The organism is Synechococcus lacustris Maggiore-St4-Slac (assembly GCF_024345595.1).
Lineage (GTDB): Bacteria > Cyanobacteriota > Cyanobacteriia > PCC-6307 > Cyanobiaceae > Synechococcus_D > Synechococcus_D lacustris.
In genome coordinates, this window is the sequence record NZ_JAGQBK010000005.1 from 57,672 (window position 1) to 110,775 (window position 53,104).

70 protein-coding genes and 1 tRNA gene (2 of these 71 only partly in view) are annotated in these 53,104 nt (G+C 52.2%); 35 read left to right on the top strand and 36 right to left on the bottom strand.

Annotation, left to right across the window (positions count from 1 at the left end; translation table 11 throughout):
• The 3 genes in view from KBY68_RS05440 to psaM are tightly spaced (at most 35 nt apart) and all read right to left on the bottom strand, a layout consistent with a single transcriptional unit that may run on beyond the window.
• Positions 1 to 972, bottom strand: the 5' portion of a protein-coding gene (locus KBY68_RS05440) for a protochlorophyllide reductase (RefSeq protein ID WP_255096216.1). The gene continues 12 nt to the left of window position 1, outside the view; only the first 972 of its 984 coding nucleotides appear in the window; it begins with the start codon at positions 970 to 972; the stop codon falls past the left edge of the window.
• A 22-nt stretch (positions 973 to 994) separates the two neighbouring features.
• Positions 995 to 1,354, bottom strand: a complete 360-nt coding sequence (locus KBY68_RS05445) for a hypothetical protein (RefSeq protein ID WP_106500396.1) — start codon at positions 1,352 to 1,354, stop codon at positions 995 to 997.
• A gap of 35 nt (positions 1,355 to 1,389) precedes the next feature.
• Complete coding sequence (gene psaM, locus KBY68_RS05450) at positions 1,390 to 1,494, bottom strand: photosystem I reaction center subunit XII (RefSeq protein ID WP_106500409.1); 105 nt, start codon at positions 1,492 to 1,494, stop codon at positions 1,390 to 1,392.
• Positions 1,495 to 1,608: 114 nt separating this feature from the next.
• Here psaM and KBY68_RS05455 point away from each other — a divergent pair, with 114 nt between their 5' ends.
• Together KBY68_RS05455 and KBY68_RS05460 are read left to right on the top strand one after the other, a co-directional pair.
• A complete protein-coding gene (locus KBY68_RS05455; protein WP_255096217.1) occupies positions 1,609 to 2,283 on the top strand; it encodes a phosphate signaling complex PhoU family protein in 675 nt (224 codons plus the stop codon).
• Positions 2,280 to 2,756 carry a CRR6 family NdhI maturation factor gene (locus tag KBY68_RS05460; RefSeq protein WP_255096218.1) on the top strand — a complete coding sequence of 159 codons (477 nt, stop codon included), beginning with the start codon at positions 2,280 to 2,282 and terminating at the stop codon, positions 2,754 to 2,756. Before KBY68_RS05455 ends, KBY68_RS05460 begins: the two co-directional genes overlap by 4 nt.
• Before the next feature lie 7 nt (positions 2,757 to 2,763).
• On the opposite strand, the gene KBY68_RS05465 is transcribed toward KBY68_RS05460, so the two are convergent.
• Positions 2,764 to 3,105 (bottom strand): hypothetical protein, encoded by a 342-nt coding sequence (locus tag KBY68_RS05465; protein WP_255096219.1) that lies wholly within the window; start codon positions 3,103 to 3,105, stop codon positions 2,764 to 2,766.
• Between the two features lie 71 nt (positions 3,106 to 3,176).
• Here KBY68_RS05465 and KBY68_RS05470 point away from each other — a divergent pair, with 71 nt between their 5' ends.
• The gene (locus KBY68_RS05470) at positions 3,177 to 6,362 is read left to right on the top strand and encodes a tetratricopeptide repeat protein (RefSeq protein WP_255096220.1); all 3,186 of its coding nucleotides are present in this window, start codon (positions 3,177 to 3,179) and stop codon (positions 6,360 to 6,362) included.
• Between the two features lie 22 nt (positions 6,363 to 6,384).
• Here the strand turns inward: KBY68_RS05470 and KBY68_RS05475 are convergent, their stop codons facing one another.
• Positions 6,385 to 6,540: a hypothetical protein gene (locus KBY68_RS05475; RefSeq protein WP_255096222.1), complete on the bottom strand. Its 156-nt coding sequence runs from the start codon at positions 6,538 to 6,540 to the stop codon at positions 6,385 to 6,387.
• Complete coding sequence (locus tag KBY68_RS05480) at positions 6,537 to 7,301, bottom strand: sulfite exporter TauE/SafE family protein (RefSeq protein ID WP_255096223.1); 765 nt, start codon at positions 7,299 to 7,301, stop codon at positions 6,537 to 6,539. Before KBY68_RS05480 ends, KBY68_RS05475 begins: the two co-directional genes overlap by 4 nt.
• A 63-nt stretch (positions 7,302 to 7,364) precedes the next feature.
• Here KBY68_RS05480 and KBY68_RS05485 point away from each other — a divergent pair, with 63 nt between their 5' ends.
• Positions 7,365 to 8,090 (top strand): lipoyl protein ligase domain-containing protein, encoded by a 726-nt coding sequence (locus tag KBY68_RS05485; RefSeq protein WP_255096224.1) that lies wholly within the window; start codon positions 7,365 to 7,367, stop codon positions 8,088 to 8,090.
• Here KBY68_RS05485 and KBY68_RS05490 read toward each other — a convergent pair.
• Entirely contained in the window at positions 7,994 to 9,238 is a 1,245-nt protein-coding gene (locus KBY68_RS05490; RefSeq protein ID WP_255096225.1) for a site-2 protease family protein, read from the bottom strand. The genes KBY68_RS05485 and KBY68_RS05490 overlap by 97 nt on opposite strands.
• A gap of 53 nt (positions 9,239 to 9,291) precedes the next feature.
• On the opposite strand from KBY68_RS05490, the gene KBY68_RS05495 reads away from it, so the two are divergent.
• Positions 9,292 to 9,945, top strand: a complete 654-nt coding sequence (locus tag KBY68_RS05495) for a phosphoribosylanthranilate isomerase (RefSeq protein ID WP_255096226.1) — start codon at positions 9,292 to 9,294, stop codon at positions 9,943 to 9,945.
• Here KBY68_RS05495 and folE read toward each other — a convergent pair.
• The 6 genes from folE to KBY68_RS05525 form a co-directional block, all read right to left on the bottom strand.
• Complete coding sequence (folE, locus tag KBY68_RS05500; protein WP_255096227.1) at positions 9,937 to 10,710, bottom strand: GTP cyclohydrolase I; 774 nt, start codon at positions 10,708 to 10,710, stop codon at positions 9,937 to 9,939. The genes KBY68_RS05495 and folE overlap by 9 nt on opposite strands.
• 5 nt (positions 10,711 to 10,715) lie before the next feature.
• On the bottom strand, positions 10,716 to 11,429 hold the full coding sequence (locus KBY68_RS05505) for an SDR family oxidoreductase (protein ID WP_255096228.1): 714 nt from the start codon (positions 11,427 to 11,429) through the stop codon (positions 10,716 to 10,718).
• Between the two features lie 55 nt (positions 11,430 to 11,484).
• Positions 11,485 to 12,483, bottom strand: a complete 999-nt coding sequence (locus tag KBY68_RS05510) for an acetyl-CoA carboxylase carboxyltransferase subunit alpha (RefSeq protein ID WP_106500403.1) — start codon at positions 12,481 to 12,483, stop codon at positions 11,485 to 11,487.
• A gap of 5 nt (positions 12,484 to 12,488) precedes the next feature.
• Complete coding sequence (locus KBY68_RS05515; RefSeq protein WP_255096229.1) at positions 12,489 to 13,538, bottom strand: long-chain acyl-[acyl-carrier-protein] reductase; 1,050 nt, start codon at positions 13,536 to 13,538, stop codon at positions 12,489 to 12,491.
• Positions 13,539 to 13,625: 87 nt separating this feature from the next.
• Positions 13,626 to 14,333, bottom strand: coding sequence for an aldehyde oxygenase (deformylating) (locus KBY68_RS05520; RefSeq protein WP_255096231.1), 708 nt, complete (start codon positions 14,331 to 14,333; stop codon positions 13,626 to 13,628).
• Positions 14,333 to 15,160 (bottom strand): creatininase family protein, encoded by an 828-nt coding sequence (locus tag KBY68_RS05525; protein WP_255096232.1) that lies wholly within the window; start codon positions 15,158 to 15,160, stop codon positions 14,333 to 14,335. Before KBY68_RS05525 ends, KBY68_RS05520 begins: the two co-directional genes overlap by 1 nt.
• A 48-nt stretch (positions 15,161 to 15,208) precedes the next feature.
• Here KBY68_RS05525 and KBY68_RS05530 point away from each other — a divergent pair, with 48 nt between their 5' ends.
• From KBY68_RS05530 to pgeF, 3 genes are read left to right on the top strand one after another with little or no spacing between them, the layout of a single operon-like run.
• Entirely contained in the window at positions 15,209 to 16,396 is a 1,188-nt protein-coding gene (locus tag KBY68_RS05530; protein WP_255096233.1) for a S1 RNA-binding domain-containing protein, read from the top strand.
• A complete protein-coding gene (locus tag KBY68_RS05535; RefSeq protein ID WP_255096234.1) occupies positions 16,393 to 17,244 on the top strand; it encodes a Tab2/Atab2 family RNA-binding protein in 852 nt (283 codons plus the stop codon). Before KBY68_RS05530 ends, KBY68_RS05535 begins: the two co-directional genes overlap by 4 nt.
• A complete protein-coding gene (pgeF, locus tag KBY68_RS05540) occupies positions 17,237 to 18,019 on the top strand; it encodes a peptidoglycan editing factor PgeF (RefSeq protein ID WP_255096235.1) in 783 nt (260 codons plus the stop codon). The genes KBY68_RS05535 and pgeF overlap by 8 nt, the downstream gene beginning before the upstream one ends.
• Here the strand turns inward: pgeF and KBY68_RS05545 are convergent.
• Complete coding sequence (locus KBY68_RS05545) at positions 17,994 to 18,647, bottom strand: DUF938 domain-containing protein (RefSeq protein WP_255096236.1); 654 nt, start codon at positions 18,645 to 18,647, stop codon at positions 17,994 to 17,996. The genes pgeF and KBY68_RS05545 overlap by 26 nt on opposite strands.
• A 20-nt stretch (positions 18,648 to 18,667) precedes the next feature.
• On the opposite strand from KBY68_RS05545, the gene KBY68_RS05550 reads away from it, so the two are divergent.
• Positions 18,668 to 18,865 (top strand): DUF6737 family protein, encoded by a 198-nt coding sequence (locus KBY68_RS05550; protein ID WP_255096237.1) that lies wholly within the window; start codon positions 18,668 to 18,670, stop codon positions 18,863 to 18,865.
• On the opposite strand, the gene KBY68_RS05555 is transcribed toward KBY68_RS05550, so the two are convergent.
• Positions 18,821 to 19,441: an esterase/lipase family protein gene (locus KBY68_RS05555; protein ID WP_255096238.1), complete on the bottom strand. Its 621-nt coding sequence runs from the start codon at positions 19,439 to 19,441 to the stop codon at positions 18,821 to 18,823. The two genes, KBY68_RS05550 and KBY68_RS05555, sit on opposite strands and share 45 nt — an antisense overlap.
• A gap of 66 nt (positions 19,442 to 19,507) precedes the next feature.
• Here KBY68_RS05555 and KBY68_RS05560 point away from each other — a divergent pair, with 66 nt between their 5' ends.
• Positions 19,508 to 19,894, top strand: coding sequence for a DUF8680 family protein (locus KBY68_RS05560; RefSeq protein ID WP_255096239.1), 387 nt, complete (start codon positions 19,508 to 19,510; stop codon positions 19,892 to 19,894).
• Complete coding sequence (locus tag KBY68_RS05565; protein ID WP_255096240.1) at positions 19,891 to 20,202, top strand: c-type cytochrome; 312 nt, start codon at positions 19,891 to 19,893, stop codon at positions 20,200 to 20,202. Before KBY68_RS05560 ends, KBY68_RS05565 begins: the two co-directional genes overlap by 4 nt.
• On the opposite strand, the gene KBY68_RS05570 is transcribed toward KBY68_RS05565, so the two are convergent.
• The 5 genes from KBY68_RS05570 to KBY68_RS05590 form a co-directional block, all read right to left on the bottom strand.
• Positions 20,197 to 20,463: a YciI family protein gene (locus KBY68_RS05570; RefSeq protein WP_255096242.1), complete on the bottom strand. Its 267-nt coding sequence runs from the start codon at positions 20,461 to 20,463 to the stop codon at positions 20,197 to 20,199. The two genes, KBY68_RS05565 and KBY68_RS05570, sit on opposite strands and share 6 nt — an antisense overlap.
• A gap of 28 nt (positions 20,464 to 20,491) precedes the next feature.
• Entirely contained in the window at positions 20,492 to 21,283 is a 792-nt protein-coding gene (trpA, locus tag KBY68_RS05575) for a tryptophan synthase subunit alpha (protein WP_255096243.1), read from the bottom strand.
• Complete coding sequence (locus KBY68_RS05580) at positions 21,280 to 21,594, bottom strand: DUF3007 family protein (RefSeq protein WP_106500075.1); 315 nt, start codon at positions 21,592 to 21,594, stop codon at positions 21,280 to 21,282. Before KBY68_RS05580 ends, trpA begins: the two co-directional genes overlap by 4 nt.
• A 5-nt stretch (positions 21,595 to 21,599) precedes the next feature.
• Positions 21,600 to 21,851, bottom strand: a complete 252-nt coding sequence (locus tag KBY68_RS05585) for an NAD(P)H-quinone oxidoreductase subunit L (RefSeq protein ID WP_255096314.1) — start codon at positions 21,849 to 21,851, stop codon at positions 21,600 to 21,602.
• Between the two features lie 30 nt (positions 21,852 to 21,881).
• Positions 21,882 to 21,957: transfer RNA gene (locus tag KBY68_RS05590), tRNA-Leu, on the bottom strand.
• 38 nt (positions 21,958 to 21,995) lie between these two features.
• Here KBY68_RS05590 and KBY68_RS05595 point away from each other — a divergent pair.
• Positions 21,996 to 22,547: a Nif11 domain/cupin domain-containing protein gene (locus tag KBY68_RS05595; RefSeq protein ID WP_255096244.1), complete on the top strand. Its 552-nt coding sequence runs from the start codon at positions 21,996 to 21,998 to the stop codon at positions 22,545 to 22,547.
• Positions 22,548 to 22,556: 9 nt separating this feature from the next.
• Complete coding sequence (locus KBY68_RS05600) at positions 22,557 to 22,955, top strand: hypothetical protein (protein ID WP_255096245.1); 399 nt, start codon at positions 22,557 to 22,559, stop codon at positions 22,953 to 22,955.
• On the opposite strand, the gene KBY68_RS05605 is transcribed toward KBY68_RS05600, so the two are convergent.
• From KBY68_RS05605 to KBY68_RS05620, 4 genes are read right to left on the bottom strand one after another with little or no spacing between them, the layout of a single operon-like run.
• A complete protein-coding gene (locus tag KBY68_RS05605; RefSeq protein WP_255096246.1) occupies positions 22,945 to 23,391 on the bottom strand; it encodes a phosphate-starvation-inducible PsiE family protein in 447 nt (148 codons plus the stop codon). The two genes, KBY68_RS05600 and KBY68_RS05605, sit on opposite strands and share 11 nt — an antisense overlap.
• A 5-nt stretch (positions 23,392 to 23,396) precedes the next feature.
• Positions 23,397 to 23,669, bottom strand: coding sequence for a hypothetical protein (locus tag KBY68_RS05610; protein ID WP_315855649.1), 273 nt, complete (start codon positions 23,667 to 23,669; stop codon positions 23,397 to 23,399).
• Positions 23,670 to 23,685: 16 nt separating this feature from the next.
• Entirely contained in the window at positions 23,686 to 23,994 is a 309-nt protein-coding gene (locus KBY68_RS05615; protein ID WP_106500081.1) for a hypothetical protein, read from the bottom strand.
• 16 nt (positions 23,995 to 24,010) lie between these two features.
• The gene (locus KBY68_RS05620; protein WP_106500082.1) at positions 24,011 to 24,922 is read right to left on the bottom strand and encodes a sigma-70 family RNA polymerase sigma factor; all 912 of its coding nucleotides are present in this window, start codon (positions 24,920 to 24,922) and stop codon (positions 24,011 to 24,013) included.
• 255 nt (positions 24,923 to 25,177) lie between these two features.
• Here KBY68_RS05620 and KBY68_RS05625 point away from each other — a divergent pair, with 255 nt between their 5' ends.
• From KBY68_RS05625 to KBY68_RS05655, 7 genes are all read left to right on the top strand, one after another.
• Complete coding sequence (locus KBY68_RS05625) at positions 25,178 to 25,648, top strand: DUF2214 family protein (RefSeq protein ID WP_106500083.1); 471 nt, start codon at positions 25,178 to 25,180, stop codon at positions 25,646 to 25,648.
• Positions 25,649 to 25,668: 20 nt separating this feature from the next.
• Positions 25,669 to 26,244 (top strand): zinc metalloprotease, encoded by a 576-nt coding sequence (locus KBY68_RS05630; protein WP_255096248.1) that lies wholly within the window; start codon positions 25,669 to 25,671, stop codon positions 26,242 to 26,244.
• Between the two features lie 6 nt (positions 26,245 to 26,250).
• The gene (locus KBY68_RS05635) at positions 26,251 to 27,213 is read left to right on the top strand and encodes a permease (protein WP_255096249.1); all 963 of its coding nucleotides are present in this window, start codon (positions 26,251 to 26,253) and stop codon (positions 27,211 to 27,213) included.
• Positions 27,214 to 27,221: 8 nt separating this feature from the next.
• Entirely contained in the window at positions 27,222 to 27,875 is a 654-nt protein-coding gene (locus KBY68_RS05640; protein ID WP_255096250.1) for a TIGR03943 family putative permease subunit, read from the top strand.
• A complete protein-coding gene (locus KBY68_RS05645; protein WP_255096251.1) occupies positions 27,872 to 29,212 on the top strand; it encodes a hypothetical protein in 1,341 nt (446 codons plus the stop codon). The genes KBY68_RS05640 and KBY68_RS05645 overlap by 4 nt, the downstream gene beginning before the upstream one ends.
• Before the next feature lie 101 nt (positions 29,213 to 29,313).
• On the top strand, positions 29,314 to 30,453 hold the full coding sequence (locus tag KBY68_RS05650; protein WP_255096252.1) for an N-acetyltransferase DgcN family protein: 1,140 nt from the start codon (positions 29,314 to 29,316) through the stop codon (positions 30,451 to 30,453).
• Entirely contained in the window at positions 30,450 to 31,529 is a 1,080-nt protein-coding gene (locus tag KBY68_RS05655) for an alanine/ornithine racemase family PLP-dependent enzyme (RefSeq protein ID WP_255096253.1), read from the top strand. The genes KBY68_RS05650 and KBY68_RS05655 overlap by 4 nt, the downstream gene beginning before the upstream one ends.
• Positions 31,530 to 31,549: 20 nt before the next feature.
• Here KBY68_RS05655 and KBY68_RS05660 read toward each other — a convergent pair whose 3' ends face one another.
• Positions 31,550 to 32,110 carry a HupE/UreJ family protein gene (locus KBY68_RS05660; RefSeq protein WP_255096254.1) on the bottom strand — a complete coding sequence of 187 codons (561 nt, stop codon included), beginning with the start codon at positions 32,108 to 32,110 and terminating at the stop codon, positions 31,550 to 31,552.
• A 76-nt stretch (positions 32,111 to 32,186) separates the two neighbouring features.
• On the opposite strand from KBY68_RS05660, the gene KBY68_RS05665 reads away from it, so the two are divergent.
• Positions 32,187 to 32,423: a hypothetical protein gene (locus tag KBY68_RS05665; RefSeq protein ID WP_133165185.1), complete on the top strand. Its 237-nt coding sequence runs from the start codon at positions 32,187 to 32,189 to the stop codon at positions 32,421 to 32,423.
• Here KBY68_RS05665 and KBY68_RS05670 read toward each other — a convergent pair.
• Positions 32,404 to 33,819 (bottom strand): cryptochrome/deoxyribodipyrimidine photo-lyase family protein, encoded by a 1,416-nt coding sequence (locus KBY68_RS05670; RefSeq protein ID WP_255096255.1) that lies wholly within the window; start codon positions 33,817 to 33,819, stop codon positions 32,404 to 32,406. The two genes, KBY68_RS05665 and KBY68_RS05670, sit on opposite strands and share 20 nt — an antisense overlap.
• A gap of 73 nt (positions 33,820 to 33,892) precedes the next feature.
• The gene (locus KBY68_RS05675) at positions 33,893 to 34,066 is read right to left on the bottom strand and encodes a hypothetical protein (RefSeq protein ID WP_255096256.1); all 174 of its coding nucleotides are present in this window, start codon (positions 34,064 to 34,066) and stop codon (positions 33,893 to 33,895) included.
• Between the two features lie 435 nt (positions 34,067 to 34,501).
• Between KBY68_RS05675 and KBY68_RS05680 the strand changes: the two genes are divergently transcribed.
• The gene (locus tag KBY68_RS05680; RefSeq protein WP_106500093.1) at positions 34,502 to 34,750 is read left to right on the top strand and encodes a hypothetical protein; all 249 of its coding nucleotides are present in this window, start codon (positions 34,502 to 34,504) and stop codon (positions 34,748 to 34,750) included.
• Between the two features lie 68 nt (positions 34,751 to 34,818).
• Complete coding sequence (locus KBY68_RS05685) at positions 34,819 to 35,055, top strand: chlorophyll a/b-binding protein (RefSeq protein WP_106500094.1); 237 nt, start codon at positions 34,819 to 34,821, stop codon at positions 35,053 to 35,055.
• On the opposite strand, the gene KBY68_RS05690 is transcribed toward KBY68_RS05685, so the two are convergent.
• Positions 35,038 to 35,802: a GAF domain-containing protein gene (locus tag KBY68_RS05690; protein ID WP_255096257.1), complete on the bottom strand. Its 765-nt coding sequence runs from the start codon at positions 35,800 to 35,802 to the stop codon at positions 35,038 to 35,040. The genes KBY68_RS05685 and KBY68_RS05690 overlap by 18 nt on opposite strands.
• Before the next feature lie 104 nt (positions 35,803 to 35,906).
• Positions 35,907 to 36,578 carry a bifunctional phosphoribosyl-AMP cyclohydrolase/phosphoribosyl-ATP diphosphatase HisIE gene (gene hisIE, locus KBY68_RS05695; RefSeq protein WP_106500096.1) on the bottom strand — a complete coding sequence of 224 codons (672 nt, stop codon included), beginning with the start codon at positions 36,576 to 36,578 and terminating at the stop codon, positions 35,907 to 35,909.
• Positions 36,579 to 36,628: 50 nt separating this feature from the next.
• On the opposite strand from hisIE, the gene KBY68_RS05700 reads away from it, so the two are divergent.
• The 7 genes from KBY68_RS05700 (at position 36,629) to KBY68_RS05730 (ending at position 42,558) form a co-directional block, all read left to right on the top strand.
• Positions 36,629 to 37,084: a 6-carboxytetrahydropterin synthase gene (locus KBY68_RS05700; RefSeq protein ID WP_255096259.1), complete on the top strand. Its 456-nt coding sequence runs from the start codon at positions 36,629 to 36,631 to the stop codon at positions 37,082 to 37,084.
• A gap of 40 nt (positions 37,085 to 37,124) precedes the next feature.
• Complete coding sequence (locus tag KBY68_RS05705) at positions 37,125 to 37,511, top strand: Fur family transcriptional regulator (protein ID WP_106500098.1); 387 nt, start codon at positions 37,125 to 37,127, stop codon at positions 37,509 to 37,511.
• Positions 37,512 to 37,553: 42 nt separating this feature from the next.
• Positions 37,554 to 38,639, top strand: a complete 1,086-nt coding sequence (locus KBY68_RS05710; RefSeq protein ID WP_255096261.1) for a CobW family GTP-binding protein — start codon at positions 37,554 to 37,556, stop codon at positions 38,637 to 38,639.
• Positions 38,617 to 39,768, top strand: a complete 1,152-nt coding sequence (locus tag KBY68_RS05715) for a chloride channel protein (protein ID WP_255096262.1) — start codon at positions 38,617 to 38,619, stop codon at positions 39,766 to 39,768. The genes KBY68_RS05710 and KBY68_RS05715 overlap by 23 nt, the downstream gene beginning before the upstream one ends.
• 33 nt (positions 39,769 to 39,801) lie before the next feature.
• The gene (locus tag KBY68_RS05720) at positions 39,802 to 39,939 is read left to right on the top strand and encodes a hypothetical protein (protein ID WP_162842895.1); all 138 of its coding nucleotides are present in this window, start codon (positions 39,802 to 39,804) and stop codon (positions 39,937 to 39,939) included.
• Between the two features lie 79 nt (positions 39,940 to 40,018).
• Positions 40,019 to 41,026 (top strand): extracellular solute-binding protein, encoded by a 1,008-nt coding sequence (locus KBY68_RS05725; protein ID WP_241537144.1) that lies wholly within the window; start codon positions 40,019 to 40,021, stop codon positions 41,024 to 41,026.
• Entirely contained in the window at positions 41,017 to 42,558 is a 1,542-nt protein-coding gene (locus KBY68_RS05730) for an ABC transporter permease (protein ID WP_255096263.1), read from the top strand. The genes KBY68_RS05725 and KBY68_RS05730 overlap by 10 nt, the downstream gene beginning before the upstream one ends.
• Here the strand turns inward: KBY68_RS05730 and KBY68_RS05735 are convergent.
• Genes KBY68_RS05735 through KBY68_RS05755 form a run of 5 tightly spaced genes read right to left on the bottom strand, consistent with a single transcriptional unit; the run spans position 42,485 to position 46,693 of the window.
• On the bottom strand, positions 42,485 to 43,567 hold the full coding sequence (locus KBY68_RS05735) for an ABC transporter ATP-binding protein (protein ID WP_315855650.1): 1,083 nt from the start codon (positions 43,565 to 43,567) through the stop codon (positions 42,485 to 42,487). The genes KBY68_RS05730 and KBY68_RS05735 overlap by 74 nt on opposite strands.
• Positions 43,542 to 43,982 (bottom strand): Fur family transcriptional regulator, encoded by a 441-nt coding sequence (locus KBY68_RS05740; protein WP_106500102.1) that lies wholly within the window; start codon positions 43,980 to 43,982, stop codon positions 43,542 to 43,544. The genes KBY68_RS05735 and KBY68_RS05740 overlap by 26 nt, the downstream gene beginning before the upstream one ends.
• A gap of 31 nt (positions 43,983 to 44,013) precedes the next feature.
• On the bottom strand, positions 44,014 to 44,910 hold the full coding sequence (locus tag KBY68_RS05745) for a lysylphosphatidylglycerol synthase domain-containing protein (RefSeq protein WP_255096265.1): 897 nt from the start codon (positions 44,908 to 44,910) through the stop codon (positions 44,014 to 44,016).
• The gene (gene larC / locus KBY68_RS05750) at positions 44,907 to 46,082 is read right to left on the bottom strand and encodes a nickel pincer cofactor biosynthesis protein LarC (RefSeq protein WP_106500104.1); all 1,176 of its coding nucleotides are present in this window, start codon (positions 46,080 to 46,082) and stop codon (positions 44,907 to 44,909) included. The genes KBY68_RS05745 and larC overlap by 4 nt, the downstream gene beginning before the upstream one ends.
• Entirely contained in the window at positions 46,082 to 46,693 is a 612-nt protein-coding gene (locus KBY68_RS05755; protein ID WP_106500121.1) for a heterocyst master regulator PatR, read from the bottom strand. The genes larC and KBY68_RS05755 overlap by 1 nt, the downstream gene beginning before the upstream one ends.
• Positions 46,694 to 46,791: 98 nt before the next feature.
• On the opposite strand from KBY68_RS05755, the gene KBY68_RS05760 reads away from it, so the two are divergent.
• Entirely contained in the window at positions 46,792 to 47,595 is an 804-nt protein-coding gene (locus KBY68_RS05760; RefSeq protein ID WP_255096267.1) for a tetratricopeptide repeat protein, read from the top strand.
• Here the strand turns inward: KBY68_RS05760 and KBY68_RS05765 are convergent.
• The gene (locus tag KBY68_RS05765; protein WP_255096268.1) at positions 47,541 to 47,852 is read right to left on the bottom strand and encodes a hypothetical protein; all 312 of its coding nucleotides are present in this window, start codon (positions 47,850 to 47,852) and stop codon (positions 47,541 to 47,543) included. The genes KBY68_RS05760 and KBY68_RS05765 overlap by 55 nt on opposite strands.
• A gap of 41 nt (positions 47,853 to 47,893) precedes the next feature.
• Between KBY68_RS05765 and xth the strand changes: the two genes are divergently transcribed.
• Positions 47,894 to 48,712, top strand: a complete 819-nt coding sequence (gene xth / locus KBY68_RS05770; RefSeq protein ID WP_255096270.1) for an exodeoxyribonuclease III — start codon at positions 47,894 to 47,896, stop codon at positions 48,710 to 48,712.
• Here xth and KBY68_RS05775 read toward each other — a convergent pair.
• On the bottom strand, positions 48,709 to 50,178 hold the full coding sequence (locus KBY68_RS05775) for an FAD-linked oxidase C-terminal domain-containing protein (protein ID WP_106500108.1): 1,470 nt from the start codon (positions 50,176 to 50,178) through the stop codon (positions 48,709 to 48,711). The genes xth and KBY68_RS05775 overlap by 4 nt on opposite strands.
• A gap of 120 nt (positions 50,179 to 50,298) precedes the next feature.
• Here KBY68_RS05775 and hemL point away from each other — a divergent pair, with 120 nt between their 5' ends.
• The 3 genes in view from hemL to KBY68_RS05790 are tightly spaced (at most 9 nt apart) and all read left to right on the top strand, a layout consistent with a single transcriptional unit that may run on beyond the window.
• Positions 50,299 to 51,585, top strand: coding sequence for a glutamate-1-semialdehyde 2,1-aminomutase (gene hemL, locus KBY68_RS05780; protein WP_255096317.1), 1,287 nt, complete (start codon positions 50,299 to 50,301; stop codon positions 51,583 to 51,585).
• Complete coding sequence (locus KBY68_RS05785; protein WP_390634980.1) at positions 51,551 to 52,741, top strand: ABC transporter substrate-binding protein; 1,191 nt, start codon at positions 51,551 to 51,553, stop codon at positions 52,739 to 52,741. The genes hemL and KBY68_RS05785 overlap by 35 nt, the downstream gene beginning before the upstream one ends.
• 9 nt (positions 52,742 to 52,750) lie before the next feature.
• Positions 52,751 to 53,104, top strand: the 5' portion of a protein-coding gene (locus tag KBY68_RS05790) for a branched-chain amino acid ABC transporter permease (RefSeq protein WP_255096272.1). Its footprint extends 582 nt past the window's final position; 354 of the gene's 936 nt are visible here — the first part of the coding sequence; its start codon is at positions 52,751 to 52,753; the stop codon falls past the right edge of the window.

A 53,104-nucleotide genomic window follows, 5' to 3' on the forward strand; every position in this document is an offset into this window, starting at 1 on the left:
CACTAAGGCACTGGAAAGTTGCCAAACCCTTTCTGCCGTAGCGGAATCAGTAACTTTATTTGATAATTCCTGCTCAAATTGAAGCCGATCTTTTTTTTGCCTATTGCCCCAACTCCAATGAACACCTGAGGCGCTGAAATCTAAACCTGTCACCACCTTTGCCACCCGTTCACCAGCCAGCTCTTGGCTTACATAACCACCGGTGATATTTTTCTGAAACCATGGAAATATTCGCTGAAACGCAGGGAAGCTATGGCGAAATAAGGGGCTATCAGCAACGCAACCTGGATAGAGGGAGCTAAAGGTAATGCCAGTGGTTTGATGGAAACGCCTATGCAATTCCAAGCTGGTGATCATGTTGCACAATTTACTATCTTTATAGGCCTTGCCTGGCTTAAATTCCTTACCGCTTGCCATGGTGATCGGATCCTTAAAGCCCTGCTCAAAACCACTTAGATCACCCAAATCAGCAGGGGCAGGAATTGGTATCTTGCCTCCAAGCTCACTGGAATTAGCAGTAACTGTGCCGAGGGTTACCACACGGCGATCGGCTAATGAATGCTTAGCTAAATCCTCTAGCAATAAGCGAGTAAGAAAAAAATGACCCAAATGGTTGGTGGCCATTGTTAATTCATAACCCTGGGCGCTCCATTCCGGCTGCTTCAATAGTGGCTTATAAACAGCTGCATTAATAACAAGAGCACTAAGGGGTCTATCTAATGCCCGAAAAGCTTGAACAAATTCCCTAACTTTATCTAGATCAGCTAATTCCAGTGGCAGGTGGATAAGCCGCCTAGCAGGCAAACCCAAAGCCGCTGCTGACACCTGAGCTTTTGTTGTATCCCTAACGGCCATAACAACCGTGAAGCCATGCTCAAGCAAAGCTCTTGTTGCCCATAGGCCCACCCCAGATGAGGCACCGGTAACAATGGCTAGCCGGTCATCGGAATTGGCGGCAGCGGTGCTAGTCATTAAAAAAGGTAATTAAGAAAATTCAGGGGGCCGGCGACCAAACAATGCGGCGACGGTTAGGGGCAATCCATTGTTGTTCCTGCTGAAACACCACCTGTTGGCCATCACTGGAAAAGAGCCGATCGAGTTGCACCTGTTGTTTTTGCAAGCGATCAAGCTGCAGCTGTAAAACAGCTTGGATTTCGCCGTGGCGGTCTAGGCGGTGCTGATGGGCAAGGGCCAGTTTGGCCAAGGTAACAACCGCCAGCAAAATACCTGCTGTTTTTAAAAACAGCCCCAAGCTGGCGAACATCAGCTCTTCCCTCGCAATCGAAGCGCTGGAGGGGAGCACAACTGGAGCAGCCTGATCAGCCAGGGGGCGCAAATGGGAGCCGGAACGCACCTAAAAAATCCACACCCCCGCTTTTAGCAACTGAATCAAGACCTGTAAAGGCTTACGCAGAGGCGCATGGCGAGCACCGCACCGTGCAGGGCCACAATTAAGGCGATGTAGATCTCGGCCTGGGAAACAGCAGTAACCACGGAGCTCCAGCAAACCACTCCATTCTTGCCTAATCAATTGCCAAAAGGTTGGCCCCGTAACAGCTCTTAGCGCCATTGGTGCCATAAAATCCTTTCATGTAAAGCTTTTCTGCCTTGAGCATCACCGCCTGGAGGCGCCTGCAACGGGCTGGCCATAGCGCCCCAGGGCCCGAATACCTTGCTTTGAACAGCTTGAAGCAAAAGCTATTGAGGCTTGGCTCCATGGTGGAGGAATCCGCTGTGCTAGCTCGATCTGTGCTTGCTGTTGCCGATATGGAGGCGGCGCCTCAAATACGCCGAGGTGATGATCAAATCGATATTCTCTACCATGAACTTGAAAATAATTGCACTCAATTATTAACAGCCAAAGTTCTTCCGCAGCAACAGGTAAGGGAGGTTTTGAGCTATATCCATTGTGTGCGCGACCTTGAACGTATTGGTGATTACTGCAAAGAATTAGCTGAATTGGGTGAAAGATTGCTTCCTTCCCAACCACTACCGCAGCGGGATGCCATTCTTACGATGCTTGATCGCTGCCGCTCCCTGTTGGCCCTAGCCCTTGATTGCGTAAGCGAGGATGATGGCAGCGCAGGGGCCAGGTTGCAGAATTTTGATGATTTGGTTGATTCTGATTACGCGCTGTTGCTCGAGCAATTAATGGATCCAGTGCCAACAACTGCAGCCAGCTTTGAAGCATCACTATTACTGGTTTTAGTGCTGAGATGTATTGAAAGAATGGCAGACCATGCCGTTAATGTGAGCCAAAGGGTGGCGAGGGTAAGCGCATGAATGAAACAACTAGTTTAGAGATCCCGGCGATACAAATAGAAAAACTTGATCTAAGCAGCCTTGAATCCATTTGGAATCTACCGGTGGCTGATCTCTTGAAGCTAGAAGCAAAACTATGCCTCAACCTTAAATGGCCCACCCGTGAAGATGACCCAAGGGAACTTAGTGAAATACCTGAATGCAGGCTTTGGAGCCTGAGGGCAGATGCCCTTTGCCCATGGCTACCACTAATACTTGAACGCAGTAGCGGCCAACTCAGCAGACACATAGCCATGCTTATACCCCATAGTTTCAGCAAAACAGAGGGCATAAAATTCAATGATGATGCCCTAAGCCTTTGGGTGAGTCATCGTTTATTTCTATTGGATCACTGGAGCCAGATGCATGGCTATTTGATCAGGCCAAATCTGAGTAGAATGGTTGAAGTTATAGGTTACGAACTAGATCAAAGTTTTTGGCCAGAAAATACTTAACAATCAACTATCTATTGTTTTTAGTACAAACTTGCCTTTCAGGTGTCATCATAACGTCCACCAGAAGCGGACCCTTCGGGCCCACTTGACCGGCCAAAGAACTTATAGCTGCCAAACTAATTCCCGTGTACCTCACATTGTAAGCATCGGAAAGGCAATTGCAGAAAGAAACTTGATTCGTAATTCCTTTGCTCTTTCCAGACAGACAACCTTTTGTAAAACCCTCCTTAAATGATGCTCTCAACTGAGCATCGTTAGCAGAACTTGCTTGCTGAGCAAGTGCCTGACCAGAGGATATCAACAAAGCAGCCAAAAGAAATGAGATGGGATCAAAATGATTTGTCGCCATGATTTCGTCTCCCAAAAAACTAATAACGCTTGCTTACGCATGTTAACATAACAATAACGGCTTTGGTTAAAATGGCCCTACCTAGTTCAATCCTGAATAGTCAGGTCTTACTAGTACCCGAAGTAAAGCTTTTACTACGACCTGTCCCAAAAGTAGCTTCAACAGTTCTCAAACGTATTGCAGTTATTGCAGATGGTAGAGTCCCCCCCGAACAAGCATCTCCATTCGAAACCCGACCCGCATTAGCTATTCACAATCCGGATCTCCACAGTCTCACAACACTTGCAAACGCCACAATTGATTTAGCTCACGAAGCCCTTTATTCCCAAGAATGGATAAGGCTGGCTGTTACAAGGAATCCGGCCGAAAGACTTTTATCATTTTGGCATGACAAACTTCACTTAATGGAGCCGGCCTATAAACCTCTTAATTCCTCAGTTCAGCTATCACTTAAGCAATCAACCGAACAGAGCTGCAGCTTCAGAGATTTCCTCATATTCTTAAATTCAAATTGGGAACCATTAAAACAAGATGGGCATTTAATACCACAATTTGAATCCCTGGAGCCAGACTGTGTTTCTTATACCCATTTTCTAGATAGAAATGATCTCGTTAAGCAGCTTCCCATCCTACTTCAAAAAAATATAACCTCTAGCAAGCTTCAGTTGATAAAGATAGAATTAGCAAATTATAATCAACTTTATCGTCAACGGCTCGGCAAGAGTTGGATGGAGGCATATTCAGAAGAAGGATTATCCCTGATTAGAAATTACTATACATTAGACCTTCAACATTTTAATTATCAATTACCAAGCAGGAAAGGATCACTTGTTAAGCCTTTAGCCTTAAGCAGCATAGAGGCATTGGTTGATCCTCTTCAGCAAATAAGAGACCGCAATAATCAAATTTCATGTTTTCAGGCAGAAATATTAAACCTTAAGAAGCAATTAGCTGAATTCTTAAACGAGCAAACTTCTCCAAAGCTTCCCTCGATTTCAGAACCCCAAGGAACTTGGGAAGAGCATAACAAGCCTGAAAGTGGATTCAATGAGCTTTATGAATTATTAAATTCCTCAAATTTTGAAGATGTAATTTTATTATCATCAGATTCAAAATACGACCAATCCAAAGGTGAGTTGTTTTATTTATTAGGTGTTGCTAATCACTTATTAGGCAATCATGATGCATCCCTATCTAATTTTAACACTGCTATAGAGAAGGAATTTATTACTCCATTTATTTATTTCAATATGGGGAATGCCTTGAGGGGAGCTCAACGACCTCTTGAGGGCTTAGAAGCTTATCGGCAAGCTTTAAAGATGTTTCCTGGATTCTCTGAGTGTAGGCATAATATATGCCTTGGCTTGATCGAAACTGGAAATATTGAGGAGGCAGAACTTGAATTAAGAAAATTACTAAGAGATCATCCCAGTTATTATCAAGCTTCATTTTGTTTAGGTAATCTATTACGAGATCACAAAAGGATTCCTGAAGCGGTGGAAGCATTCAGATTATGCTTACAATTTGCCCCTTGTTACGCAGATGCTTGGAATAATATGGGTTTAGCCTTAGCAAGTCTTGGTAAAACAGAAGAGGCAATTTCTAGCTATCGACATGCACTATCAATTGATGCAAACTTTAGACCCTCTCGTCAAAATCTCGCGCAAGCGTTGGTTAGAGATAAGGCTCACAGCGAAGCACTCAATGAATTTGAAAAACTTGCCAATCTTCAATTAAATGAGCAGGACTCAATCATTGCTTTACAAGGAAGAATTAATTGCCTACTTGAATTAGATCGATATGAAGATGCTCTAGCCTTAGCAAACAATAGTTCGGAAGACAATCGTTTAGTGCTTATGGCAAGACTTCATGTATTGCCTATTTTATATCACGATGAAGAACAACTTGAAGCAATTCGTCAACGATACTTGCAAGACTTAACAGATCTTTATCTTTTACTCGAATCACTAGATCAAACAGATCCTTCCTGGCCTTTTTTATATGCCCATGCATGGAGCCTAACTAATTTTTACCTGGCCTACCAAATGGGAAATGATAGATGTTTTCAAGAGCTCTATGCTGGCATTCTTGATCGCATATTGCGTCCCAAATTAAACCAATTTATGCAAAAAATTCCTTATATTGACCACAAGGATGGTAGTCCCATAAAAATTGGTATTATCTCCCCTCACTTGAAAAATCATAACGGCGTAATTTGGGCTTTAGGTTGGCTAGATGAAATTGCGAATACAACTAGTTTTAAAATTTTTTGCTACAACATAGGAGAAGAAGAAGATTATGGAACATGGCGCTTTGCAAACCTGGGAATTTATAGACATCTCCACTTAAATCCTTTTAATCCCGAATTACAATTGCGACAAATTATTGATGACAAGCTCGACTTACTTATTTTTACAGACATTGGCATGCATCCAGCAAGTAAAATTACTTCAGTGCTCCAATTAGCCACAGTTCAAGCCCAAGGATGGGGTCATCCAATAACAAGTGGATCCCTCACTATGAAATATTTTTTTGGCTCCGCGGGCATGGATCCGGAAGAAAATAAAGCTCATTACTCAGAGCAACTTATTCGCCTGCCTGGAATTGGATTAAATTATGAAACTCCTATTGCATTACATGATGGCTCAATTTTATATGAAAAATTAAACCTACCCACAAATCGCCCTTTGATTCTCTCGCTTCAAAGCACTTTTAAATATGTTCCCCGAAATGATTGGACATTTGCACAAATTGCTTATCTCAATAAAAATGCTTTAATCTTGTTAGTAGGACATATGGGTAATGGAAGTATTGTTGAGCGATTAATTAATAGACTAAGGCCTCACTTTGAGGACCGGGGATTAGTTATCGAAGAGCATCTACAAGTATTACCAAGGCTGGATCATGGAGATTTCATGGGGTTATTTTCAATTGCACACCACACAATTGATACGATTGATTGGAATGGCGGTAATAGCAGCTTGCAGGCATTTTCGTTAAATTGCCCAGTTATTACTATGCCTACAGAATTCATGCGAGGACGGCACACAATAGCAATGCTTTTGGAATTAGATTTACCTGAACTTATCGCAAAAGACCGTGATTCATATGTTAGTTTATCCACGAAATTACTCAATGATAAAAAACTCTACAACAAAATCAAGGAAAAGATAAATTCTCGTAAAAGCATCCTTTTTAATGACAAAAGAAGTCCAAAAGAGTTGAAAGCACTAATTGAAGCTGAGTTCCTTACCTAACAAATCCAAAAAAATTAATTTTTTATTTACGACACAACTCACTGCGATCTTCAGATTGGGTGGAGAAGGGGCCACAGCTAACCCACTTAACCAAACCAATTTCAAGATCAGTGAATGCAACTAATGCTCCGAGCAATAAAAATACTGCAAGAACAACTTTTAGGCTGGTTTGGTTCATGGGTAAAAGAATAGCATCAGCGCCCTTCTCGCGCTATCTATGGCTAAAAAGAACGTAAGTAAACGCAGCATTAAGGCGAGTTTAGCTGGAGCTACCCGCTGCAAGCGCGCTGCCGACCAGCGGGCGCCAACAGCTGCAGATAAGCCCAATAAAAGGGCTGCAGACAAATCGCCGCGTCCTGCAAGCACAAACAACAACCCGGCTGCAGTGGAAGCGCAAAGCACCGCAAAGGTACTGAGCCGTATCGCCAAATGAATGGGCAATCGCAGGGCATTCACCATTATCGGAACCATCACTAATCCACCGCCCAACCCGATTAAGCCACCGGCCATACCTGCCACTGCACCCACCAGTAATAAACCAACTATTGGTTGAGCTCCATGGCAATCAAGCCCATTTGAGTTTGAATCTCCAGCTTTTATAAGTAGAGCTAACACTCCATACATCAGAGCTTGAGCTGCCAATAATTGCCACGGCTGCAGCACACCACTGAGGCGCCCAAACAACACTCCAAAAACAAGGGCGCCCGATCCAATTGCCATAGCTGATGGCCAGGGCAGCAAACCTCGCCGCAGATGGGCCCAGCTGCCACCGGCAGTTGTTGGCACAATCGCCAAGGTGCTAGTGGCAAGGGCCTGATGGGGGCTTAAACCCAACCACAACAAAAGTGGTGAAAACACCAAACCACCGCCGATGCCAAGCAAGCCAGCCAATAAACCAGCCAAAATTCCCAGTGGCAGCAAAATCAACAACTGGAGCATTTCCCTAGGCCGAGTTCTGCTGCCCCCCCAGCCTCGCTGATTGCTGGTACCCAATGGGCCTTAATGCCCAGCTTGATCGCCCCTGGGGAACAGCAGATGGCACTTGATCTTTGGATGTTGGATCAAGTTGATATGAACCAAAATAAATTGCATGGCCTTGGTGTTGAGGCCTTAGTACGTTTTTATCGCTGGCAAGAAACCTGCCTGTCGATTGGGCGCCATCAAGTTTGGCCAAGCTCAAAATGCGCCATAGAAGTGGTGCAGCGCCCCAGCGGTGGCAGCTCTGTTTTACATGGATCAGATCTCTGTTACGCAATTGCCCTTGCCCGCCCACCCCGGGGCCGGCGCCTTAGTTACGAATGCCTAAACCAATGGCTAAGCCAAGCGTTGCAGCAATTGGGGCAAGAGCTGAACCATGGCGAGCAAAACCAAAGCGCAAATCCAGGCCATTGTTTTGCCAATGCCACCGCCGCTGATTTGATAGATCAAGGCGGCAATAAAAGAATTGGCAGCGCCCAGTTATGGCGTAGGGGCAGCCTGCTGCAACACGGTTCAATCCAGTTGCGACCCCAAAAACAACTTTGGCAGCAGCTCTTTCAGCAAGAACCGCCGCCACCACTACCAGAAACAATTACAAGTGAGGCCCTAGAGGCGGCTTTATTGGAGCAGGCCCAGGGCTGGCTATTTAGAAATCAACCCCTAGCGCTGCCCTGGCCTGAGGCTGCCCTCACCTCAGGTAGTGCGGCCACGCTCTCGGCGATCGGTGCAAGCGACAACCCCAATGGGTAGCCACCCTGGCGGCGGGCCTGTTCCAACAACTGTTGGGGCAAGCGCAGCGATAAGCGACGCAATACAGCCTCAGATAAATCCGACCTTTCAAGGGTGGCGGTTGGTAAACCAGCTGGGCTTAAAACCAACAACCTCCCCTGGGCACTTTTTTCTAATGCGAGCACCGCCTGCCACAGGGGGGCATTTTCAGCGATGGAGGCAAGCTCTGCCAAAGGTTTTTGATGGTCGCCCAAGCGTTCCTGATCCCATCTTTGTACTGGAATTGCCTTGAGGGGTTCGTCATCGATATAACCCTGCCAACGACCAGCTTCGCAAAGTAAAACCCAATCGGGCCTAGGCGAATCATTGGCTAAACGCATCTCACTCAGCTTGCGCAAACTGGCAGCTGGCTCCAGCACCCGCAAGCGCCTACCGGCTGCATCCTTCACCTGCAATTGCTGCAGTGCCCGTTGCAAAGCAAGCAGCTGCAATTGATTACGGGAAGCGCCAAGGCCAAACCAACCCAACAACATGAGCCAAATGCTGGCAAAGGAACCACCCTTGAAAAACAAATAGGCGCCAGCCAAAATTGCTGTCCATGCCAATATTTGCCCGGAAAAAGTGGCAATGCGCACGCCCTTTTCCCTACTGCCGCTGAATTGCCACACGAGCGCCTTAATGATTTGGCCGCCATCAAGGGGTAAACCAGGCAAAAGGTTGAATAAAGCCAACACCAAATTGAGCTGGGCCAATTCCTCAGCTATTTGGGCCGCCACTGGTAATGGTTGGAGGCCATGGCTTAGGGGATGGATACTCAGAAACAGCAATAGGGCGAGCGCAAGGCTCACCAGAGGCCCCGCGGCCGCCACGGCAAAGGCACCCATGGGCGTTGGTGGGTCGCGTTCAACACTGGCAACGCCGCCAAGCATGAAGAGGGTGATGCTGTTCACCTTCACCCCCAGCTGCAGGGCCACCAGGGAATGGCCCAATTCATGGAGCAGCACCGAGATAAACAAAAGCAAGGCGGTGCAAAAACCAGCAATCAAATTGCCAGCGAACTGTTGCTGAAAAAGCAGTGAGGCCAAAGCCAACACCACCAACCAACTGGGATGGATATGGATGGGAATTCCGGCCAAGCGGAATAAACGCCAGCCTTGGGCTCTAATCACCTGGCGCAGCTTGCGTGGTATCTCGCCATCCTAGAAACCTAGGGATGGCAGCTATGAAACTAAAAATTTGTGGTTTAACCAGCCCAGCCCAGGCGGCGGCAGTGGCAGAGATGGGTGTTGATGCCTTAGGGGTGATTGCAGCTACAAATTCTGCCCGTTTCTTACCAGCGGCTAAACGATTGGAGCTATGGGGAGCGGTAGCCACAGCAAACCCTTCGGTGTTGAGGGTTTTGGTGCTGGTAAATCCCAGCAACGATCAACTTGATGAACTCAGGCCAGAGGCGGGGCACCAATGCCTGCAATTGCACGGCGATGAATCGGTTGAGCGTTGCGCTGAATTACAAAACGAGCTGAAACTACCAATTTGGAAAGCGCTGCGCTTGCGCTCCAGCGCTGATTTAAATCAAATCGGTGCTTACGCAAACGTTGTTGAAAAAATACTTTTGGAACCCCATGTGCCCGATCAATATGGTGGCACTGGCCATAGCTTGCCCCTGAACTGGCTGGCTGGGTTTAAGCCCCCATGCCCCTGGTGGTTAGCTGGGGGCATGGGGGCAAGCAATGTAGAAAATGCCCTCAAAGATCTTGAGGGCATTGGTTCAAAACCCTATGGCATTGATGCCTCAAGTTCCGTTGAGAACTCTCCCGGCAATAAAAATATTGAAAAAGTAAAAATATTGCTTGATATAATTAAAAAATTAGCCTAATACCGATTCCTGTTGTTTTACCAGTTCAAAAAACTCAGCCTTTAAGCTTGGATCATGGCGAAAATCGCCCCTCACAATTGAATTGACCATGCTTGTTTGTGGTTCCTTTACGCCGCGCCATTTCATGCAGTAGTGCTGAGCCTTCACAAGGATTGCTAAACCTTGGGGTTTACAGAGGCGCTCGATTTCATCGGCAAGGATCATCACCGCTTCCTCTTGAATGTGGGGTCTTGAAAACACCCAATCAACAACACGAGCAAATTTGCTGAGTCCGATAACTCTTTCACCCGGTTTTATGCCGATCCAGCAGTTGCCTAAAATCGGAACCAGGTGATGGGAGCAGGCGGAACGAACGCTGATTGGTCCCACTGTATAAATCTCATCAAGCTGCTTCACATTTGGGAAGCTGGCTATTTTAGGTTGCTGATGATATCTACCTTTGAATACCTCGTGCAAATACATCTTTGCCACACGCTCTGCCGTTTCTTGCGTGTTGTGGTCGTTTTCGATGTCGATCAGTAGGCTAACCAACAAATCCCTAACCCTATCGGCCACCTCCTTTTGGAGCAGATCTAATTCACCCTCTAACAGGTAATCAGCAACATTATCGTTTGCAAGGTAGGGCACACCAGCAGCATCGAGGCGGGCCCGAATGATTTCGCTAATCGTGCGGGGAAGCACTGATATTGAGGTGGATGAAGCATTGCTAATCCCAAGGGATGAGCCGTTAGTAAGAATTGGGCTTAGGTCGTTTAGGGCTGTCATGGAACTCAAAAGGCGCCGGAGGCGGGCATGAGGGTTAAATCTTCCAGCAGGAGCTGGGGTGGGGTTTGAGCCATTTGAAGCAAGGTATTTGCCACCATTTCTTGGGTGAGCATTGCCTGGCGATCAAAGGCGGCCTGAACGGTAGGACTATCCCAAAGCGGAGTGTTCACTGAACCAAGCGTAAGCGTGGATACCCTTATGCCGTGGCTGCCCTCCTCTTCAGCCAAACAGCGGCTGAAGGCCGCTAACGCTGCCTTAGTGGTGCTATAGGCACCCCATCCGGCAAATGTTTTACGGGCGGCATGGCTACTGATGTTGATGATCAAGCCACCGCCTTGGGCCCTAAGGCCAGGGAGCAGGGCATTGCAAAGTTGAAAAACACTGGTGAGGTTCAGTTGCAACAACCATTGCCACTGTTCCAAACTGGTGCCAGCTAATGGTGCGGTGAGGGCAGCGCCAGCATTGTTGATCAGCACTGAAGGTATCCCCCCGGCGCCTATCAATTGCTGTAAACCAGGATTTACCTGTTGAGGATCAGTTAAATCAACGCAGGCAGAAAAAACATCAACTTCAGCTGAGCGGCAATCTTGAGAAACAGCTTCAAGCTCCGCCTCGGAGCGGGCCATCAACTGCAGATTCCAACCAGCAGCGGCAAATGTTTTGGCAGTGGTGGCACCAATGCCCCGGGAGGCCCCAGTAATGAGGGCAGTTTTCTGCAAGTGATCACAAGCAGGGAGGGAAGGTTGCAACCAAAAGTTGAAACCTAAAGAAATTCTAAGCCTTTATGGCGTCGATTGCGTGCTCGGCTGAATCCTCAAGAACCCTGCCGATGGCCCGATATTTTGCGTAGCGCTGCTCAAGCAATAGCTCTGGTTCCAGGCTAAATAACGCTTCCAGCTCCTCTAGCAAAGCCAACCGCAGTGTTTCCGCCGCCTGCAAGGGAGCCCAATGGTTTCCCCCTGAGGGTTCCGGCAAGATGCGATCAACAATGCCCAGCTGACTCAAGTCGCGGGCGGTGATTTTAAGGGCCTCAGCGGCGGTAGAGGCTTTGGCGGCATCACGCCAAAGGATTGAGGCACAGGCCTCTGGGCTGGCAACGGTGTAAACGGAATGTTCAAACATCATTAGGCGATCTGCCACACCAATCCCCAAGGCCCCGCCAGAGCCGCCCTCGCCAATCACCGTGGCAATTACAGGCACGCGCAAACCAAACATCTCGCGCAAGTTCACTGCAATTGCTTCCCCTTGACCCAATTCCTCCGCCTTGAGGCCTGCATAGGCCCCTGGGGTATCGATAAAGCAGATAACTGGCAGATTGAAGCGATCGGCATGGCGCATCAACCTCAGCGCTTTGCGATAGCCGCCGGGGGATGCCATCCCAAAATTACGTGCCACATTTTCTTTCGTATCACGACCCTTTTGATGGCCAAGGAACATCACCGGCTGTTCGCCAAGTTGGCCTAAACCGCCAACTAGGGCCTGATCATCTGAACCGCAACGGTCACCGTGGAGTTCGATCCATTTTTCACTAATTACTTGGATGTAATCGAGGCAACTGGGCCGATGGGGATGGCGGGCCACCTGGATTTTTTGGGCTGGCGTGAGGGAGCCAAAGATGTCTTGACGGCGGCGGGCAGCCAGGGTTTCAAGCTGCAGCAATTGCTGGCTTACATCCACCTCTGAATCGCGGGCTAACTGGCGAATTTGATCAATCTGTTCCTCCAAATCCACCAAGGGCTTCTCAAAATCCAGGAGGAAACGACGCACAGCCATGGTCTTCAAGCTGCAATTGGCAGGGGTGAAATTGATGCTGCATCCAATCCCAATACAGAAAATCCGTGGCGGATTGATGCTGCACCTATCTGTTCCATCGCCTCGAGGGTGATGTTGTTGCGGCCCCAGCTGAAATTAGTATGCCAATCTTCAAATTCAAGCAGCATTGCCTCAGCAAAACAGGCAAACAACTGGCGACGCGGGTTAGCCATTTCTGCCATTTCCATCATTTGCCAGCCAATATCTCGGGCAAATTCAACAATCCCACCCTTCAGCACATTCACATGGGGGGAGTTAACCTTGCCATCCAAATTTTTTGGGTAGCCGCCATCAATCATCAAACAAGGCTTTCGCAAACTGGCTGAATCGATCGTGAGGGTTTGGGGCAGAGAAGCAACCCACACCACCACATCAGCCTCAGGCAGTGCCTCCTCCAGGGAAAGAACTTCACCGCCGCCGAGTTCCGTGCGCAGGTCGTTGAGCCTTTGCTGCTGGCGGGCCACCAAAAGCAAATCAGCCACACCGCTGCGGCGGCTCAACCAACGGCAAACCGCACTGCCGATATCGCCGGTGGCACCCACCACAGCCACCCGCGCTTTTGCTAGATCGATGCCCATCAAAGGGGCATTTTGTTCTACCTGGCGGCAGATAACCCAGGCGGTGTGGGTGTTACCGGTGGTGAAACGCTCCCACTGCAGAAGGGTGGATCGAATTTGTTGAAATTTAGCAAGGTTGAAATTCTCAAAAATAATTGAGGTAAATCCACCTAACGCGGTGATATTGATACCTCTTTTTTGAGCCAATTCCATAGCGTTTTGTACCTTGCGCGTGGCCGTTTTAAAACGGCTGAGCATTTCAGGCACAAAGCAAGAATCTATGTAGGTGCCTTGGATTGTTTTACCGGTATTACTTGTTACTTCAAATGTTTCAAGCAGCTGGGGCGGTGCGCTGCACCAAATATCAAGTTCCCCATCGGCAAGGTCTTCAAAGCCCAGGTCGCGGGCCTTGAGGCGTGCCTCACTGAAACTGCTTGAGTGACCGATCAAACCAAACATGTTCTATTCCCTTTGCCCACCAGCACAGGGTGCGGGCATTGAATTGATCAATAGTGTCCCACGACACCAAGAGGCAGAAAGCAACACCTAGGACACAAGGGCCGCTGCACTCATGCGGGCCAGATCGCGGGGGCTAAAACCGATCTCCATCAAGGCTTCTTGGTAAGCGATCAAGAAATCCTCAATCAAACTTTCCTTTTCCATGTGAAGTTCGGCTGCATCGTTTGCAACCTGCTCCAACATGCGGCGAATGATCGGCAGGTTTGTGCGATTTGCCTGCTCGATTTCACTGCGGCTGGATTCAAAATTTGCCTTCAGCCATTCCTGGCCATAGTTGAGATGGGTGTATTCATCCTTCACCACCCCTTCGGTTATTTTGCGCGCAAATGGGTCGGCCACTGGGATATAGATGTGATAAGCGGCAATGGCAAATGCTTCAATCATCAGGGCCTGGATCACCAGGCAGGTAACAACCTGATTTGCCGCCAAGGCTTGCTTGAAGTTGTTGTGTAATGGCGCAAAAAACGTTTTAGCAAAGGCCATGTCTGCCTCAACCCCCAAATTTTTACCGCAGGCTTGAAAACCCTTCATGTGCTTGAGCTCCATGCGGGCCAACTGAGCCAATTCCTCAACCTGGGTGGGTATCAAGCTGCCTAAGGAGATGTAGTTGTCGTGGGCTTCCTGCTCACCTTCGATAACGATCGCGTTTATGCGGCTGTAGGCGGATTTGTATGCCTCGCTGCTGAAATCAGGCAAGCCATCTGCAATAGAGGGAACCAGCACGGAGCTTGCCATTACGGCTTAGTAGCAAAGGTATGACGCTGCACTGTACTTAGCTCCGAGGGTAATTGGGGCCACCTGCTTTGAACGAGGCTTTGGAAAAGCTCACACCAGCCCTCTACCAACCCCCTTAACAGCAATTCGCCCTCCCCAGCGCTAGCCCCATTGGGATTGCCCACCACGCCGTTGGCGCTGATGCAACGGGTTTGCCAGGCGGTGGGAACTGGCCCCTCCAGGGAAAGGCCCTGGGGCGGCTGCGGCAGGGGTTCAGGGGCGGGCAAGGGGCCCACCAGATGGGGAAAGAGGGCAAGCATCAAGCTGGTTTCAAGCCTGCCCCCATGGAGCCCTTGGCTGCGTTCAGGCTCGGGAATAATTTCCAACACCCCTTGGGGACCGCTCCAGAGGAACCAAGGCAAAAGTGCCAACTGGGGCAGCTGCTGCTGGATTTCACGGGCAGCCACCTGGAGCAAAGCAATTTGACCGCCATGGCCATTAAAAAAAACCAAGCGTTGAAAACCAGCGCTTGCTGCCATAGCAGCCAAGGCCTTGAGCTGGGCCAGCAGCGTTTCCGCACTTAAGGAAACGGTTCCAGGGAAACCCAGGTGCTCCGGGGAAAAGCCATAACTCAAGGTTGGTAACCGCCAAATCGGCAAATCGGCTGGTAGCGCAGCCAGCACTCGATCAATTACCGCCTCAGCAAACAAGGCATCGGTGCCAAGGGGCAGATGGGGGCCGTGTTGTTCCACAGCCCCAATCGGCAAAACCAAAGTGCTGCCTACGGTCGACCCGGCCGCCTGCACCGCAGGCCAGGAAAGTTGATCAAGCTGGCGATTGCTAACCATTGGGTGTGTGGCGCTGCCTAGAGTGTGGGATCGCATTAACCCTGGATCATGGCGTCCCCCGGCAGCGACACACCCCGCACCAGCCCCGCTGCCCCCATCAGGAAGCCCCTGGCAATCCTGCATATCAGCAAAAAAGAAGAGGAGGATCGCCGCTTAAAAGAGGCTGCGGAACAAGCAGCAGTGGAAGCTAAGGCTCAAGTTGCAGCCAGCAAGGTGCAGCCCAAACCAAGCTTTGAAGGGCGCAGCACCAGCAACGATATGGAGGGCCTCACCATGGCCGATCTTCTTGGTGCTGCAGAAAAGAAACGGGAGCCTCAAGCCGTTAGCAGCAGCCGCAGGCAAGTTGATGATTTTGATTTTGATGAAGAAGCTTTCCTTGCCGCCCTAGACGAAAACGAACCGATCGGTGCCACCGGCGATGTGGTTACGGGCACCGTGATCGCCCATGAAAGTGATGGCATCTACGTAGATATCGGTGGCAAGGCTCCGGGATTTATGCCAAAAGCCGAATGTGGCCTCGGTGTAATAACCGAGCTAAAAACCCGTTTCCCCAAAGGTATTGAGGTGCAGGTACTTGTTACCCGCGAGCAAAATGCCGATGGAATGGTAACGATTAGCTGTAGGGCCCTAGCCCTGCGCCAGGCTTGGGAAAAAGTGCGCCAGTTAGAAAAAGACGGCAAGGTTGTTCAAGTGAAGCTCACAGGCTTTAACCGCGGCGGCTGCACCTGCGATCTGGAGGGGTTAAGGGGCTTTATTCCCCGCTCTCAATTAGAAGATGGCGAAAACCATGAAGCCCTTGTGGGTAAAACAATTGGGGTTGCCTTCCTTGAAGTAAATCCCGAAACACGCAAGCTGGTGCTATCAGAAAAGAAAGCTTCCACCAGCGCCAAATTTGCCAACTTAGAAGTTGGCCAGTTGGTGAGCGGCCAGGTTGTGAGCCTCAAGCCCTATGGCTTTTTTGTAGACCTTGGCGGCGTGAGTGGTTTGTTACACCAAAGCAGCATCACCGGTGGTGCCCTGCGCGATCTGCGGGAGGCATTTGAAACCGGTGAAACAATTCAGGCATTAATCATGGAATTGGATCCAGGCCGTGGTCGCATCGGCCTAAACACCGCCCTACTAGAAAATCAACCAGGTGAACTACTGGTTGATAAAGCAAAGGTGATGAAAGAAGCAGAAGACAGGGCTAACCGCGCCCGCAACATGATCCGTCAAAAGGAACAATCGGCGGGATGAATAGCCTGCCGGCGGATTGGGAGCTCGATTACTACTCCCGGCCCCTTCAAGATGCCAACGGCAAAAAACGTTGGGAATTGTTGCTGAATAGCTCCAATAACAGCTTCCGCTGGCAGCGCTTTTGCCCAGCTGAAAGCGTTAATTCCCAGTGGCTTAACCAGGCCCTCAGCGATGCCATCAGCGAAGCGAAAGCCGAGGGCATTGAAATAGCTCCACGGCTGCGTTGCTGGCGTCCATCGATGCGAACGATGGTGCAGCGGGCCGCAGAGCCCCTGGGCCTTGAGGTGATCGGCAGCCGCCGTTGCTATGGCCTAATCGAATGGATTCAAGAACGGGAGGCAGCGGTATATCCAGCCATGGAAGGCTTTTTGGTTGGTCCTTTAGCGCCACCCCCAAGCCCCATCGAGCCCTTGGCCCTGCCCCTACCGGAAGCGGTAAGGGGTGACCAATGGAGCTGGGCCAGCCTTCCAGCTGCAAGCCTGGCGGAGGCAAACCAATGGCCGATCGATTTTGCCGGCTTGATTCCCCTACCTGAGCTATCAAAAGCTGCATCGATTCCTGGCGTGAGGTTATTTAGCCCCAGCCGTGCCCTAGCCCTAGCGGGTTGGTTAAGCGGCCTTGAACCTGTGCGCTTGGAAGTTCGCGATCAACAACTAGTGCTGGAAGCAGGCATTGAGGATCGCTGGTTGGTTAGTGACCTAGCGCCAGAGGCGGCAGATGCCGCTAAGCAGGTATTGAATGAAGCCCGCAGCAATGCCGGCGGCTTGCAATTTTTGGCGGTGCAAAGCAGCGAGGCAGTGAGCAACTTTTCTGGCTTTTGGTTATTGCGAGATCTAGCCGATGGCTGAGGGCCCGTTTAACAAACCCGATAAAGGTTTCAACAACATTCCCGGCTGGACCTGGATTGGCACCTACGGCGGCTACTACCTGCAATGCAACCAACTTGAGGAATTTGAACACGGCTTTTTCACGCGCCAATGGCATGGCCGCGGCCCAGAGGAGCTCGTGGGCTATGTGAGCTCTGGGGTGAGCGTGCATCGCCCCCAACAGATCCATAGCGCCTTGGTGCTCCCAGCCCCCCAGGCCAGCCAACCGCCATGGCCGGAGGCCGATGGGTTAGTGAGCACAAAAGGAGGGCAAAGTTTGTGGGTGTGTGGTGCTGATTGCACCCCTGTGCTGCTGGCCGATGCCGCCACTGGCCGGGTAGCCGCCTGCCATGCAGGCTGGCGTGGGGTAGCGGGCGGCATCCTCAAAGAAGCAATCCAGCAAATGGAAGAAGCCGGTAGCAAACGCAAAGATTTACTAGTGGCGCTGGGACCGGCCGTAAGCGGGCCCAACTACCAAGTGGAAAGGCAGGTGAGCAGCCAATTGGGCGAAATTGAGCAGCTGCAGGCTATTGCTGCGGTGCTGCCAGATTCAAAGCCTGGCTGCGATCGCTTAGATATCCGCAGGGCTGCCTGGTGGCAACTGAAGCAACTGGGCCTTACGGAAGCGCAAATCAGCAGCTGCCCCCTCTGCACAGTGGCTGAACCAGAGTTATTCCATTCCTGGCGCCGCGATCAGGTAAAAGCAGTGCAGTGGAGCTGCATCGTGAGCTCTAGCAGCGTTGAAATGCAACGGTGAGGTTGTTTGCTGGCATCGGCCAACGGCCAAACAGTTCAAAACCATGGTGCTGGGCAAGGCTGCTCACCTCCCCAAGGCAGCGAAGCCCCCAACTTGGATCTCGCTCCTGCAAGGAGTTATCAAAAGCTTGATTACTTGGGCTTAGCGGCAAGCCAACTTCACGGAAGGGGCCATAGAGCACGAGCAAATTCCCCGGCAGTAAAAGCTGCGCCCCATGGGCGAACAGTCCCTCGGTGGCGGCCCATGGGGCGATATGGATCATGTTGATGCAAAGCAGCAAAGCTGGCTGTTCGCCAAGGTTTGGCCAATGGGCCGCCATGGCATCAAGCTCAAGCGGAGCCGCCATGGCAGCTAAACCAAAATGCTTGGCCCAAGCCGCAATGCTGGCTCGATGGGCCGGTTCAGGGTCGCTACCGCGCCAGCGCAAATCAGGGTGGCTGCTGCTAAATCGCTGCTGCAAATAGCAAAGATGTTCGCCACTGCCACTGGCGATTTCCAAGACCAAACCAGCCTGCGGCAACAATTGTTCCAACACAAGCGCAATAGCTTCGCGATTACGTTCAGTTGCTGGGAAACAGAGCCGCTCAGCATCCCTAGCTTCAAAAATTCCGTTCACAATTAGCTGCATCCGATTATTCATTTTTCAGCATGGCCCATCCCTTTTGGTCGTTGAAACCCTGGTGGTGTCAACCCTGGACAATCCTGCTCACGGGCACGGTTGCTATCACCACCAGTTGGCTAGTGCTGCACATTTGGTGGTTAACCGCTGCCGTTGCCGTGCTGGTGCTGGCCTGGTGGTGCCTATTCCTCTTGATTGTTCCCAACATCACCCCCGTTGAGCAATAGCAATGCCGCCACAGGAGCCAAGGCACCAGCTGAACTAATCAGTTGACGGTGATTCCACACGGGTAAACGCTGCACACTGCCCACCGCTAGGGCGGCACTCCAGTAGGGCATCACCATGGCATCCAGCAAGCAATAAAAGCTGTGGCATTCCACGCCATCGAGGCAGTGCAGGTTGGCATTAAGTGAGTTGAGCAATGGGCTGCCAGGTTTCATATCGGCAATTCCAGGTAAAAGCCAACGGGGACAGGGCAGGGCCGTAATCGTGCCTTGGTGGGGGCTGCCAATGCTCACAAAACGTTTGGTGCGCTGGTTTCCCCCTAGAAGCTGCAACCAGCAACGCAGCACCAACCCACCCATGGAAAAACCCAACACATTTAGGGGTTGCTCCGCTCCATAACGGAGCTGCAATTGCTGCTCTAATTGCTCAGCTAAAGCAATTAATGGCGTGTCGCCCAAGCGATGGGGCAGGTGGGGGCAAAAAATTTCAAACTCTGCAGGGGCGAGATATGCCCTTAAACGATTAAAAACAGCGGGATGATCCCAGAGCCCATGCACAAGAACTAAAGGTGGCGCCATCACCAGGCTGATCTGCCCATCTGGAGCCCCTAACCTTAGGGGTCGTTTTGCGATAGCAATTAGGCCATGGCCAATGATCACTATCTCGTTTGCCTGGCCCTTCTTAATCAAAATGGCAAACGCCGCCTACCAATTGGCGGGGCATCATTAACTGAACCCATTGCCGCTGATGCCGATCCAGGCCAACAGGGGGAGGCCTTAGCCCTCGATCTACTGCTTAGGCTCTGGCAACAAACCAACCTTGGACCAATCCAACGCCATGGTGAAGAAACCAATCTGTTATTGCTTGAGATGCCAATGGCAAAGGTATTAGAGGATTTACCTCGTTTAAAAAAAGCTTGGCTTGCCGGTGGTAGCGATGCTGATTTATATAGGGAATTAAGGCAACTAACTGAACGGGGCTGGAGTATTCAAACGGCTAAATACAGCAAACCTAGCTTTCAAATCTGGTGAACAAATTTTTTTCTTTCCTGCTGAGCTTTCTGCTTCTAATTGCCCCCACCGCCAGCTCCGGTGAGCAATTATTTAACCAATATTGCATCGGCTGCCACATTAATGGTGGCAACATTATTCGCCGCGCTAAAACATTAAAACTGGCAGCATTGCAAAAGAACGGCATTTTGGATGCAACTGCCATCAGCGCCATTGCAACCCAAGGCAAGGGTTCAATGGGTGCCTATGGAGCCCTTCTCGGCCCTGATGGCGCCGATGCTGTGGGCGAATGGGTGTGGCAACAGGCTCTCAATAACTGGCCTTCATAGGGCTTGGATCCATGGATAGATTTCAAAGGCAGTCCAAATACCTTGAAGCCAGTAGATATCGTTTTTGATTAGTTCTTCCACCTGGAGTTTTGTTTCAGCTTCATAGATGCCAAACACATGGCTGGTTGTTTCTGTGGGGCCAAGGGTAATCAAAATCCCTTCTTCTTTTTGATGCCTTAAACCAGCTAGGTGCTGCTCCCGATAGGGGGTGCGGGCCTCAAGGGCATTGGAGCAATAGGTGCCCCAGAGCACAAAACGCATGGCCAAAAAAGAAACCGCTGCTGCTTATTTAACTATCAAGGGCTGTGCGCAATTCGCTGCAGAACTGCTGGGCAGCGGCAACAGGCTCAGCCAAAGCCATGCGTTTTACCAAGGCACTACCAACGATGGCGCCATCGGCGCCCCAATCGCGCACCTGCACTGCTTGTTCCACCCCTGAGATGCCAAATCCCACCGCCACAGGGGTGGAACCTAAGGCCTTGATTTGCTGCACTAAGCCAGCAACCCTTGTTTCCATTTGGCTGCGTTCCCCCGTAACCCCCGTAACACTCACCAAATAGGTAAAGCCCCTGCTGGCTGCAACGATGCGGGCCATCCGTTGCGGTGGGGTGGTGGGGGCAACGAGCAGCACTAAATCAAGCCCTGCCGCTGCTGCTATGGGTGAAAGACGCTCCGCCTCCTCCAGGGGTAAATCAGGCACCAATAGCCCCGCTGCCCCTGCAGCGGCAGCCTGTTGGCAGAAACTCTCCATTCCACAATTTAAAAGTGGATTGCTGTAGGTGAATAACACCACTGGCAGCTCCAGCTCTCCTTTAAGGCTGCTGAGCAGCTCTAAAACACCAGCAAGGGTGGTACCAGCAGCCAAGGCGCGGCCAGCCGCCGCTTGAATAACGGGCCCATCAGCCAAAGGATCGCTATAGGGGATCCCCAGTTCCACCAAATCTGCGCCAGCCTCCTGGAGGGCCAGCAGAGCAGCCCTAGTGGTGGCGAGATTTGGGTCTCCGGCGGTGAGGAACGGCATCAGGGCGCAACGACCCTCGGCCCGCAAGCGCTCAAAACAACTGGAAATAGCAGATTTCATTGACCCACTTCCTTGAGCAGGGCCTGCTGCTCCTCTGGGGAAAGGCTTTCAAAACGCTCGCGCAGCTGTTCGGTGGTTAGGGCGTCGTAGGCAGTGCGATAGCGGCGCCTTTGCTCCATGAAGGTCATGCGGCCAGTAACCACCCTGAACAGGTAGCTGCCGGTCCAACCCACAACCAAAAGCACAAGAACTGCCTCTGCGGCGATACCGGCATCAATGCCGCCCAGGCCTGCGGCTTTAAAGCCCCAGTAACCCAAACCACCAAGCACAAATACCGCTAAGCAAAGCCATAGGGCACGGGCTCTGGTCATGGCGATCAAGCCTCACCCTGACCTTGAAGGCGCAGGTTGAGGAAGGGAGCAAAAAGGATTAAGCCCGGAAAAAATAGGAACACCAAGCCGTAAACAAAAGTGCGTTCAAATTTGCCCATCAGGTGCCAGCGTTGATTCATCCAAAGAAAAAGCAGCAGCGGCACCACCAGCAGATAGGCACCAGCCAGAAGGCCATAGGCCAGAAACACCAGCAGGGTGCCTTGGGGCAGCTGGGAGAGCAGGTGCTGAAAAGGCAAGGGGTACTCCTGGAAGAGCTGGTTTTTAAGTGGTGCCCGTGGCGGGATTCGAACCCGCACTGGAGCGATTTTAAGTCGCTTATCTCTGCCGTTGGATTACACGGGCAGGCACACTCAACCATCATCAACTAACGGCCTATCCCCATGGCTGAGGAGCAGCTGCAACAGTTTCTAGAGAAGGTGGCACAACTCAACCAGCTGGTGGCACTGATTGAGGGCAATCCCCAACTGCGAGAACGCCTAAGCGCCTGCAGCAATCACCTGGAGGTGGTAGCCCTCGCTGCAGAACAGGGTCTACAGATCGGGCAACGCTGGGGAGAACCAATATTGCAAACAAATGCGGCTGTAAACAACCTTTGGGCCAGTGCAGCGCCGCCACCAGGCGGCGAACGGGTGCAGTTATTGCTGGAGGGCAAGGGTTTGCGCTTGGAATTAATCCATTCAGTTGCTGCCAGCACCCCTTCCGGCCAGTGGTACAACCAGCCCATGGGGGAGTGGGTTGCCCTTCTAACAGGCAGTGCGCAACTGCGTTTTGCCGATGAACCCACGGCCCGCAACCTTGGGGCAGGGGATTGGTTTTGGATCGCCCCCCACCGTTGCCATCGGGTGGAAGCTTGCAGTGGCAGCGGCGGTTGCCTGTGGCTCACCCTGTTCGTTGAGCCAAAATTGATGGCAATAGAACAGTTCAACCCCTAGCTTTTTGAAATGAAAATTCCCCTTTTAGCACTGTTGGCCCTTTGCTTTGCTTGCCCAGAGGTGCATGCCCAAGCGGCAAAGCAAACCATGGCAGAAGCAGCCCAGGCCATGGATGTGTGCCGCCGGGTGCCGAAGGCCGACCGCGATGAGATGGTTGGTGAACAGGTGAGCCGCGCCTGGCTTGCTACGGGCCCCAGCGCTGCGGCTGAAAGGCAAGACAAATTAAATCTGTTGCGCAGCATGGTTGATGCCTACGCAAAAGCAATGCAGGCCGATGGCCAGCTGATCGCGATGGGATGCAGCCAAGGGGTTTTAGATCGGGTGCAAAATTTGAATTGGAGCCCGTTTCATGCCGGTGTTCAAACGGTGCTGAAAGCAAATGGATTAGCTGATGTAATCAAGCCTTGAGTTGATTGCCACCACGGCTAATCAACCAATAGGCGGCACACAGGGCCAAGGTGCCAAGGCCAAGGCTTGCCACAAGAAGGGGCTTACCGCCCACATCCGCCGGTAAAACAATGATCTTGCGGGCCATTGCTGTGATGGCGGTTGCCAACACCAACTCCACCTGAATCCTGTGATCTTTGAGATAGGCGGTGATATTTTCCAGCACTTCGATGGTGATTAACAAAGCGAGCACATCGCCCAAAACCCGCTCTAATTCATGGCCTAACAGGGGACTATTGCCCGGTGACACCTCAGTGCCAATAACAACCAACAGCTGAATAGTGGCAGCGATTATCACAACCACCATGGCGATGGCTAGCACCTTGGCTAGGGCCCGCTGGAAGCGGCTCAAACCCCGTTGAAAAAGTTGGTCGTTTCTAAAAAATTGGAGCAACATTTTGCTCAATTATTGAAATAATTGGTTTGGGGCTTTGCCTGGGTGTCGCCCGCTGGATTTTCAATGCGCGTGTCGCAGGTGGTGGAACCATCTGGATTGGTAACGCAATTGACGGTTTTCAGCGTTGAGGCGGGCCCAACATTTGAACCAGGCCCCAGGAGATAACTCTCGGATTGGGCCAAAACCGCACCAGGAATTAAAACCAACGCACCCAAGAAACTGAGTGCTAAGCGGCAAAAAATAGAAGCCAAGTTCAGTTCCCAATCAACTACAGCCACTTTGCCCCAAAAAGGTTCAGCTGGCGTCGTTACGAATCGATTGAAGGAGCAGATCGAGCTGGGCTAATTCCTCGCCAACTACCGGCGGGCTGTGGTGCTGCCATTCAGCCTCGATGCTGCAAAGCCTTTCGGCTAAACCCACCACACCGGCTTGCATCACCGTGCGTTGCAGCTCCTGCAATAGGGCTGGCATACGAATCGAGCCAGCCCTAAGGGAGCGCCTTAAATCCGCCTGGGTGCGACCGCTATGGCGCAGCCAATCCTTGAGGAACAGCTCCAGCTGCTCCAGCTGATCTGGATTGAGCGTGGAAGCAGGAGGGGCCATTGCAGCAATTTAGACATCAACCGAAAGTGCCAGTGGCTTCCACCAAACCAGATTGAATCCCGGCACGGCGCAATTTACGCAGGGACCTTTGCACCACCTGACGGCAATATTCGCGGCTGCAACCCATCTGCCTTGCCACCTCTGCCAAGGTGCGCCATTCATTGCTGCCATCAAGGCCGAAACGCAGCATCACAACAGTGCGCTCCTTAGGGGTGAGGCTTGATTCATCGAGGAGGGTCCATACCGCCTGGGAGCGCTCATCCTGTTCAGCCCGCTCCATCGGTGGGATCTCTTCACTGGCCAATAGGTCGAGCAGTTCGGAGGGATCGGATTTTGATTTCACCACCCCCTGCAAACTAACGGTGATGCTGCGCAATTCACAGCCGAGGAGATCTTCCACTTCATCGAGAGGAAGTTTGAGGCAATCAGCCAAATCGCTGCTGGAGGGGGGCCTGCCGGTGGCTTGAAGCAAACGCGCTTTTGCCGCCCGAAGTTTGGTTAGTTTTTCATTCACATTCACCGGAATTCTAATTGCACGACTTTGGGTAGATAGGGCGCGATTTAAACCCTGGCGAATCCACCAATAGGCATATGTACTGAATCTGTGTCCGCGGGTGGGATCATATTTTTCCACCGCACGGGTGAGGCCAATGGTGCCTTCTTGAATAAGGTCGAGCAGATCTAAACCCTTGCCTTGATACCGCTTAGCCAGATTCACAACTAAACGTAAATTTGCAGTGATCATCTGGTTTTTAGCCCTTTCCCCCAAGCGCAGTTGCCGCCTTTCATCTGCGGTTAGTTCAGTTGCACTTTTTTCCAGCAGGGGAGCCATGGCCTGCACCTTGCGGCCAAGGGTTAATTCCTGTTCAGGGGTGAGTAGCTGATGCCTACCAATCTCACCAAGAAAGGCACTGAGTGAACTGCTCATTAGCGAACCTGGGCGGGGGCATTGATTTGAACCTAGGGGAACTGTTTGATTTTCTAGAAACCGTCATAAAGGCTTAGTAGTTTATGTTTTATTCGTTATTGCTTCCAGCTCAAAAATCAACTAACAAATGCTTTACCATTGCAACGAAAAGCCACAAAAGATAGGCCTTAAGGCAATTGAATTCCAAAAAGTAGTGGGCTTGCTCGCAGTGGGCTTGATAAACGGTTACTGTCCCGGCGGTATCGGATTGTTTCGATGGACGCTTCCGTAGTAAGCCGCGCGGGCATGGCCTACGCCCATGAACTGAGCTTCATGCTGTGTTTTGCAGCCCTCACCGCCGAACGCTTTTTGATTCGTGCCAACCCCGATCGCAGCACCGCCACAAAATTAATCATCACCGACGTGGTTTACGGCCTTGCTGCCCTCACGCTCCTCGGCAGTGGTGTGTTGCGGGTGCTTTATTTCGGCCAAGGGGCTGATTTCTACACTGAAAATCCCCTTTTCTGGTGGAAGGTGGGTATCTATCTCAGCGCCGGTGCCCTTTCGCTTTATCCCACCATTACCTATGTGCTCTGGGCCATTCCCCTGCGCAAAGGTGAAACCCCTAACTTTTCCGCCGCCGCTGCCCAACGGATCGGCTGGGTAATAAATGTGGAGTTGCTCGCCTTTGCAACCCTGCCCTTCATGGCAAGCCTCATGGCCCGTGGGGTTGGCAGCGGGGGATGATCCCCTGCCCGCCGGTGGAGATGCGGGTTGCAGCCCCAGAGGTTGCCCCTATGGCCAGTATTTCCCCTGGCGATAGGCCAGGCTATGCAGCAGCCCTGGAACCATCGAGAAGGGGTTGGGTAACCCTGCCCTTGTGGTGCGTGTGGGTTGAACCCCCAGGCCCTGATTTATGGAGTAAGCGCTGGCATGGGGCCGTGGAAACATCATTGGCCACCTGGGCCACCCACCTGAAATTAATTCGAGTTAAAAATGCCAGCGATGCCCACCTGAGGCTGTGGCGTCGCAATCCACCGCTGCAGGGGGGCAGAGCCAGTAATGGCAGGGCCCTGCTCAGTTTTGAACTGGTGCAAAGGGGTGGCAAAAAAATAGTTGAACCCCTTGTTGATTTGTTGATTAGCCCCGGCATCCGCCAGGAGGCAATCGAAGCCACCAGCCTGCATGAATTGGGCCATGGCTTTGGCCTATGGGGCCATAGTGATCAGCCCACTGATGTGATGGCAGCAAAACCAGGGCCCACGCCGATTAAACAATTGAGCAAAAGGGATCGCCTCACCTTGAACTGGCTCTACAACCAACCCAGTGGCGTTAGCCCCTAGGAAGCAATGGCGCAAATAGCAACCGTGTGGGCGGTGTTTCAAGGCCTATTGCTAGAGGCATTGCCATTTTTATTAATTGGCGTTGCCATTTCCAGCCTGGCAAGGGCATTGGATCCCAGTGGCCATTGGCTGCAAAAACTACCCAAGGGAGCGCTTTTGGGGCCCCTGAGTGGAGCACTGCTCGGTTTTGCTTTACCCGCCTGCGAATGCGGCAATGTGCCTGTTGCCCGCCGTTTGCTAGCGGTGGGCGCCCCCCTGGGCACAGCATTTGGCTTTTTGTTTGCGGCGCCGGTGCTCAACCCAGTGGTGCTGCTGAGCACCTGGGCTGCCTTCCCAGATAAACCTTGGTTACTGCTGCTGAGGCCCGCCGGCAGTGTGGTGATTGCACTGGTGCTTTCAGGTTTGCTGCAACTGATATCAGAAGCAAAACTTTTAAATTCCGAATTGCTGGCGGAAAGGCGCTTAAGCCAACCATTGGCAGCGGTTTCCCTGCTGGAGCGCTCAACTGGCCTAATCGGCCAACCATTGGCGGCGCTAACAACGGATCCAAAAGCGAGTGTTCAAAACAAACCAGCTGGGCTACTAAGCCATGGGGTAAATGAATTTCTTGAATTGGGCAGTTTGCTGGTGCTGGGTTGTGCCGTGGCTGCCTTAATTCAAACTTTGATCCCAAGGGATCTGTTCCTTGCCCTGGGCCAAGCACCCACCCTTTCAGTGGTGAGCCTCATGGTGCTGGCACTTGTGGTGAGCGTGTGCTCAAGCGTTGATGCATTCTTAGCCTTGGGTTTTGCAGATCAAGTAACCCCGGGGGCGCTGCTGGCCTTTTTATTACTCGGCCCAGTGATTGATCTAAAAAGTGTGAGCCTTCTAGGCCGGGTATTTACCTGGCGAGCCATGGGGCTTGTGCTAGCTGGGGTTTCCCTCACGGTTTTGCTAATGGGCCAGGCCTTGAATTTGCTTTTGCTATGAAATATCTAGTGCTGGGGTTTCTCGGAGCGGTGCTGCTCAAATGTTGGCTAGATCAACGCCTTAATTTGTTATTGCATAGCAATTTCCATAGCCTTGTTCTAATTGCTGGGCTAGTGCTATTGATGATTGCTATTGCCGGCTTCTGCTCAGCAAAAGTAAGCAACAAAGCAACTAAAATCTGGCCGCTTATTGTGCTGAGCCTCACGGCCATGGGCCTATGGATTTGGCCGCCAAAACCATCACTCTCAACCCTGGCGGCTAATCGCTCGGGCGCCCAATTAGGGCAAAGCGAACTCTCATTTCTTTCGCCACCAGAACAACGCAGCCTCACCGATTGGGTGCGGCTGCTAAACAGCCAACCCGACCCCAATCTTTATGCCGGCGATCCCGTTCAGGTGAGTGGTTTTGTGCTCGATGTGCCGGGTAAACCGCCTGAGATCGCCAGATTGCTGGTGCGCTGTTGCCTTGCTGATGCCACACCAGTGGGTTTGGCCGTTAGGTGGCCCAAAACAAAATCCAGTAAGGGCTGGCCCAAGCCAGATCAATGGCTGGAAATAAAGGGCGTGATGGCAGTGGAAAACCACCAAGGCAGCCTGCGATCGGTGCTGGTGGCAAAGCAGATCAAAGCAATCGCGGCCCCAACTAGGCCCCTGGAACCATGAAAAAGTGGTGGCTGGTGCTAGGGGCAGGCCTTGGCCTTGCACTGCTGCAACAACAATTGCTACTGAGGCGGCCGCCGCGATTGCTTGCAATTGAAGCGATAGCGCCTGGCCGTAATAGCGGAGCCCTAAGCATTCGTTTTAGTCGTTTGATGGATGGGGAAAGCTTGCGGCGCGGCTTGCAACTAAAGCCGCAAGTGGCCCATCAGTTACTAGGTAATGGCAACAATTACACACTATTAATTCAAGCAACAGGGCCGATTAAGCAGCCGTTTGAATTGCAATTAAAGGGCAAAGATATCCGCGGGGTGCAGTTTAAAAAGAGCCGCTGGCTATGGGAGCTAAGGCCAACATTATTAGCCGCAAGGCCAGTGGTAGGCGGTGATCAAATCCAACGCTGGCATAAAAATAGCTGGCAGCCGCTATCACCGGTGCGGGGCCTGATTCAAAGCTTTTTACCCCTAGGCAATGGCAGGGGTGTGGCTGTTGTTAATAATCTAAAAGCAATGGATAGCCAGGTGTGGGTGCTGATGCTTTCAGCTCAGGGAACACCGCTATGGGAAAAACAAATTAATAAAAATCCATTGATTTTTGCTGCCCTTAGTAGTGACGATAGAGGTGATCTTTTAGTGCAATCTTCAAACGCAAAGGAACCGGGCAGCCGGGTGGAGTTAAGCAGATTTGAGGCTGCTGATTTACAACAACCCCAACGGCTAGCCGTGGAGGCCAGCGGGCCGATTCAGCTGGTTCCCCAGGGCCATCAGCTGGTGGTGCCACAACTTGATGGTTTGAGCCTGCAAAGCCTGCCACCACTGCCTGCCAAAAAGGAATTGCTGCCCGGCAGCCGCGACCTGAGTAGTTTTTGCCCGCAACCAGGCCGAGCCCTTCTGGTGCGCCATTGGCCTGATTACCGCCGCTCGCTTGAACTACTGGAGCCAGGAAAAGCACCAAAACAAATTTGGCTTGGCAGTGAGGCCCTTCTGGCAACAGCTTGCGCTGGTGGCGGAGAGAGAATTTGGCTGCTCTTGCTGAGTGGCATCCGCAAACCCTTACTTGAGTTAATAGAATTAAATAAGCAAGGAAAATTAATGCATAGGCTGCCACTAACTGGCAGGGAGCTTGATCCAGGCAGCAAGCTTCACTACGATTCAACACGCCAAGTGTTACTACTTTTATTAAAACGCCAAAGCAGTGATTACCAAAAATCCCTACCAGCGCAGGTTCATCTTATTGAGATAAATAATTATTCAATAAAAGCAATTCCAGGGGCAGCCACCCATGCAGGCTGGCTGCCCTCAAGGCAGTTGCAGCAACTAAACAACCGGCATCCCCGTAAATAACCTATACTAATTGAACCCACGCCCCCCAGCGGCCACCTCTGAGCCCTGAAATCTCCACTTTAACTTTTTAAAGTTTTAGTAACTGATCGGGCCTGGCTTTATTGGCATTATCAAATCAGGTTATCAACCTGAAAGTTAATTTGTTGCCACCACCGGTGGTAACAAAAGCTGCTTTAGTTTATTGCGAAGGCAACTTCGCAGGGCTAGATGGCAAAACAGCCCATGGTTTAGTTCGCTTCTGTGAAGCTTTCAAAATCAAGGCAGTTATCGATAGCCAATTGGCGGGTAACGATGCCGGACTGCTTCTAGACGGCATCAGCAATGGCATACCAATTGTTGCCGACCTAGCCACGGCGTTGGCCTTAAAGGGGCCACCTGCCACCACATTTATCTACGGCATGGCCCCTGCCACTGGCCTCTATGGAGATGCCGATCGCCGGGCACTGCTAGCTGCCATGGCAGCGGGATTGGATCTGGTGAGTGGCATGCGCGAATTCCTCAATGAAGACCGCGAATTCGCAGCCGCCGCTGCCCAGCACAACGTTTCGATCAGAGATGTGCGACGCCCGCCTGATTTAAAAGATCTACACCTCTTCAACGGCTCAATCGCCACAGCAAGCTGCGTTCGAATCGCCGTACTCGGCACCGATGGCGCCATCGGTAAACGCACCACTGCCACTCTGTTGGTGCAAGCCCTTAATGAAAGTGGCATTCACGCTGTTTTGGTTTGTACAGGCCAAACAGGCCTCATTCAGGGGGGCCGCTATGGCATTCCCCTAGATGCAATTCCATCCCAATTTTGCTCAGGGGAAGTGGAGGCGGCTGTGGTTGGGGCCTATCGCAGCGAAAAACCAGCTGTGATTGTGATTGAAGGTCAAGGGGCCCTCAGTCATCCGGCCTACCTCTCCTCAAGCTTCATCCTGCGGGGTAGCCAACCCCAAGCAGTTGTTCTGCAGCATGCCCCAGCTCGCCGCCAGCTCAGCGACTTCCCATTTATTCCCATGCCCACACCTGCCAGTGAAATTAAGCTGATTGAATCCTTTGCACCAACGCGGGTAATCGGCCTAACCCTGAACCACGAGGGGATGGATGACGCCGAGGTGAGCGCAGCAATCGCCCTTTATTCGGCCGAACTTGCAATTCCCGTAACCGATGCTGTTAGTCGCGCACCCGCTGCCCTGGTGGCAATGGTGCTGCGGGCGTTTCCTGAATTGTGTACCCCAGCCAATCCAAAGCCTTGAGCGCTCCAAGGCTAGAGATTCATCTCGAGCACCTTCAACACAACGCAAGAACGATGGTGAATCGGCTTGCGAACCAAGGGATCAAGGTCACTGGTGTGAGCAAATCAACGCTGGGAATGCCGGAGATAGCCCGCACCTGGGTGGCAGCAGGGGTGCATTCGATTGGAGAAGCGCGCATTGAATCAATTGAAATCCTGAATCGTTGCGAATTAGGTGTTCCCTTGCTTCTGATTCGTTCACCAATGCTCAGCCAGGTGGAGCGGGTGGTGGCCCATGCGGCCATCAGTTGCAATAGCGAACTAATCGTGCTCAAAGCCCTTGCTGCTGCGGCGGCTTGCCAGGGAGTACGCCATGGGGTGATGTTGATGGTGGAGCTTGGGGATTTGCGCGAAGGCGTCCTCGCCGCAGACCTGGAGGCGATGGTGGTGCTCACCTTGGCGCTACCAAGTTTGTTGCTGGTGGGGATAGGCACCAATTTGGGTTGCCAGCACGGGATCGCTCCTGATCCAACCAACATGGCGGAGCTATCGCGGCTCATTAATGCCATGGAGGCACGTTTTGGCATCAAATTGGAGTGGTGTTCCGGTGGCAACTCCGCCAATCTTCCCTGGCTAGCAAGCGGTGGGAAGCCAGGCCGGATCAACCACCTGCGCCTTGGCGAGGCACTGCTACTCGGCAGAGAACCTCTCACCCGCAAGCAAATACCAGGGCTCTATACGGATGCCATAACCCTGGTAGCTGAGGTGATTGAGTGCAAGCTAAAACCAAGCCAACCGTGGGGAACACCCCACTCCACGAGCTTTTCTAATGGACCAACAACATCACAAATAACTCCACAAATAACGCCAGCTCAACCAATGACAAGGCGAGCCCTGCTTGCCCTTGGCGAGCAAGATGCCGATCCAGCGGGCCTTAGCGCAGCTGAACTCACCATTGAGGGAGCCTCCAGCGACCACCTAGTGGTTAGCGGAGCCGCCATGAAACTTGGTGTTGGAGACGAGCAACGCTTTCAGATCAGCTACAGCGCCCTATTGAGGGCGATGACTTCACCATTCGTGAGCCGTTGTTTCATCTGAAATATTTTTAGCAGCAAAATTTAAAGAACAAAAGAAAGCGCTCCACCCAACACAAGCAAAGTGATCGCTGCTGTTTTTCTATAGGCAATTGCTGATTTTTTCAGCAGTAAATAAGTGCCACCGGCTATAACAGCGGAGCTTAAAAGTGCAGCACTCCACCAAATCAAACTTGTGTTGTCTTTAGGTGCTTCCAAGCCATGCAACATGGCGTGAATTGAAACCGCTGCTGCCACCAAAATGCCGCTGATTTTATTTGCGCTGAAGTTATTAGGAAATCTCCAAGACAGCAGAGAAATGCCAGCTAGCACGGATATGGCCAATGTTGCCAACAGCTCAGCTGATCCCAGCTGGAAACCTGTAAAGCCCACTGCGGCGCCAACAACAGCACCACCAAGGGCCCACAACAGCAGCTGGGAGGAGATGGAAGCCGCTGCGGTGCCAACGGCGATCAGCATCAACAGATGATCAAAACCCAGCAACGGGTGGGTAGCACCGGCAAGGGCACCTCCGGTAGCGCTGCCGTGGGCCATGGCGGCTGATCCAACGCTGAATGCCAGCAAAAGAGCAATAAAGCGTTTCATTGGTTTTTCTTGTTCTAGCCATTAATATAGTTGCGAAAGGCTTGATTTCACAACCAGCCCAAAACCAGTTATCACCATGCGGGACGACGATTTTTCTTTAGCAGACGATATGGCGGAAGATAATGGCCATGATGAACTTTCTTCCATAGCTGATCTAGGTGCTGAGCACTGGCAGGAGGAGATCGAATTCTTGGAACAACGATTACGGGGAGATCAAGGTGAAATAGATAAAGACGACAGGGAAACCTGCCAAGTTGCTTTAGAAATTGCTCGGGATAACCTTCAAAACTGCCTTAAAGGCAAAAAAGATTAAGCTGGGCGGGATTTAGCGGTTTTGCCGGTTTTGCAAAACTCACAATTGGTTTTGGATAGGAGCTGCCAATCACACAACCAACTCGATCTTGGGTTTGTGGATCCATCGTCCACGGTTGATGTAGATATACCGCTGGCACACGGCGTAATTCGGGAAGCCATCTACGAATAAAATTGCCGGATAAATCGTGATCAAGACCTTGCTTAAGGGGGTTATATATACGCACGGTTTTATTTCCCGTGGTGCCAGATTGCATTTGGCATTGGCTCCAATGGATGCCAGGCTCATAATCAATAAATAGGCGGGCTAAATACATGCCGCTTTCGCGCCAGGGGAGCAGCAGTTGGTAACTCGCAACGGAAATAAGCATTGCCCGCATGCGGAAATTAAGCCAGCCGGTAGCAATTAAAGAACGCATGCAGGCATCTACAAACGGCAGGCCAGTGCAACCCAAAGCCCAGGCCTTTAAACGTTTTTCATTGCTGCTGCGCTGCACAAACCTGCCGCTGTAAAGCTCTTGATATTCAAGGCTGGGCTTACTTTCAAGCTTTTGAATAAAATGGCAGTGCCAGTGAAGGCGATTGTCAAAGCGCTGCAAAGATCTGCTCCAGCTGCGCTCTGCAGGGCTATCGGCAAAACAGAAACGGCGCTTTCTTGTGAGTTGCACCACTTCACGCAATGAAAGGGTGCCCCAGCTCAAATGGGGGGAGAGGCGGGAGCAGCTGGCGGCCGCGGTTATCGGGCTTGAGATATCAGCCTGGTAGCGACGGCTGCGTTCAGTTAAAAAGCTTGATAGCAACTGAACAGCCTCACGGCTGCCTCCATGCTGCCTGCGTGGCAATAAATCGGGCTCTAGGCCCAGCCCATGGGCAGAGGGAATTTCACCAATTTCTATGCCCTCCAAGGGTATTAGGCGCTCCGGCGGCGGGGCGAGCATTTCAGCCATGCGGCCCTCCCAGCGGCGGGCCCAACCCTTGCGGTTTTTTAGTCCGCGAATAACACCGAACTGGGCAAATTCATGCCACTTAATCGAATGCCGCCTCGCCCAGGCGGCCACCCGTAAATCACGGGCGTAGGTGAAACCATTACCGGTTTCCTCATGGCTCCAAAGGCCAGCGATGCCAAATTGATGGTGGGCCCGCTCCAACACCTGTTCCACCTGGCCGCAGCGCACCACTAGGGGTTGCCCCAAACGGGCTAGGGACAACCTCAACTCCAACAAGCTTTCAGCACAGAATTGCCATTGCCTCCCAGAGCAATCGCTCTGCTGCCAGTAGTGGGGTTCCACCACATAAAGGGGAAGTACCGCACCTAGCCGGCTGGCTTCCAACAGCGGTTTGTGGTCTGCAATACGCAGATCCCGCTTGAACCACACAACCTGCAGGGGGCCCTTCACAAGCTCTAATGAACCAAAACCGCTTCTTGTTAAAAGATAGAAGAAAAAGCAAGCGATCTAACGGGAAAACTACTTATTCATGCCAGCGCATGCTCTCGAGGTGTTCTAAAATATTTTTACGAACTTCCATTAATTCATTGAAGCATTCTTGATTATGGGCACAATTGCGAAGTTTTGGATCTGGCTTTAAAACCGATTCAATAAACAGATCCAAGCCGCGGTTCCACTTATCTTTTTGATCAATCACCAATCAGCCCTCCAGGCTTGCACATAAAAGCAGATTTACTTTTACAAATTTGGATCCGATTTCAATGGTTTTGAGTTGAACTCCTAACAAGGGCGCCATGGGAGCAAAGGGAAACTCCAGTGGCCCAAGCAGATTGGGGCAATTTACTTTCCGCCCTGCACTTATCCAATCTCATTTGCTCAGAGGCTAAGGCGCCAAGCAGAACAAAAAAAGCACCAGTAATTATACTCAGCAAAGCGGATAAGGTTTTGGGGTTCGCCTGCCCGTTTAAGGCAGGCTTTACACCCTCATCACTAAACATTGGCTCACCAGAGATTAAACATGATTAGGAGCTCAATGGCCGCAGCTTCTGTATCAAGTGATGCGAAATAACAAAACAACTTTTCAATAGATTTCAGCTTGGCTAGGTTTAGGGCTTGCTTAGCTTTGCTCAAAATGGATATCCCCCTCCAAGAGCAAAATCAAAAGTGGTTTAAAAGCCACCTACTTGATCGATCCATAGAACTTCAGGAGCTCTACGAGCTCCCCCAAGGGGAGCTCGACCTGCTTTTGGCTGAAACAGCTGAGCTGAGGAGCGACTCAGTGAATAGAGATCGCAACCATGGCAAGTGGTGCACTGCGGGCTATTTCCTTGAGCTTGCCCGACTAATTGATCAAAGGCGGGGGCGCGAAACGAGCACCTAGGGCCATAAAGGGAAGATCTTTACAATCCGTTACAAAGCCTGTAATATTTCGCAACACGCAAACCAGCAATGGACAACTCCGCCAGCAACAGCAAATTGTTCCAAGCCCGCGCCGAGCAGATGACCCACATGGAGCAATTGCAAAAAGTTGAGCGCTTCAATGGCCGTGCGGCCATGGTTGGCATCGTGATTGGAGTTGTAGTAGAGGGCCTCACTGGCTTTGGCATTGCCCACCAGATTGGCCTTGGCGCGCTAGTTGATGGCTACGCCGCCTGCAGAGCTCAATTTTTACCCTTCTGTTTTTAAGTTTATTTTTGAACGATAATTATTTCTAAATTTCTCTTTTTCATCCTGCTTCCAAATTTCTAAAACCTCAGGGAATTGATCTTCCATGCAGGCATCGCAAACTCCATGGCTGAAATTGAGGCTGGATCGCTTGGATAGATACTGATCTAAATATTGCCACTGTCCATCCTCATTTTTTGCTTTGCGACAGTAGGAACAGGTGGAGATAATATTGGGCGAGTGATCCAAACTACAAAATGAATCTAGTAATCGCAGGGCCCTAAGCCTTAGATCAAGGAATGAAACCGCTTGCCGTGCAAGCGCTTCCATAATTTTAATTTGCGATTTGTTCAGGGATTTTGGCGTTCTATCAATAACGCAGAGAGTACCAATTCGATGGTCTTGATTATTCTGGAGCGGAAAACCCCCGTAAAACCTTATGTTGGGATCGCCGCAAACTAATGGATTGTCGTGGAATCGTTGATCATTCAAAGCATCTTCAACAATTAAAGGCTCAAATGTGTGAATAGCATGGGCGCAAAAAGACCAATCTCTTGGTGTTTCCAACACATCAACACCAACTTTTGCCTTAAACCATTGCTTATTTTCATCCACCAAACTCATTAATGCAATTGGAGTATCACAAACCTCTGCTGCTATTAATGTTAAATCGTTATAAGACTGTTCCGGCTGGGTGCCAAGAATTCGGTATTCCTGCAGGGCGTGCAGCCGATCTGCTTCGTTGAAAGGAATGCTGGCTGCTTTCATGGCCAATTTCCCATTTGCTCTATCTCTAGGGGATCTATCTCTAGGGGAAATTTGTTCCTAACAAGAATTACTCATTCAAACTTAATCTATTTTTTGTGCAGCCTCTAATTTTCCCTCCTGGGGGCATCCCTTCGGCCCGCCAACACCTCTTGCACCTGCCGCCAGCTAACGCCGTGATGGGCTAGGGCCACCTGAAGGTGAAATAACAAATCAGCAGCTTCTGCGGCAATTTGATCTGGGGCATTGTCTTTACAAGCCATCACAAATTCAACGCTTTCTTCGCCAATTTTTTTAAGAATTCGATTATCACCACCCTCCAGCAATTTATTTGTGTAGCTGCCAGGTTCAGGATCCTTCAGCCGCCCCTGGATAACCCTTGCCAATTCCGTGCAGGCATCGACAGGCGGTGGCAGCGCCGCAGCACCGCCGGAGCTGATTTGGTTTCCAGAGCCATAAAAACAACTGCGGGCACCCGTATGGCAGGCGATGCCGCCCTGCTGTTCGATGCTGAGCAACAACACATCGGCATCGCAGTCGTAGCGAATCGCCTTGAGGTGTTGGAAATGGCCACTGCTGGAGCCTTTGTGCCACAGCTCCTGGCGGGAGCGACTCCAATAGTGCACCTGGCCGCTGGCAAGGGTTTGCGCCAAGGCCTGGCGATTCATCCAAGCAAGCATCAACACCGCCCCATCAAGCCAATCCTGGGCAATGGCAGGAATCAGGCCGTCGGGGTTAAAACGCAGCTCTTCTAGGGGTAAAGCCCAAGGAGCATTCATGGCCGCAGGGGAAACTGATTAAACAAGCTTCGCAGCGCACTGGCGCACCTATGTACACCTGCTCTAAGCAGTTCGAGGGATTCCCCTGCTGCCACCGCCAACCAAACCATCCTGGCCACTGCCATTTTGTGCATGGCTACAGCCGTAGCTTCACCTGTTGGTTTGGCGCAAAAGAACTAAACCAGCATGGCTTTGTGGTGGATTTTTCCAGCCTCAAGGCATTACGTCAGGTTTTGGATCAGCAATTTGATCACACCTTTTTGGCAAATGCCGATGATCCCCTGCTGCCGGAATGGCAGCGGCTGCACGAATTGGGCGCCTTGGATCTGCGCGTGATGGCAAATGTTGGCATGGAAGGCAGTGCCCACTGGGTGTGGGAACAAACCAATGCGCTTCTCTACGCCAGGGATGCTGGCCGCAGCTGGTGCTGGCAGGTGGAAGCTCGGGAAAACAGCAAAAATGCCGCCTATTGGCAATTGCCGCCGCCTTGGGCAAACCAGCAATAGGAATCATTTTTACTACAGTTGCTAAGAACTGGAGTGCTCCATGGTGCTGAGTTCGGCAACCAGGCAAAACCTGCTGCTTGATGTGTTGCGCAGCAGTGAGGAGGAATTAAGTGGTCAAGCCCTCCACGCCCGCATCAAAGCAGAGGGTGGTGCCATCGGCCTCGCCACCGTGTATCGCCATCTGCGCAGCCTGCAACAACAGGGGCAAGTGCGTTGCCGTCATCTGGCCAACGGAGAAGCCCTATATGCCCCTAGGGAAAGGGATGTGCACCATCTCACCTGCGTTGAATGCGGCAGCAGTTCAGCCCTAGCCCAATGCCCCGTGGAACAGCAGTCCCTATCAATACACACGCCAACGGGTTTCACACCCCTATTTCATACCCTTGAGGTATTTGGGATTTGCGCTAACTGCAAACCAGCCAGCTAAACCAAAACACTAAAAACCATCCACGCACCATCACCTAATTGAATGACCGCCACCCCAAACAAAAAACCGATTCCAGTAACCATTCTCACGGGCTTTCTCGGCGCGGGTAAAACCACACTGCTCAATCACATCCTCGCCAACCAGGAGGGGGTTAAAACCGCAGTTTTAGTTAATGAATTTGGTGAAATCGGCATTGACAATGAATTAATTATCAATAGCAGTGATAACACAGTAGAGCTAAACAATGGCTGCATTTGCTGCAGCATTAATGATGAACTGCTGCAAACGGTTTACAAGGTGCTCGATCGGCCGGATCCCATTGATTACATGGTGGTTGAAACCACTGGCCTTGCTGATCCATTGCCCGTTGCCATGACTTTTCTAGGTAGTGATTTACGTGATCTCACCCGGCTCGATTCGATAATTACGGTGGTGGATGCTGAAAATTTTGATGCTGAAGTGCTCAACACCCAAGTTGGTAGAGCCCAGGTTCTTTATGGAGATATCTTATTGCTTAACAAAACAGATCTCGTATCAGCGGAACGCCTTAAAGAGCTGGAAAACCAGCTAGCAGAAGTGAAAAAAGATGCTCGGCTGCTGCATTGTGTTAAAGGGGAGGTGCCTTTACCTTTACTGCTAAGCGTTGGCTTATTTGAATCCGATCGCATCGTTGAAGAACAAAAACATAAAAACCATCACCACAACAATCACGATCATCACAACCATGACCATGGCCATCACAACCATGACCATGGCCATCACAACCATGACCATGGCCATCACAACCATGACCACGATCACAAGCAATCAGAACCCGCTTCAATCGAGGGATTTACATCGCTTTCCTACAGCAGCAAAAAGCCCTTAGGTTTGCGTAAATTTCAAAACTTTCTAGATAATCAACTTCCCCCTGAGGTGTTTAGAGCTAAAGGTATTCTCTGGTTTAATGAAAGCGAGCGGCGTCATATTTTTCACTTAGCCGGCAAGCGCTTTTCCATAGACGACAGCGATTGGCAAGGGGAGCGCAGCAACCAAATAGTTTTGATCGGCAGAAATTTAAATCAGCCCAAATTACTTAAGCAGCTGCAAGCCTGCGAGGCACCTGATGCAGGCAAGGGTTTTAGTTAGCGTTTTTGCCAACTTTTTAACCGGGGCCATCACCGGGCTACTGGGTGGCTTAGTGATGGCATTGCTTGATTACCTCAGCCAATTGGCTTGGGGGCAACAGGTGCTACGCGGATTTCCCTCCCAAGCGCCTGTGGTTTGGCAGTTTTTGCTGCCCTTAATTACTGGGCTTGCCATTGGTCTTTTGCGCCGTGCTGGGGCCCAACCCCTGCCGGAATTGCATGTAACCCTTGCCCAACTGCGGCAAACAAACGAACAGCAACAAAGCCTTGATCTCAGTTTCAGAGGCAGCCACCTTTTGCTGGGGCTGCTTGCCTTAGTGGGGGGTGGAAGCCTTGGCCCGGAGGCGATGCTGAGCCGGATGCTGGCCGAAATAAACCTCAACCTAAAACGAGTTCAACAATCAATAAGCCCAAAAATCAACTTAACCAAATCCCGCTGGAGCTGGCTGGCGGCGCTGCTGGGCGGAATCGCTGGCTTTGCCCTAACCCAAGGTTTCAACAGGTTTGGTGGTGGTGAACAGGGGGTTGCCTTTATTTGGCCGCAAAGCCCCAGCCAGGCGGGCTTGAACCTGCTGTGGGCCCTGGTGCTTGGCCTGCTTGGCGGCTGCTTGGGCTTGTTGTTTTTGGGATTGCGGCAGCAACTAAGCAAGCAATGGCAACGCTTCTCGGTGTCAACCCTGAACCAGGCGCTGTTCGCAGGGCTGGTGCTGGCTTTAGTAAATATTTGGCAACCGCTTGCTTTGTTTTCTGGGGAGCAACAATTGAGCCCCCTGCTCCAAGGCGCATTGATGCAGGGGCCAGGGGCACTTTTGCTGCTTGGCCTTCTAAAAATTGGCCTTTGCGCCCTCTGCCTAGAGAGCGGCTGGGTGGGCGGCCTTTTCTTTCCTTTGATAATTGGCGCTGCTGCGATCGCTTCAGGGCTTCATCAAGCCCTAGGGATCATTCCCAACGAGGTGGCGGTTAGCGCACTGGTGGCAAGCATTCAAGCGGCGATCTTGGCCCAACCACTGGTGCCCCTATTCGTAACACTGGCGGTTCTAAAGGGCCATGCCTTACCGGCGGCACTGCTGGGCAGTTTGGTGGGATGGCAACTGGGCAAACAAGGCAAAAAAACAACAGCTCAGCCTTGATCCCACTAGGGTTTCGAAAGATGAACTTTTGTAATGATCGAACCGGCGCTGCTTGGGGCAATCGCTCTTGCCATCGGCATCATTCTCTACCTAAGGCCCAACTCAGACGACGACGACTCGGGCGGCGGCATCCTGCAACCAATCCCGGTTGCCGTGAGGCGTCGCTATTGAACATTTGTTATAGCTATTGAGAAGCACTTGCAAATAGCCCCGTTTTAGTTATAGGTTGAGATCAGTTCTCAACAAGCCTTTGGTTCGTTCTTTTGTTTGGCTTTATTTGCCTGCTTTTTTCTGCTTAGCCGCGGCCCCTGCCGGAGCTGAATCGATCGGGGTTTATTCGGGCCGTCATTACAACAGCGATAAGCAGCTCTACAAACTTTTTAGCCAACGCACCGGCATCGAAGTAAATCTGCTGGAAGCTAAAGATGATGCCCTCATACAGCGTTTACAGGCAGAGGGTTCCGGCAGCCCTGCCGATGTGCTCGTGCTCGTGGATGCAGCGCGGCTTGATCGCGCCGCTGATTTAGGCCTGTTTAAACCACTTAAATCGCCCCAGTTGCTGAGGGAAGTGCCGGTTCAATATCGCGACAGCCGCGGCCGTTGGTTTGGCCTCACCCGCAGGGTGAGGGCTGTAATCGTTAACCCAAAATTGGTTTCTCCGGCTTCAATTCGCACCTATGGCGACCTGGCCAGCCCCCAATTGAAAGGCAAGCTTTGCCTAAGGGATCGTAAAAGCGTTTACAACCAATCCCTAGTGGCAGATCAATTGGTGAGCAACGGAGCAGTTGCCACCAGCAGCTGGATCAAATCGATGCAGGCAAATCTTGCCCAGCCCGTATTCAGCTCTGACACCGCCCTAACTAGGGCTGTTGCCCAAGGGCAATGCGGAGCAGCCCTGGTGAATACCTATTACGTAGCCCGCATGCTTTCCGGAGAATCCGGGGAGGCGGATCAACGCCTAGCAAAAAATCTCAAATTGATAATGCCAAACCCAGCCCACGTGAATATCAGCGGTGCTGGTGTAACAAGCTCAGCCCGCAATCCAGAAGCAGCTCAAAAACTGATTGAATTTCTGGCTTCCCCTAGTGGCGGCAAAGGTTATGCCGAAGCCAACAACGAATATCCACTTAAAGGCTATGGCGATAACCCATGGTTGAAAAGTTTTGGCCCCTTTAAAACCAGTGGCATTTCAGCCGAAACCCTTGGTGCCAACAACAAACTTGCCGTGCAATTAATGGAAAACAACGATTGGAAATAAGGCTGCCCCCCCGTTTCAACCTGCTTGCAATCCTCAGCGGCACTGCAGCCCTCAATCTGCTGCCCTTGATTGGTCTTTTCTTTTATTGCCTCTCAAGGCCAGGAGGCGCCTTCAGCGCCCTTGGCCGCGAAGGGTTTGAGCAACTGGGCAACACCCTGCTGCTTTTGTTGCTGGTGGCCATTGGTGTGGGCTGCCTTGGCACCGCCATCGGCTGGTTAACGGCATGTTGCAGGTTTCCGGCTAGGGGGCTGCTCACCATTGCCCAGCTGATACCGCTTGCCATCCCCGCCTACCTGGAAGCAGCAGTTATTACCGATCTGGGCAGTCGCCATGGGCTGCGCCTGCATGGAATCAGCTGGGCTGCAGCGGTGTTGATCCTCAGCACCATGCCCTATGTGGTGTTATTAAGCCGCGACAGCTTTCGTCAAAGCGGTCGCCGCCACCTGGAAGCCAGCCGCAGCCTTGGTTTAGCAGCATGGGGCAGCTTCAAACGCGTGGCCCTTCCCATGGCCTTACCAGCCATTGCCAGCGGCATTGCCCTTGCAGGCATGGAAGTGGTGAATGAATTTGGCGCCGTTGAATTACTGGGGGTACCAACCCTTTCCACTGGCCTGCTGCAGCGCTGGCAGGGAGAGGGCGACCCCCAGGGTGCCACAAGCCTTGCCCTCACTGCCCTTGCCGTGGTGGCTTTGCTGGTGGCGGCGGAACGCTGGCAAAGGCGCCTTAGTCGCCGCTGGGATCAAGCCGGCCCCGGCGATCGCTTTGAGGGCTGGCAGCTACATGGCCCTAGGGCCTGGCTTGCCTCAAGCCTTTGCCTCTTGCCGCCCCTACTGAGTGGCGGTATCCCACTGATTTGGATTTGTAGCAGTTGGGACCAGTTGCGCCAGGAAAACCTGGCTGAATTAATTGGCCTCAGCGGCCGCAGCTTGGCCCTTGGCCTTGGCGCTGCAGTGCTTGCCCTTTTTATGGCCCTGATTTTGGCCGTTGGTAGCCGTTGGTTAAAGCTGCCCTGGTTGCAGGCTTCCGTGTTTATGGCTGGCCTTGGCTATGCGGTGCCGGGGGCGGTGTTAGCCCTTGCCCTATTGCTCCTATTTGCCCCCCTTGGCGTACCACCCCTACTGCTATTGCTATGGGGATATGGCAATCGCTTTTTAGCGGTGGCAAAAGGGGGCCTAGATGCAAGTTTAGAAAGGCTGCCCCCCAGCATCGAAGAAGCGGCAGCAAGCCTCGGTAAAAACTGGCAAAGCGTTTTAACAATGGTGCACCTGCCGGTTCTGCGCAGCCCCCTGCTGCTGGCGGGCCTTTTGGTGTTTGTAGACACCGTTAAGGAGTTACCGCTCACCTTTGCCCTGCGTCCATTTAATTTCGACACCTTGGCGGTGCGGGTTTATCAATACGCCAGTGATGAAAGGCTTGGCGCTGCCCTTGCACCTGCACTTTTGATCGTTGGCTTGGGGCTTAGCTCCGCCCTAATGCTGGTGCCGCAACTGCGGGAGGAAACAACAGGGCCTTTGCCCCCGGTTGCAAACTGATTCGGCAAAAACTACCCAGCTCCAACTCCTGCTCAAGGGGCACTTTTAGGCGCAGCAATTCGCCTTGCAATTCAAATTGATAAAGCCATTCATCACCAAGAAATTCTCGGCCCACAAGCTTTGCTGAACCGTTGGCATCAAGCTGCACCGCGAGGGAGTCTTGACGCAGCAACACATCACAATCTGGTGTGGCTGGCGCGCCGGCTACACCAAAGGCAGCGCCACCATCGGCAAGGGCTTGAATGCAACTGAGGGGCAACACATTGCCCTGCAGCACAAATCTGGCCACGAATGCCGTGGCCGGTTCAGCCACCAGCTGGCGGGGGCTGGAGTATTGATGCCAACCGCCATCTTTCATGACCGCTACGCGATCGCATACGGCGAGGGCCTCCTGGGGATCATGGGTAACCATCACCGCACTAACGCCGCATTCAGCTAGCACTTGGCGCAGTTCACTGCGTAAGCGCAAACGCACTTCCACATCAAGGTTGGAGAAGGGTTCATCCAAAAGCAGTAATTGCGGCCCGGGCGCCAGGGCTCTCACTAGGGCCAACCGCTGGCGCTGGCCGCCGGACAGCTCATGGGGATAACGGCGCTTTAATTCATTGATACCCAATTGAACCAATAGCCATTCAGCCCGGCGCTGATCAGCTGCAGTGCGGCAGCCAAAACTGGCATTTTGCCAAGCATCTAGGTGGGGGAAAAGGGCGTAGTCCTGAAACACCATGCCCACCCCACGCCGTTCAGGCGGCAGGCAGCGCTGGGGAGAGGAAATGAGCTGGCCGCCAAGGGAAATGCTGCCCTGAACGGGGCGTTCAAACCCAGCAATCAGGCGCAGCAGGGTGGTTTTACCGCAGCCCGAAGGGCCAAGTAAACCGATTAATTCACCAGCTTCAAGTTCAAAACTGATATCTTCCAAGGCCCATTCCCCTGGGCTGTAGTGATGCCAGAGGTGGGTTGCTTCTAAAAGAGCCATTGCACTATCAAACCGCAGCGGCGCAGGCCCCACACAGGCCCCTCACTGTGAGCCTGGAGCTAAGCAAGCGAAAACCATGTTTGGCAGCGGCATCAGCGCCTGCTTGCAACACCTGGGCGCTATCAAATTCCTCCGTGCGGCCGCAGGCGGCGCAAACCAAATGGTGATGGTCGTGCTGTTCAGCACTTGCCAGTTCAAATCTGCGGCTGCCCTCAGGTAATTCCAATTCCCGCAGTAGGGCCATGGAGGCCAGCAGGCGCAGGGTGCGATAAACGGTGGCGAGGGAAACGCGCGCATCTGCCCTGAGCAACTGCAGGTGCACGTCTTCGGCGCTGAGGTGATGGCCGGCGCCAACCCGTTCAAAAAGGTCTAGAACCCTTTGCCGCTGTGGTGTTAGGCGCTGGCCACGGCCATGTAAATCGTGGCGTAAACCCCCGGATACCGCCACAACAAAAGCTAACTTTTCTCAATACTAATTGTTATTGCGAGCGGATTGCAAGCCGTTGGTCGATTTGTGCCCCTGCTGCTGCCAATAATTCCGCTCCAACGCTGATCAAGCGATAGCTCACCAACACCGCAAGCAGTTCAGCCTCTGGAATTAAGCCCCGCAGCCGCGCTAGCAACACCAATTCGAATACACCGATCCCGCCGGGGGCGCCAGGCACCACCAAACCCACCACCCAGGCAAGGCAAAAGGCCGCTAGCCACACCCCAAGGCCAAGGCTGGAGATACTGCTGAAAGTGGCAATACAACAGCCAAAACCAGCAAAGCGCAGCAATAGAAACGGCAGTTCCAGCAGCAGTGGTTGCCAAGGGCTACCCAGCAATGGAGCATCACTGGAGCATTCCTCGGCCGGGCCCAGCATTGCCCGTTTGCTGCGCAGCAAACGTTCCAGTAGTGGGTTCAACCAGCAGGGCCGCAATAACAACAGTGCAAAGGGTGCAAGCAAACCAAGTCCCCACTGCAATCCCCCCAGGGGCACCAGGCAAAGGGCAGCAATCATCATCAACAGCGGATCAAGCAACACCGCCAAGAGGGCCCGCCGCCCTGAAAAAGCTTGGCTGCGCAGCCAGCGCAAACGGCCCAGTTGATGCCAAATGCCGCCAGGCAAATATTTGTACACATTGGTGCGTATAAACAGCAGCAAAACCTGGGGTAGTGGCAGGGGCACCCTCAACCATTGGAGCAAGGCCCACCAGGCGATGGCGTTTAACCATTGGGCCGCCACCGTGGCTCCAAGCCCAAAAAGCAATAGGGCCCAACCCTCTTGATCGGGAGCCAATTCCAAAACCTGGTTGCCATGGCGCCAAAGGGCAATGCCAAGCAGCAGCACACTCAGGGGACCCACCAGCCAGGAAAGGCGGATTTTTTTCATGGTTGATGGTTTGCCAAGGCAGAGCGCAATTCAGCCCAACCCAAGCCATGCTCCCTTGCCAGCCGCGCCAATTCATCCGCTTCCACCTTCACTCGCCCCTGGGCTTGCTTTGCCTGTACCGGCCCCCAAGGGCTGTTAAGCGTTATCGCTTGTCGGGGTAATACCCACCGGGATTCCAACTTTTCCCTGAGGCCAAGGCTGCTGCTGTGCTGCCACCAGATCGAGCGCAGGGATTGGGCTAGTTCCGGCGGAGCCAAGCTGGTTAAAAGCACACCTGGTCGACCCTTTTTCATTTGAATCGGGGTTGCAAAAACCTCAAGGGCCCCGGCTAAACGCAACTGCTCCTGCAAAAAAGCCAAGGCTTCGCCGTCCATATCATCGATCTGGCACTCCTGCACGAGCAACGTTTCGGTGCTGGCCTGCTCTTCTTGCTTTTGAACAGTTGGTTGCCATAGGCGCAACAGGTTGGGGCGATCCAACTGTTGCTCGCCTAATCCGATGCCCACCATGGCTGGGATATGGGCTGGGGGGGCGCAAAAGCGCTCTACCCAAACACTCAAAAGCGCCATCCCCGTTGGGGTGGTGAGTTCAGCAGCGGGAAAACCAAGGCTGCTGGCCAAGGGGATTTGGCGTTGCCTGGCGATTTCCAATACGGCCGGCACCGGCACCGGCAACACCCCATGGGCACTGCGCACATGGCCATGGCCAGCGGGTGGCGGGCTGGCGAGCAGGTGATCTATGCCGAAATGCAACAGGCCAGCGCATACGCCCACCACATCAACCAAGGCATCAATGGCGCCCACTTCATGGAAATGCACCTGGCTTGGGCTTAAGCCATGCACCCTGGCCTCCGCCTCCGCCAACAAACTAAAAACCTCAATCACCTTGAGGCGCAATGGCTCAGGCCAGGCGGCTGCTTCCAGCTGGGGCTTGAGCTCACGCCAGAGGCGATGGGGGGGTGATTGCTCAAGTAATTCAACTCTGAGCTTGGTGCCCCGCAGGCCGCCATTGCGGCCCTCAGCCACATGCAAACGAAATGCCTCGCCAAGGCCAAGGGCAGCAAGGGGTGCTAACACCACCTCTTGCCCTAAACCTTGGTCGAACAGGGCGGCCAGCAGCATGTCCCCCGCCACACCGGTGGGGGCATCCAAATAGGCCCAATGGGCGGCCATTAGCGGCGGGGGCGCTTTTTAGCTGCGCCACCGCGACGATCACTGCGTTGCGGCATCGGCGCAATTACTTCCCAGTGTTCAATTTGAAGTAATTCCCCCTGTAAGCGCACGCGTAGATCAAGGAAATGGCGCAGATGTTCAAGGGGAATATTGCCCTTGAGCTGCAGCTTGAACGGTTGGGGGCGGCTGCCATCAGCGCGGGGTAATTGGCGGATTTTGATTACCAAATCACCGGTTTCAGGCTTGGTGTAGATCAATTCGCCCCTCACGGAAAAGAATCCATCCCCCTCCGGCAGGGAATCAGCCAGATCCTCCCCATCACTGGCCAGGGTGCTTGGTTCCCACACACCCACCACCTGCAGATGCAATTTTTGATCATCTCTGCTGCGGGGATAAACCACCCAGAGGTGTTCCTGCTCCAAATTGAGGTGTCGCTTCACCAAGCTCAACACCCGCCCCAGCAACACCGCATCGATGGCGCTGCCATCGGCAGTGGTGAGGTTGCCGCGGGTGAGCACATCAGTGCTGGCGGGGCAATAGGTACCCCTAACGATTCCGATCGCCCGGAACTGCAGCGGTTCATTAACCGGAGGAATCGGGTGCTGACGCATCAGAAAGGCAGAACCGGGCTGAACCACATTGAAATCTAGCGATCCCCCTGACAGCGCTCGCCTTAAACGGTTTACTAGATAAAAATCAGGCGCATCCCTTGCTTAATAAACCCATTGCAGCAGTGGCAGCCATTGGCCTTGCTGGCTTGGGCGGTTGGTGGCTCGGCCACACCAGCAAGCAAATCGAAGCAGCTGAAACTCCCCAAACGGCCTTTAAACAACGCCGCGCGCCCCTAGAAGCAAAGTTAAAGGGCGGCACTGCTAGTGATGCGGAGCAACTGCAGCTGCTCAAATTACGCCTAGCCCTTGGCGATAAAAGCGCTGCCCTTGGCCTACTTGAAACCCTTAGCGACCAAAGGCCAGAAAATTGGCAGTTGCGCTTGATGTTGGCTGATCTCCGCAGGCAGCAGCAGGATCAAAGCGGTGCGGAAAGGGAAATCCGCCAGGTGCTGAATGTGAAACCACTGCAGCCAGAGGCCTGGCAGCAATTGAGCCAACTGCAGTTGAACCAAGGCAAGGGGGCCCAGCTGGAGGCGCAACTAAAAAGCAGCGCGGTGATAGCAAAAACAAAACCAGAGGGCCTGCCCCTTGGGCTATTGCTTGCTGATGTGCAGCAAAGGCGTCAGCAAAGTAAAAGTGCCGAAAACACCTACCGCGATCTGATCGGTCGCTATCCGGAGGATCCACGGCCCCTATTGGCTTTAGCCCTGCAAAAACAGGAGGCGGGCGAAGGGGAAGCAGCTGTTGCCTTAATTAGGGAGGCGCGTCAACGGGTGCCGGAAAAATCACGGCCCGTTTTAGATCAAGTAGCCGCCAGTTGGATGGTTAAAAGCGTGCGCCAGCAGGCTCAAGGCCCCACTGGCCGCGCCTTGGCCGCTGGGGCCGTTGGTTTATCTAATTGACGCAGGGCTTCATCCACAGCATCACTGGGGGAGGTGGCGCTATCCATCGAGCTGGAATTGCGCAAACGGTTCATCAACTCCATTGGATTAGTTACATCCAGAAGTGAGTTACTCGGTTTTGTGGTGCCGTAGTTGTAGAGATTTTGCTCTTGGATGCTTTCATTTTTGGGATTTGCATGGCCGGCGCCCGATGCAATCAGGCCCAAGAGGGCTGCAGGCAGGGCAGCACGCAACAGGTTTGTAGCTTGATTAGGCATGGATCAGCTATTAAGTGCAACAAGTTTAAAGGCCACTTTCGGTGCGGATCGCCACTTGGAACGTGAATTCAATTCGCAGCCGGCAGGAACATCTGCTGCGCTGGCTTGCAGCGGCCCAACCTGATGTGTTGGGGCTGCAGGAAACCAAGGTGGAGGATGGCCTTTTTCCGCAGGCAGCAATTGAAGCGGCCGGTTATGAAACAGCCATCAGCGGCCAAAAGAGTTACAACGGCGTGGCCCTTTTAAGCCGGCTTCCATTGGAAGACGTGCGCATTGGTTTTGCTGCTCTGCTGCCGGGTGATCAAGAAGCAGAGCAATTAGGCGAGCAGAAACGGGTAATTAGCGCCTCCGTTGAAGGGGTTCGAATACTCAACCTATATGTGCCAAATGGCTCTGATTTGAAATCGGATAAATACAACTACAAATTAGCCTGGCTGAATTGTTTAAACCGTTATCTAACGGTGCAGAGGCAACAGGGGGAACCCCTTTGCATGATGGGTGATTTCAACATTGCCCTAGAAGATATCGATCTTGCTAACCCCAGCCGCCACAATGGCGGGATCATGGCATCAGCACCTGAACGTCAAGCCCTAAGGGCATGTATTGGCACTGATTTAGAAGATGCCTTTCGCCTATTTGAAACTGAAGCTGGCCATTGGAGCTGGTGGGATTACCGCTCGGGGGCCTGGGATCGCGATCAGGGCTGGCGCATTGATCACATATATATCAGTGAGGAATTACAACAGCGGGCCATGGGTTGCATGATCCATAAAAGCGAAAGGGGTGAACTTAAACCAAGCGACCACGCCCCTGTAAGCATTGATATTGGTGATGGCGCAGAGGAGGAAGATAACTTCTAAATAACCACCACCTCAGGCGGTAGCTCCAAATGCTGGGAGCGCCTATGGGCTTCAGCGCAGCCCACTGGCGTGGGAAATAATTTACCTGGATTAGCCCGCTGCTCGGGGTCGAACGCTTTACGCACTAATTGCATTGTTTCAAGATCGGCGGCATCAAACATCCAATCAAGAAAACAACGCTTATCACTACCAACTCCATGTTCACCACTGATGCTGCCACCCACATCAACGCAAAGCCGCAGGATAGCTGCCCCTAAAGCTTTCACCCGATCCTTCACACCTAGTTCTGCGCCGTTGTAGAGAATCAATGGATGCAGGTTGCCATCACCGGCATGGAACACATTCGCCACAGGCAATTGATGCTTCTGGCTGAGTTGATCAATGGCAGCAAGCACCATCGGCAGGCTGCTGCGGGGCACTACACCATCTTGAAGGTAGTAATTGGGATATAAACGACCCAGAGCTGAAATTGCACTTTTACGACCAAGCCAGAGGCGAGCGCGATCTTCAGCAGAGGTTGCTTTTTGCACCTGGCGGGCGCCGGCTTGGCGGCAGAGCCCATCACACAATTGCATCGCAATCTCCACCTCAGGGCCACTGCCATCGAGTTCGATTAATAAAGCTGCCGCTGCATCAACCGGATATAGCTCTTGATCGAGCATTGAATCCACGGCGCGAATCGTGAAGTTGTCCATGATTTCCATGCCCGCCGGCAACAGGCCAGCGGCCGTAACGGCACGCACCGCTTCCCCTGCTGCTTCCATCGAGCCGAAATCAGCCAATAAAACAGCCACCGCTTCCGGCTGGCGCAGGATGCGCAGGGTGATTGAGGTGGCAATGCCGAGGGTGCCCTCACTGCCGATAAAAACACCGCGCAAATCAAGCCCTGGCATTTCCGCTAAGGGGCCGCCCAGGGTGGTGATAGTGCCATCGGGGAGCACCACCTCCAGCTCCAACACATGGTTGCTGGTAACGCCGTATTTGAGGCAATGCACCCCGCCTGAATTTTCTGCCACATTGCCGCCCACGCTGCAGGCCACTTGGCTGGAGGGATCAGGGGCGAAATAAAAACCATCACCACTCACAGCCCGTGTTACCCAGCTATTGATCACACCCGGTTGCACGGTGATGCGTTGATTAGCGAGATCAACTGAAAGCACCTGGCGCATGCGGCTGGTGATCACAAGCAAGGCCGGTTGTTCAACTAAGGCACCACCAGACAAACCAGTGCCACTGCCCCGTGCCACAAACGGAACGCCAAGCTGCTGGCATAACTTCAAGATGGCGGCCACATCAGCGGTGCTTTCAGGCAACACCGCAAGGGGTGGTTGATGGCGTTCCATCGTGAGGCCATCGCAGTTGTAGCTGAGAAGCTCCTGCGCTTTGCTCACCACTGCTTTTGCAGGTAAAAATGCACGTAATTGCTGCTCTAGGGCTCGCCAATCAATGGCAGTGGCTGCACCCACGATTTTTACAAATACACAATCTCAGCCTATAAGGCGCAAAGCTGGGGCGTTTTAGGCGAGGATAGTTGCTTGTGATCTAGCCAGATACCTGGCCCCCAAGCTTTGGTAACAGCTTCAGCCCTGAACACAAGCCGCTCAGAAGCATTGTTTGCAGCGGCCCAAAAGCTGATGCCGGGCGGTGTGAACTCACCGGTGCGAGCTTTTAAATCGGTGGGGGGCCAACCGATTCTGTTTGATCGGGTGGAAGGCGCCTATGCCTGGGATGTGGATGGCAACCGCTATATCGATTACATCGGCAGCTGGGGACCGGCCATCTGCGGCCATGCCCATCCGGAGGTAATTGAAGCCCTGCATCAAGCCCTAGCCAAAGGCACCAGTTTTGGCGCCCCCTGCGCCCTGGAAAACCAGCTGGCCCAGATGGTTATCGATGCGGTGCCAAGCGTTGAGATGGTGCGCTTTGTAAATAGCGGCACTGAGGCCTGCATGGCGGTGTTGCGGCTGATGCGTGCCTATACGGGCCGCGACAAATTGATCAAATTTGAAGGTTGTTACCACGGCCATGCCGACATGTTTTTGGTGAAGGCCGGTTCAGGGGTTGCAACCCTGGGTTTGCCTGATTCCCCTGGGGTGCCAAGTAGCACCACTGCAAATACGCTCACTGCTCCCTACAACGATTTAGAAGCAGTAAAGGAATTATTTGCTGCTAATCCAGATTCAATCGCTGGGGTGATCCTTGAGCCTGTGGTTGGTAATGCCGGTTTTATTCCACCGGATTTTGGTTTTCTTGAAGGGCTAAGGGAACTCACCAATGAATATGGCGCCCTACTGGTATTTGATGAAGTGATGACTGGTTTCCGCATTGCCTATGGCGGTGCCCAAGCCAAATTTGGTGTTACACCAGATCTCACCACCATGGGCAAGGTGATTGGTGGTGGCTTGCCTGTAGGTGCCTATGGCGGCCGCGCAGAAATCATGGCGATGGTGGCGCCGGCTGGGCCGATGTATCAAGCCGGAACCCTGAGCGGTAATCCACTGGCGATGACGGCCGGCATCAAAACCCTTGAACTGTTAAAACAACCCGGTTGCTACGAACAATTGGAAGCCCGCACAAAACGGCTTTCAAATGGCATTCAAGCTGCCGCCCAGGCAGCTGGTTTACCGATATGTGGCAGCAGCATCAGTGCAATGTTTGGCTTCTTTCTATGTGAAGGCCCGGTGCGTAATTTTGAAGAAGCAAAATCAGCAGACACAACCAGATTTGCAAAATTACATCGAGCAATGTTGGAGCGTGGGGTGTATCTTGCACCAAGTGCATTTGAAGCAGGTTTTACCTCCCTTGCCCACTCAGAGGCTGATATCGATGCCACAATTGATGCCTTCCGTGAAAGTTTTGCCAGTATTGCCTAAATGGCTATTGCTGCTGGGGCTACTGGCTAGCTGTAGCAGCACAAATAGCAACGCACCGGTAAACCTAAAAGCTGGCTTACCGGTGGGGGCTGTTTTATCTCTCACTGGTAACGCAAATGTTTATGGGCAAGACCAACGGATTGGCCTCGAGCTAGCCCAGGCAGCGTTTAAACCAGGCAGCAGCATCCCTTTAAACCTAAGCATCGAAGATGGCGGCAGTGATGAAGCAGGTGCAATAAATGCCTTTAATTTATTAATTAATCGCGGCAGCGCGGCACTTATTGGTCCCACCCTTTCGCAACAAGCCTTTGCCGCTAGCCCAATCGCTCAAAGGCGTGGTGTGCCAGTGGTTGCACCTTCAAATACAGCAACTGGTATACCGGAACTTGGTAATTTCATCAGCCGTGTATCAGCCCAAAGTTTAGTAATTGCACCGCTATCAATCGCTAAAGCATTGCAGCTAAATCCTGCCATCAATCGGGTAGCTATATTTTATGCAAATGATGATGCCTACAGCACCTCGGAAACAGCAATCTTTCAAAAGGCAATTAAAGCTAAGGGCCTAAACACAGTTACAGTGCAACGTACGCAGCTAAATGATCAAGATTTCCTCAATCAGATCACCTCGGCATTAAGGGCGAAACCAGATATGGTTGTGTTGTCTTTGCAGGCGGTAGATGGTGGTAATTTAATTCGTCAATTGCGGGAACTGGGCTTTAAAGGCACGATCGTTGTAGGTAATGGTATGAATACGCCTAATATTTATCCAATTTGCCAAAAAAACTGTGATGGCATCTTGATCGCTCAGGCCTATAGCCCAGAGCTGCAAACTGATGCCAATCGCTCTTTTGTAGCCCGCTTTAAGGCGCAACAAGCTGGTGCGGTGCCACCGCAATTAACAGCCCAAGCCTATGCTGCCTACCAGGTAATTGCAGAAGCAACAGAAAGGCTAAATAAACGCCAACCATTAGAAGCCAAACCCCTACGTGAGGTGCGTATTTTGCTAAATGAAGAAATTCTTAGGGGTACTTACAAAACCCCCTTAGGTAAAATCAGCTTTAGCCCTGAAGGAGAAGTAATACAAGAGAGTTTCTTTGTTGCTCAAGTGCGCATGAACCCCGATGGACGCAGCGGTAAATTTACCCTGTTGCCCTAAATAAGTGCCATGGATGGTTTATTACAGCTCTTAATCAATGGCATATCAATTGGTGCAACCTATGCCCTCTTTGCCCTTGGCTATACGCTTGTATTTTCAGTACTTGGGGTGATTAACTTCGCCCATGGCGCCGTATTCACATGCGGTGCCTATTTCACATACCTATTACTTGGCGGTGCTGTTGGCAGCAATGGCATGTTGGCTGGCATGCATTTCCCCCTAGCCTTACCACTCTTAGTTGCATTACCGCTGGCTGGCATTGCAGCTGCAGCTATGGGCCTTCTAGTGGAAGCCGTTGCTTTTAAACCCCTGCGCCGCAGGGGTGCTGAACCACTGCTCTATCTAATAACCAGCCTTGGGGCA

Bases quoted from the DNA above. Each gene is read 5' to 3' on its own strand.
- KBY68_RS05460 (WP_255096218.1), top strand. From the start codon at position 2,280: ATGAATGAAACAACTAGTTTAGAGATCCCGGCGATACAAATAGAAAAA.
- KBY68_RS05465 (WP_255096219.1), bottom strand. From the start codon at position 3,105: ATGGCGACAAATCATTTTGATCCCATCTCATTTCTTTTGGCTGCTTTG.
- KBY68_RS05470 (WP_255096220.1), top strand. From the start codon at position 3,177: ATGGCCCTACCTAGTTCAATCCTGAATAGTCAGGTCTTACTAGTACCC.
- KBY68_RS05475 (WP_255096222.1), bottom strand. From the start codon at position 6,540: ATGAACCAAACCAGCCTAAAAGTTGTTCTTGCAGTATTTTTATTGCTC.
- KBY68_RS05480 (WP_255096223.1), bottom strand. From the start codon at position 7,301: ATGCTCCAGTTGTTGATTTTGCTGCCACTGGGAATTTTGGCTGGTTTA.
- KBY68_RS05485 (WP_255096224.1), top strand. From the start codon at position 7,365: ATGCCCAGCTTGATCGCCCCTGGGGAACAGCAGATGGCACTTGATCTT.
- KBY68_RS05495 (WP_255096226.1), top strand. From the start codon at position 9,292: ATGAAACTAAAAATTTGTGGTTTAACCAGCCCAGCCCAGGCGGCGGCA.
- folE (WP_255096227.1), bottom strand. From the start codon at position 10,710: ATGACAGCCCTAAACGACCTAAGCCCAATTCTTACTAACGGCTCATCC.
- KBY68_RS05510 (WP_106500403.1), bottom strand. From the start codon at position 12,483: ATGGCTGTGCGTCGTTTCCTCCTGGATTTTGAGAAGCCCTTGGTGGAT.
- KBY68_RS05515 (WP_255096229.1), bottom strand. From the start codon at position 13,538: ATGTTTGGTTTGATCGGTCACTCAAGCAGTTTCAGTGAGGCACGCCTC.
- KBY68_RS05520 (WP_255096231.1), bottom strand. From the start codon at position 14,333: ATGGCAAGCTCCGTGCTGGTTCCCTCTATTGCAGATGGCTTGCCTGAT.
- KBY68_RS05525 (WP_255096232.1), bottom strand. From the start codon at position 15,160: ATGGTTAGCAATCGCCAGCTTGATCAACTTTCCTGGCCTGCGGTGCAG.
- KBY68_RS05530 (WP_255096233.1), top strand. From the start codon at position 15,209: ATGGCGTCCCCCGGCAGCGACACACCCCGCACCAGCCCCGCTGCCCCC.
- KBY68_RS05535 (WP_255096234.1), top strand. From the start codon at position 16,393: ATGAATAGCCTGCCGGCGGATTGGGAGCTCGATTACTACTCCCGGCCC.
- pgeF (WP_255096235.1), top strand. From the start codon at position 17,237: ATGGCTGAGGGCCCGTTTAACAAACCCGATAAAGGTTTCAACAACATT.
- KBY68_RS05545 (WP_255096236.1), bottom strand. From the start codon at position 18,647: ATGCAGCTAATTGTGAACGGAATTTTTGAAGCTAGGGATGCTGAGCGG.
- KBY68_RS05550 (WP_255096237.1), top strand. From the start codon at position 18,668: ATGGCCCATCCCTTTTGGTCGTTGAAACCCTGGTGGTGTCAACCCTGG.
- KBY68_RS05555 (WP_255096238.1), bottom strand. From the start codon at position 19,441: ATGGCGCCACCTTTAGTTCTTGTGCATGGGCTCTGGGATCATCCCGCT.
- KBY68_RS05560 (WP_255096239.1), top strand. From the start codon at position 19,508: ATGGCCAATGATCACTATCTCGTTTGCCTGGCCCTTCTTAATCAAAAT.
- KBY68_RS05570 (WP_255096242.1), bottom strand. From the start codon at position 20,463: ATGCGTTTTGTGCTCTGGGGCACCTATTGCTCCAATGCCCTTGAGGCC.
- trpA (WP_255096243.1), bottom strand. From the start codon at position 21,283: ATGAAATCTGCTATTTCCAGTTGTTTTGAGCGCTTGCGGGCCGAGGGT.
- KBY68_RS05580 (WP_106500075.1), bottom strand. From the start codon at position 21,594: ATGACCAGAGCCCGTGCCCTATGGCTTTGCTTAGCGGTATTTGTGCTT.
- KBY68_RS05595 (WP_255096244.1), top strand. From the start codon at position 21,996: ATGGCTGAGGAGCAGCTGCAACAGTTTCTAGAGAAGGTGGCACAACTC.
- KBY68_RS05600 (WP_255096245.1), top strand. From the start codon at position 22,557: ATGAAAATTCCCCTTTTAGCACTGTTGGCCCTTTGCTTTGCTTGCCCA.
- KBY68_RS05605 (WP_255096246.1), bottom strand. From the start codon at position 23,391: ATGTTGCTCCAATTTTTTAGAAACGACCAACTTTTTCAACGGGGTTTG.
- KBY68_RS05615 (WP_106500081.1), bottom strand. From the start codon at position 23,994: ATGGCCCCTCCTGCTTCCACGCTCAATCCAGATCAGCTGGAGCAGCTG.
- KBY68_RS05620 (WP_106500082.1), bottom strand. From the start codon at position 24,922: ATGAGCAGTTCACTCAGTGCCTTTCTTGGTGAGATTGGTAGGCATCAG.
- KBY68_RS05625 (WP_106500083.1), top strand. From the start codon at position 25,178: ATGGACGCTTCCGTAGTAAGCCGCGCGGGCATGGCCTACGCCCATGAA.
- KBY68_RS05630 (WP_255096248.1), top strand. From the start codon at position 25,669: ATGCGGGTTGCAGCCCCAGAGGTTGCCCCTATGGCCAGTATTTCCCCT.
- KBY68_RS05635 (WP_255096249.1), top strand. From the start codon at position 26,251: ATGGCGCAAATAGCAACCGTGTGGGCGGTGTTTCAAGGCCTATTGCTA.
- KBY68_RS05645 (WP_255096251.1), top strand. From the start codon at position 27,872: ATGAAAAAGTGGTGGCTGGTGCTAGGGGCAGGCCTTGGCCTTGCACTG.
- KBY68_RS05660 (WP_255096254.1), bottom strand. From the start codon at position 32,110: ATGAAACGCTTTATTGCTCTTTTGCTGGCATTCAGCGTTGGATCAGCC.
- KBY68_RS05665 (WP_133165185.1), top strand. From the start codon at position 32,187: ATGCGGGACGACGATTTTTCTTTAGCAGACGATATGGCGGAAGATAAT.
- KBY68_RS05680 (WP_106500093.1), top strand. From the start codon at position 34,502: ATGGATATCCCCCTCCAAGAGCAAAATCAAAAGTGGTTTAAAAGCCAC.
- KBY68_RS05685 (WP_106500094.1), top strand. From the start codon at position 34,819: ATGGACAACTCCGCCAGCAACAGCAAATTGTTCCAAGCCCGCGCCGAG.
- KBY68_RS05690 (WP_255096257.1), bottom strand. From the start codon at position 35,802: ATGAAAGCAGCCAGCATTCCTTTCAACGAAGCAGATCGGCTGCACGCC.
- hisIE (WP_106500096.1), bottom strand. From the start codon at position 36,578: ATGAATGCTCCTTGGGCTTTACCCCTAGAAGAGCTGCGTTTTAACCCC.
- KBY68_RS05700 (WP_255096259.1), top strand. From the start codon at position 36,629: ATGTACACCTGCTCTAAGCAGTTCGAGGGATTCCCCTGCTGCCACCGC.
- KBY68_RS05705 (WP_106500098.1), top strand. From the start codon at position 37,125: ATGGTGCTGAGTTCGGCAACCAGGCAAAACCTGCTGCTTGATGTGTTG.
- KBY68_RS05710 (WP_255096261.1), top strand. From the start codon at position 37,554: ATGACCGCCACCCCAAACAAAAAACCGATTCCAGTAACCATTCTCACG.
- KBY68_RS05715 (WP_255096262.1), top strand. From the start codon at position 38,617: ATGCAGGCAAGGGTTTTAGTTAGCGTTTTTGCCAACTTTTTAACCGGG.
- KBY68_RS05720 (WP_162842895.1), top strand. From the start codon at position 39,802: ATGATCGAACCGGCGCTGCTTGGGGCAATCGCTCTTGCCATCGGCATC.
- KBY68_RS05745 (WP_255096265.1), bottom strand. From the start codon at position 44,910: ATGAAAAAAATCCGCCTTTCCTGGCTGGTGGGTCCCCTGAGTGTGCTG.
- larC (WP_106500104.1), bottom strand. From the start codon at position 46,082: ATGGCCGCCCATTGGGCCTATTTGGATGCCCCCACCGGTGTGGCGGGG.
- KBY68_RS05755 (WP_106500121.1), bottom strand. From the start codon at position 46,693: ATGCGTCAGCACCCGATTCCTCCGGTTAATGAACCGCTGCAGTTCCGG.
- KBY68_RS05765 (WP_255096268.1), bottom strand. From the start codon at position 47,852: ATGCCTAATCAAGCTACAAACCTGTTGCGTGCTGCCCTGCCTGCAGCC.
- KBY68_RS05785 (WP_390634980.1), top strand. From the start codon at position 51,551: ATGCCTTCCGTGAAAGTTTTGCCAGTATTGCCTAAATGGCTATTGCTG.